Origin of the sequence: Iodobacter sp., from assembly GCF_025352645.1 — a bacterium.
GTDB lineage: Bacteria > Pseudomonadota > Gammaproteobacteria > Burkholderiales > Chitinibacteraceae > Iodobacter.
In genome coordinates, this window is sequence record NZ_JANXSO010000150.1 from 1 (window position 1) to 57,671 (window position 57,671).

Annotated in this window: 44 protein-coding genes and 1 pseudogene (1 of these 45 running past the window's edge); 11 read left to right on the plus strand and 34 right to left on the minus strand. The window is 48.8% G+C overall.

What is annotated here, in order from left to right:
* Nucleotides 1–9,760 (minus strand): filamentous hemagglutinin N-terminal domain-containing protein (locus tag Q0R17_RS16755; RefSeq protein WP_293936984.1); only part of this gene is annotated, 9,760 nt, incomplete at its 3' end.
* A gap of 98 nt (nucleotides 9,761–9,858) precedes the next feature.
* Nucleotides 9,859–11,610: a ShlB/FhaC/HecB family hemolysin secretion/activation protein gene (locus Q0R17_RS16760; RefSeq protein ID WP_293936987.1), complete on the minus strand. Its 1,752-nt coding sequence runs from the start codon at nucleotides 11,608–11,610 to the stop codon at nucleotides 9,859–9,861.
* 358 nt (nucleotides 11,611–11,968) lie between these two features.
* Between Q0R17_RS16760 and Q0R17_RS16765 the strand changes: the two genes are divergently transcribed.
* The 9 genes from Q0R17_RS16765 (at nucleotide 11,969) to Q0R17_RS16805 (ending at nucleotide 24,017) form a co-directional block, all read left to right on the plus strand.
* Complete coding sequence (locus Q0R17_RS16765) at nucleotides 11,969–13,609, plus strand: DUF2138 domain-containing protein (protein WP_293936990.1); 1,641 nt, start codon at nucleotides 11,969–11,971, stop codon at nucleotides 13,607–13,609.
* A 100-nt stretch (nucleotides 13,610–13,709) separates the two neighbouring features.
* A complete protein-coding gene (locus Q0R17_RS16770) occupies nucleotides 13,710–14,342 on the plus strand; it encodes a DUF1175 domain-containing protein (protein WP_293936992.1) in 633 nt (210 codons plus the stop codon).
* Complete coding sequence (locus Q0R17_RS16775; protein WP_293936994.1) at nucleotides 14,270–18,778, plus strand: alpha-2-macroglobulin; 4,509 nt, start codon at nucleotides 14,270–14,272, stop codon at nucleotides 18,776–18,778. The genes Q0R17_RS16770 and Q0R17_RS16775 overlap by 73 nt, the downstream gene beginning before the upstream one ends.
* 109 nt (nucleotides 18,779–18,887) lie before the next feature.
* Nucleotides 18,888–19,295: a DUF2300 domain-containing protein gene (locus Q0R17_RS16780; protein WP_293936997.1), complete on the plus strand. Its 408-nt coding sequence runs from the start codon at nucleotides 18,888–18,890 to the stop codon at nucleotides 19,293–19,295.
* Nucleotides 19,292–20,062 carry a YfaP family protein gene (locus tag Q0R17_RS16785; protein WP_293936999.1) on the plus strand — a complete coding sequence of 257 codons (771 nt, stop codon included), beginning with the start codon at nucleotides 19,292–19,294 and terminating at the stop codon, nucleotides 20,060–20,062. The genes Q0R17_RS16780 and Q0R17_RS16785 overlap by 4 nt, the downstream gene beginning before the upstream one ends.
* Before the next feature lie 128 nt (nucleotides 20,063–20,190).
* On the plus strand, nucleotides 20,191–20,934 hold the full coding sequence (locus Q0R17_RS16790; protein ID WP_293937001.1) for a hypothetical protein: 744 nt from the start codon (nucleotides 20,191–20,193) through the stop codon (nucleotides 20,932–20,934).
* Complete coding sequence (locus tag Q0R17_RS16795; protein WP_293937003.1) at nucleotides 20,921–22,480, plus strand: YiiX/YebB-like N1pC/P60 family cysteine hydrolase; 1,560 nt, start codon at nucleotides 20,921–20,923, stop codon at nucleotides 22,478–22,480. Before Q0R17_RS16790 ends, Q0R17_RS16795 begins: the two co-directional genes overlap by 14 nt.
* 17 nt (nucleotides 22,481–22,497) lie before the next feature.
* Complete coding sequence (locus tag Q0R17_RS16800) at nucleotides 22,498–23,304, plus strand: SGNH/GDSL hydrolase family protein (protein WP_293937006.1); 807 nt, start codon at nucleotides 22,498–22,500, stop codon at nucleotides 23,302–23,304.
* A gap of 176 nt (nucleotides 23,305–23,480) precedes the next feature.
* Complete coding sequence (locus Q0R17_RS16805; protein ID WP_293937009.1) at nucleotides 23,481–24,017, plus strand: flavodoxin family protein; 537 nt, start codon at nucleotides 23,481–23,483, stop codon at nucleotides 24,015–24,017.
* A 21-nt stretch (nucleotides 24,018–24,038) separates the two neighbouring features.
* Here the strand turns inward: Q0R17_RS16805 and gspK are convergent, their stop codons facing one another.
* From gspK to Q0R17_RS16845, 8 genes are all read right to left on the minus strand, one after another.
* Nucleotides 24,039–24,959, minus strand: coding sequence for a type II secretion system minor pseudopilin GspK (gene gspK, locus Q0R17_RS16810; RefSeq protein ID WP_293937011.1), 921 nt, complete (start codon nucleotides 24,957–24,959; stop codon nucleotides 24,039–24,041).
* Nucleotides 24,956–25,540, minus strand: coding sequence for a type II secretion system minor pseudopilin GspJ (gene gspJ, locus Q0R17_RS16815; RefSeq protein ID WP_293937014.1), 585 nt, complete (start codon nucleotides 25,538–25,540; stop codon nucleotides 24,956–24,958). Before gspJ ends, gspK begins: the two co-directional genes overlap by 4 nt.
* Before the next feature lie 179 nt (nucleotides 25,541–25,719).
* Nucleotides 25,720–26,091 (minus strand): type II secretion system minor pseudopilin GspI, encoded by a 372-nt coding sequence (gene gspI / locus Q0R17_RS16820; RefSeq protein ID WP_293937017.1) that lies wholly within the window; start codon nucleotides 26,089–26,091, stop codon nucleotides 25,720–25,722.
* Nucleotides 26,084–26,584, minus strand: a complete 501-nt coding sequence (gene gspH, locus Q0R17_RS16825) for a type II secretion system minor pseudopilin GspH (protein WP_293937019.1) — start codon at nucleotides 26,582–26,584, stop codon at nucleotides 26,084–26,086. Before gspH ends, gspI begins: the two co-directional genes overlap by 8 nt.
* Nucleotides 26,584–27,009: a type II secretion system major pseudopilin GspG gene (gene gspG / locus Q0R17_RS16830; protein ID WP_293937022.1), complete on the minus strand. Its 426-nt coding sequence runs from the start codon at nucleotides 27,007–27,009 to the stop codon at nucleotides 26,584–26,586. Before gspG ends, gspH begins: the two co-directional genes overlap by 1 nt.
* Nucleotides 27,010–27,121: 112 nt before the next feature.
* On the minus strand, nucleotides 27,122–28,318 hold the full coding sequence (gene gspF / locus Q0R17_RS16835; RefSeq protein WP_293937024.1) for a type II secretion system inner membrane protein GspF: 1,197 nt from the start codon (nucleotides 28,316–28,318) through the stop codon (nucleotides 27,122–27,124).
* A gap of 173 nt (nucleotides 28,319–28,491) precedes the next feature.
* Entirely contained in the window at nucleotides 28,492–29,343 is an 852-nt protein-coding gene (gene purU, locus Q0R17_RS16840; RefSeq protein WP_293937026.1) for a formyltetrahydrofolate deformylase, read from the minus strand.
* 91 nt (nucleotides 29,344–29,434) lie between these two features.
* Nucleotides 29,435–29,788, minus strand: coding sequence for a hypothetical protein (locus Q0R17_RS16845; RefSeq protein ID WP_293937029.1), 354 nt, complete (start codon nucleotides 29,786–29,788; stop codon nucleotides 29,435–29,437).
* Between the two features lie 90 nt (nucleotides 29,789–29,878).
* Here Q0R17_RS16845 and trmL point away from each other — a divergent pair, with 90 nt between their 5' ends.
* The gene (gene trmL / locus Q0R17_RS16850; RefSeq protein ID WP_293937032.1) at nucleotides 29,879–30,343 is read left to right on the plus strand and encodes a tRNA (uridine(34)/cytosine(34)/5-carboxymethylaminomethyluridine(34)-2'-O)-methyltransferase TrmL; all 465 of its coding nucleotides are present in this window, start codon (nucleotides 29,879–29,881) and stop codon (nucleotides 30,341–30,343) included.
* Nucleotides 30,344–30,396: 53 nt separating this feature from the next.
* On the opposite strand, the gene oppF is transcribed toward trmL, so the two are convergent.
* The 22 genes from oppF to ndk all read right to left on the minus strand — a co-directional run bounded on the left by oppF (nucleotide 30,397) and on the right by ndk (nucleotide 54,215).
* Entirely contained in the window at nucleotides 30,397–31,386 is a 990-nt protein-coding gene (oppF, locus tag Q0R17_RS16855) for a murein tripeptide/oligopeptide ABC transporter ATP binding protein OppF (protein ID WP_293937035.1), read from the minus strand.
* Complete coding sequence (locus tag Q0R17_RS16860; RefSeq protein ID WP_293937038.1) at nucleotides 31,379–32,371, minus strand: oligopeptide/dipeptide ABC transporter ATP-binding protein; 993 nt, start codon at nucleotides 32,369–32,371, stop codon at nucleotides 31,379–31,381. The genes oppF and Q0R17_RS16860 overlap by 8 nt, the downstream gene beginning before the upstream one ends.
* A gap of 53 nt (nucleotides 32,372–32,424) precedes the next feature.
* A complete protein-coding gene (locus Q0R17_RS16865; protein ID WP_293937041.1) occupies nucleotides 32,425–33,324 on the minus strand; it encodes an ABC transporter permease subunit in 900 nt (299 codons plus the stop codon).
* Between the two features lie 14 nt (nucleotides 33,325–33,338).
* Nucleotides 33,339–34,259, minus strand: a complete 921-nt coding sequence (oppB, locus tag Q0R17_RS16870; RefSeq protein WP_293937043.1) for an oligopeptide ABC transporter permease OppB — start codon at nucleotides 34,257–34,259, stop codon at nucleotides 33,339–33,341.
* A 140-nt stretch (nucleotides 34,260–34,399) separates the two neighbouring features.
* A complete protein-coding gene (locus Q0R17_RS16875) occupies nucleotides 34,400–36,007 on the minus strand; it encodes a peptide ABC transporter substrate-binding protein (protein ID WP_293937046.1) in 1,608 nt (535 codons plus the stop codon).
* Nucleotides 36,008–36,131: 124 nt separating this feature from the next.
* Nucleotides 36,132–37,160 carry a porin gene (locus Q0R17_RS16880; RefSeq protein ID WP_293937048.1) on the minus strand — a complete coding sequence of 343 codons (1,029 nt, stop codon included), beginning with the start codon at nucleotides 37,158–37,160 and terminating at the stop codon, nucleotides 36,132–36,134.
* 165 nt (nucleotides 37,161–37,325) lie between these two features.
* A complete protein-coding gene (locus Q0R17_RS16885) occupies nucleotides 37,326–37,589 on the minus strand; it encodes a hypothetical protein (protein WP_293937049.1) in 264 nt (87 codons plus the stop codon).
* A gap of 608 nt (nucleotides 37,590–38,197) precedes the next feature.
* Nucleotides 38,198–39,493 carry an adenylosuccinate synthase gene (locus tag Q0R17_RS16890; RefSeq protein WP_293937050.1) on the minus strand — a complete coding sequence of 432 codons (1,296 nt, stop codon included), beginning with the start codon at nucleotides 39,491–39,493 and terminating at the stop codon, nucleotides 38,198–38,200.
* A gap of 117 nt (nucleotides 39,494–39,610) precedes the next feature.
* Entirely contained in the window at nucleotides 39,611–40,762 is a 1,152-nt protein-coding gene (locus tag Q0R17_RS16895) for an ATP phosphoribosyltransferase regulatory subunit (RefSeq protein ID WP_293937051.1), read from the minus strand.
* Between the two features lie 267 nt (nucleotides 40,763–41,029).
* The gene (gene hflC, locus Q0R17_RS16900) at nucleotides 41,030–41,899 is read right to left on the minus strand and encodes a protease modulator HflC (RefSeq protein WP_293937052.1); all 870 of its coding nucleotides are present in this window, start codon (nucleotides 41,897–41,899) and stop codon (nucleotides 41,030–41,032) included.
* Nucleotides 41,900–41,911: 12 nt separating this feature from the next.
* Nucleotides 41,912–43,081: an FtsH protease activity modulator HflK gene (gene hflK, locus Q0R17_RS16905; RefSeq protein WP_293937054.1), complete on the minus strand. Its 1,170-nt coding sequence runs from the start codon at nucleotides 43,079–43,081 to the stop codon at nucleotides 41,912–41,914.
* Nucleotides 43,068–44,192 carry a GTPase HflX gene (gene hflX / locus Q0R17_RS16910; protein WP_293937057.1) on the minus strand — a complete coding sequence of 375 codons (1,125 nt, stop codon included), beginning with the start codon at nucleotides 44,190–44,192 and terminating at the stop codon, nucleotides 43,068–43,070. Before hflX ends, hflK begins: the two co-directional genes overlap by 14 nt.
* A gap of 127 nt (nucleotides 44,193–44,319) precedes the next feature.
* On the minus strand, nucleotides 44,320–44,586 hold the full coding sequence (hfq, locus tag Q0R17_RS16915; RefSeq protein WP_293937062.1) for an RNA chaperone Hfq: 267 nt from the start codon (nucleotides 44,584–44,586) through the stop codon (nucleotides 44,320–44,322).
* Between the two features lie 257 nt (nucleotides 44,587–44,843).
* The gene (gene der, locus Q0R17_RS16920) at nucleotides 44,844–46,235 is read right to left on the minus strand and encodes a ribosome biogenesis GTPase Der (protein ID WP_293937064.1); all 1,392 of its coding nucleotides are present in this window, start codon (nucleotides 46,233–46,235) and stop codon (nucleotides 44,844–44,846) included.
* Nucleotides 46,236–47,375 carry an outer membrane protein assembly factor BamB gene (bamB, locus tag Q0R17_RS16925; RefSeq protein ID WP_293937066.1) on the minus strand — a complete coding sequence of 380 codons (1,140 nt, stop codon included), beginning with the start codon at nucleotides 47,373–47,375 and terminating at the stop codon, nucleotides 46,236–46,238. It lies immediately after the preceding gene.
* Nucleotides 47,375–48,007: a tetratricopeptide repeat protein gene (locus Q0R17_RS16930; RefSeq protein ID WP_293937069.1), complete on the minus strand. Its 633-nt coding sequence runs from the start codon at nucleotides 48,005–48,007 to the stop codon at nucleotides 47,375–47,377. Before Q0R17_RS16930 ends, bamB begins: the two co-directional genes overlap by 1 nt.
* A gap of 3 nt (nucleotides 48,008–48,010) precedes the next feature.
* Nucleotides 48,011–49,285, minus strand: coding sequence for a histidine--tRNA ligase (gene hisS / locus Q0R17_RS16935; protein ID WP_293937072.1), 1,275 nt, complete (start codon nucleotides 49,283–49,285; stop codon nucleotides 48,011–48,013).
* Nucleotides 49,286–49,428: 143 nt separating this feature from the next.
* On the minus strand, nucleotides 49,429–50,706 hold the full coding sequence (gene ispG / locus Q0R17_RS16940) for a flavodoxin-dependent (E)-4-hydroxy-3-methylbut-2-enyl-diphosphate synthase (RefSeq protein WP_293937075.1): 1,278 nt from the start codon (nucleotides 50,704–50,706) through the stop codon (nucleotides 49,429–49,431).
* A 4-nt stretch (nucleotides 50,707–50,710) separates the two neighbouring features.
* Complete coding sequence (locus Q0R17_RS16945; protein ID WP_293937078.1) at nucleotides 50,711–51,598, minus strand: RodZ domain-containing protein; 888 nt, start codon at nucleotides 51,596–51,598, stop codon at nucleotides 50,711–50,713.
* A 13-nt stretch (nucleotides 51,599–51,611) separates the two neighbouring features.
* The gene (gene pilW, locus Q0R17_RS16950; RefSeq protein WP_293937080.1) at nucleotides 51,612–52,349 is read right to left on the minus strand and encodes a type IV pilus biogenesis/stability protein PilW; all 738 of its coding nucleotides are present in this window, start codon (nucleotides 52,347–52,349) and stop codon (nucleotides 51,612–51,614) included.
* On the minus strand, nucleotides 52,346–53,506 hold the full coding sequence (rlmN, locus tag Q0R17_RS16955; RefSeq protein WP_293937083.1) for a 23S rRNA (adenine(2503)-C(2))-methyltransferase RlmN: 1,161 nt from the start codon (nucleotides 53,504–53,506) through the stop codon (nucleotides 52,346–52,348). The genes pilW and rlmN overlap by 4 nt, the downstream gene beginning before the upstream one ends.
* 283 nt (nucleotides 53,507–53,789) lie before the next feature.
* A complete protein-coding gene (gene ndk, locus Q0R17_RS16960) occupies nucleotides 53,790–54,215 on the minus strand; it encodes a nucleoside-diphosphate kinase (protein WP_046349887.1) in 426 nt (141 codons plus the stop codon).
* 556 nt (nucleotides 54,216–54,771) lie between these two features.
* Here ndk and Q0R17_RS16965 point away from each other — a divergent pair.
* A complete protein-coding gene (locus Q0R17_RS16965) occupies nucleotides 54,772–55,521 on the plus strand; it encodes an SPOR domain-containing protein (RefSeq protein ID WP_293937087.1) in 750 nt (249 codons plus the stop codon).
* Nucleotides 55,522–55,598: 77 nt separating this feature from the next.
* Here the strand turns inward: Q0R17_RS16965 and Q0R17_RS16970 are convergent.
* Both Q0R17_RS16970 and alaC read right to left on the minus strand, forming a co-directional pair.
* Nucleotides 55,599–56,627, minus strand: a pseudogene (locus Q0R17_RS16970) (D-alanine--D-alanine ligase).
* A gap of 186 nt (nucleotides 56,628–56,813) precedes the next feature.
* Nucleotides 56,814–57,671, minus strand: partial view of an alanine transaminase gene (gene alaC / locus Q0R17_RS16975; protein WP_293937090.1) — the 3' portion only. 345 nt of this gene lie beyond the right edge of the window; only the last 858 of its 1,203 coding nucleotides appear in the window; its start codon lies off the right edge, out of view — the gene reads right to left on this strand; it ends in the stop codon at nucleotides 56,814–56,816.

Below are 57,671 nucleotides of genomic sequence, written 5' to 3' on the forward strand. Positions count from 1 at the left end.
CCAAATTAGGCAGCATGGTTAATACCCGCCCCTGCAGGCCCAATTGCATACTTTGCACTTTAGGCCCGGCCTGCTGGCTGGTTTGCGCCATTTTGGCGGCCTGCGCGTCTTTAAGCTGCACTTTGGCAGTGTCGCTCATTTGTGCCTGATCGACCGTGGCCTGTGCTTGCTGCTGATTGGCAAGCAGTGCCGTGCTTTGCACTGAAACAGGGCCCATCGCAGCCAGTTGCTCGGCAGTTGGTGCGTTGTTTTCTGCAGCAAACCTAGCACGCTTTGCATCCGACATCTGCGCCTGCTCGGCTGCAGTTTGGGCCATCCCTTTAGCGCCACTCAGTGTGGCCTGCTCAGCCTGCTGCATTTGTGCCGATGACTGCTGCACCAGCGAAGCCACATTCGCCCCGTTTAATTGCGCGTGGCTAATATCGGCCATCTGCGCCTGATTTGCCTGCTGGCGGGCAGCGTCTACCACTTGGCCGCTCTGCTGCTGGCTAGCAGCAGAGCTTGCCGATTTATCAGCCGCATGCTTGCCTGCATCAACTAGGCCCAGCTTGTCTTTTACAATACCCGCGCCTGAAAGCCCTTCATAAGTGACGGTCATTAAGGGGATAGATACGGTTTGGGGCGGCAGGGTCAGTGCTTGCCAGTTACCGCCATTTACCCCCACCGAGCCGGTCAGCTCTTCGGTGCGAGTGCCCTGCTGTTTGCTGACATTATTGATATTTTTTACATCGCCCAGCAGCAGGCCACCTGCCACCAAAGCACTATCTTGGTTATTAATGGCCGAACCAAGCAAAGTCATATTGCCACCGGCAATAATTTTGCCGGGCGCAGATTTTTCTACCGTGCTTTGGGTGACTGTTTTGGAGTCGAAGCGGTAGGTATTCCAATTGCCATAGGTACGGGAATCGAGGTCGGCGTTGAATGCTTGTAGCTTAGCCGTAAGGGCAGACTCATCTTGAGGGTTAACACCAAACTTAGCCCATACTGGATCTGAAGCCTCGTAGCTAAAGCTACTACCCGGTTCACAATTTGAATTGGCCGAGCAATGTCTTGGGATAAAGTAAGGTACGCTATATGCCTGAAATCCAAAAATATCTTCTGGATAAACAGCACTAGGTTTTACCAAACCACCCTTTCCAAAATAAACACTAGAAGCACTTTCACGAAAGAAAATTTCCCCTCTGTACTTTAATACACCTTCATCATACCTTTTCCCAGACCCATCAATAATTTCAACCTGATTAAATGCTACTTTTTCACTCGTCGTTTTTTGCTTTATATCCAAATAAATATTTTTATTCTCAACCGTATTAGCTGAAATCAAAAGATTATTAGCAATATCAATTCGGCTGGATTCATTATTCAGCACGCCCATCTGGCCTTGGGCGTTGCCTGCGGCATCTAAGCCACCACCAATCGATGCATTCCCTAGGCTAAAGATCAGCGCGCCATCCTGATTGCCCGTGGCATTAATATTATTTAATGTTGCAGCGCCCAGCTGTAGATCTGCACGCGCAGCAATCACGCCTGTATCACGGTTATTAATTGTGTTTGCGCCAATAGATAGCTTATCGCCGTAAATGCGGCTGGTGTTATTAATTGTGCCCGCATCAATACGCACTGCCGAGCCATCAATTAAGCCATCCCCGCTATTATCCAGCTGGCCACTTGCATTGATGCGGGTAGTTTCTAAGCTGCTGATTTCACCACGATTATCCAGATTACCCGTGGCAATCGTGGTTTGGTGATTACTAATTAATTTGCCCTGATTCACTAAATGAGTGCTGCTTAAGGATAAATCACCTTTGGCTTGTAATACGCCCTGATGCGTGTAATCACCATTAATTGTCAGTGATAAATCAGCGCCCACTGCAATACTGCCGTCCAGATTATCGAGGCTATTGCTATTGATATTTGCGCCTGCACTGGTTTCAACAATACCTTTGCCATTATTAAACTGCGTAACAGCCAATGCCAGATTACCAGCGTCAATCCGGCCATTTTTATTATCTAATGCGGAGGCCTTAATTGTTGCTGTACCGCCAATATTTAACCTTCCTTGGTTTGCAAACGCCCCAGATAGATTAATATCCGCGTTACCCAAAGCCGTTAAAGCGCCTTGAGTGTTATTCAGGCTTTGTGCCTTAATATTCAGTGCCGATTTACTTTCCAGCAAACCTAATAAATTATTAAAATCTCCGCTCAGATTGATATTCTGGCTTTGGCCGCTAAATATATAACCTGCGGTATTCACTAAGCTGGCGGCATCCAATTGCAGATTACCCCCAGCAATCAGCCCTTGCTTTCCACGCAAATCGGCTTGATCGAAATGACTTTGAGTGTTGATAAAGTCATGACCCTGAGTATTGATTGTGATGTTCGATCCAGCCTGAATCAGCCCACTTTGGTTTAATACGCGACCAGTGTTTGCGCTGATACTCTCCACCGCAATGATCTGGCCTTGGCTATTATCCAAGTCTGCCGTATTGAGCTGGATATTTTTTGCTGCTAATAGGCCGGTCTGGCTATTATTCAACGTGCCGGTCTGTATTTTTAGCAAGCCCGTATCTGCTTGAATCTTGCCATTCTGATTGTTTAAATTATGGCTGCTTAAATCAATATCACCCGTGGTAGAGGCAATCACACCGCCACTGTTTAATAATCCATGCGCAATAAGCGCCAGCTGATCTTTAGCGAGGATACGGCCATTGCTATTATCCAGCGCGGCGCTGCTTAAATTGAGCGCGCCATTTTTAGCTAATAGCGATCCGCCTGTATTACTCAGCGCATAGCCTTGGGTATTGATCGCTAATGATGTTTCACTACTGATCTCCCCCCCATCATTTTTAATGACTTGAGACAGGAGCGTAGTGCCTGCTGCACTGCTAATTAACCCGCCTTGATTATTTAAATCTGCACTTGTAATCGCGGCGCGGCCTGCTGTACTGGCGATTTTTCCTTGCTTGTTATCAAGTGCACCAGTTTGCAGGTTTACATTTTGCCCAGCCAATAAGTTGCCGCCTTGATTGCTCAGGCTTTGGCTGCTGATATCGAGTTGCTGCTGGCTTTGAATACTGCCCTTATTGTTATCAAGGCTATTTTTTGCTTTTAATTCCAGAGCTGCGGCTTGAATCTGGCCGGATTGATTTTGCACATTATCGGCATTAATTGTCAGTGCACTTTGGCTTTGCAACTGGCCAGACTGGTTATTCAGCAGGCCGGTATTCAGCGTTTGCGCTGCTTTGCTGTAAATTTGCCCGCTGCTATTGTCCAGCTCGCCGGTGTTTACCGTGAGCGTGCCGCCAGAGATTAAGCCGCCATCGGCTGCGCTATGGGTGTTTTGGAGTTTTGCAACATCCAGCTGGGCGGTTTTGCCCGCTTGAATTAAGCCTGCATCGCTGATGAGATTGCCCGCGTTAATCTTTAGCGCGTCTTGCGCAATCAACTGGCCACGGCTGTTGTCGACATTGGCCGCGTTTAAGCCAATATTTTGCCCGGCAAGTAGGCCGTGATTATCCAGTTGCCCGCTCTGAATATCCAGCGCCAGCTTGGCTTGCAGCTTGCCTGTGTTATTTAAAACCTGGCCGTGGGTATCCACGCTGGCATTGCCTTCTACCGAGGCAATCGTGCCGCTGCTGCGAACCGCCTGGCTGCTGATGTGTAAATCTTGCTGCGCCAGAATGCGGCCATCGGCATTGGCTAGTTCACCTGTTGCCAGCTGCATTTTGCCGTTGGAGAGCACCGCCCCGCCGTTGCTAAATACTTGGCCGTGCGTGTCGATAGCCAAATCCGCTGCGCTGTTGATTTCACCCGCTTTATTGCTCAGCGCTTGGCTGCTGATTTGTGTGCCGGTGTCGCCGCTGATTAAACCTGCATCGTTGTTTAATGCGGCGCTTCTGAGCGTAGTTTGGCCTGCAGTGCTGGCGATTTTTCCTTGGCTGTTATCTAGCGCACCGGTTTGCAGATTAAGGTTTTGCCCTGCCAATAAGTTGCCGCCCTGATTACTCAGGCTTTGGCTGCTGATATCCAGCTGCTGCTGGCTTTGAATACTGCCCTTGGTGTTATCAAGACCATGTTTTGCTTTTAATTCCAGCGCTGCGGCTTGAATCTGGCCGGATTGATTGCGCACATCATCAGCGTTAATCGTCAGTGCGCCCTGGCTTTGCAGCTGGCCAGCCTGGTTATTCAGCAGCGTGGTATTCAGCGTTTGCGCTGCTTTGCTGTAAATTTGCCCGCTGCTATTGTCCAGCTCGCCCGTGTTTACCGTGAGCGTGCCGCCAGAGATTAAGCCGCCATCGGCTGCGCTATGGGTGTTCTGGAGTTTTGCTACATCTAGCTGGGCGGTTTTGCCCGCTTGAATTAAGCCTGCATCGCTGATCAGCAAACCGGCTTTAATGGCAAGTACGTCTTGCGCAATCAGCTGGCCGCGGCTGTTATCAATATTGGCCGTATTCAAGCCAATATTTTGCCCAGCGAGTAAACCGTGGTTATCTAGTGCCCCGCTCTGAATATCCAGCGCCAGCTTGGCTTGCAGTTTGCCTGTGTTACTTAAAGCTTGACCATGCGTATCCACGCTGGCACTGCCTTCTACCGAGGCAATCGTGCCGCTGCTGCTGATCGCCTGGCTGCTGATGTGTAAATCTTGCTGCGCCAGAATGCGGCCATCGGCGTTGGCTAGTTCACCTGTTGCCAGCTGCATTTTGCCGTTGGAGAGCACAGCACCGCCGTTGCTAAATACTTGGCCGTGCGTGTCGATATTCAAATCGGCCGCGCTATTGATTTCACCCGCTTTATTGCTCAGTGCTTGGCTGCTGATTTGAGTGCCGGTGGCGCCGCTAATTAAACCTGCATCGTTGTTTAATGCGGCACTGGTCAACTTAGTTTGGCCTGCGGTGCTGGCGATTTTGCCTTGGCTGTTATCCAGTGCACCTGTTTGCAGGCTTACATTTTTCCCAGCCAATAAGCTGCCGCCTTGATTACTCAAGCTTTGGCTACTGATATCAAGCTGCTGCTGGCTCTGGATACTGCCCTTGTTGTTATCAACCGTATTTTTTGCAGCCAGTACCAGCGTTGCAGCTTGAATCTGGCCAGATTGATTAAGCACATTATCGGCATTGATCGTTAGTAGCCCTTGGCTTTGCAACTGACCGGACTGGTTATTCAGCAAGCTAGCATTCAGCGTTTGCGCCGCTTTGCTGTAAATCTGCCCGCTGCTATTGTCCAGCTCGCTAGCGTTTACCGTGAGCGTGCCGCCGACGATCACGCCGCCTTCTTTGCTGCTATGGGTGTTTTGTAACTTGCCGACATCCAGCTGAGCATTAGCCCCCGCTTGAATCAAGCCTGCATCGCTCAGTAATTCACCAGCGTTGATTTTGAGTGCATCAAGCGCAATCAGTTGGCCCTGGCTGTTGTCGATGTTTTGGCTATTGATGGTCAATATTTGGCCTGCCAGCAGGCCGTGGTTATCCAGCTTGCCACTTTCTAAATCTAAAACTTGCCTAGCTTGCAACTTGCCATCTTGATTACTTAAAGCATTGCCGTGCGTATCAATGCGCATTGCGCCTTCTACCGACGCAATCGTGCCTTGGGTATTGCTGATCTCTTGGCTATTAAGCTGCAAGTTTTGCTGCGCCTGAATGCGGCCCTGTGCATTATCCAGAGCGGCGATATCGAGCTGCATTTTCCCTTGCGCCAAAATACTGCCAGCCATATTGCTCAGCGCCTGCCCGTGAGTATTTAGGCTAACGTCGGCGGCGCTGCTGATTTCCCCGCCCTTATTGCTCACAGCCTGGCTGCTAATGACTGTACCGGTGGCGCTACTAATCAGCCCCTTATCATTACTTAGCGCATCAGCATTCAGCGTGACTTTGCCTGCGGTACTGGCGATTTTCCCTTGGCTGTTATCAAACGCGGCGGTGTTTAAAAGCAGATTCTGCCCAGATAAAACGCTGCCTCCCTGATTGAGCAGCTGCTGGCTTTCAATTTGCAGCTTTTGCACGCCTTGCAAAGTGCCAAGGCGATTGTCCAACTGGTTGGGTGTTTTAATCGTCAGATCATCCGCCTGAATACGGCCAGACTGGTTATCTATTTTTTGCGCATTTAATGTAAGGGCAGATTGGCTTTGTAGCTGGCCATCCTGATTATTCAGCTGCTGCACATTTAAGACTTGCGCCAGATTGCTATGAATAAGGCCGCTGCGATTATCCAGATCGTCCGCATTCAGCGTCAGCTGGCCACCCACCAACACGCCGCCTTCTTTACCGCTGTGGGTATTGGTGAAGTTTTGCATATCAAGCTGCGCATTGCCGCCCGCTTGAATCAGGCCAGCATCACTGAGCACATCACCCGCTTTAATTTTCAAAGCATCTTGGGCGATTAACTGGCCATGGCTGTTATCCACGGCAAGGCTATCTATGGCGATGCTAGAGCCTGCCAGCAGGCCCTGATTCAGTAGCTTAGCGACGCGCACATCCAGTAATTGCTTGGCTTGCAGCTTGCCAGTGTTGCTTAAAACTTGTCCATGCGTATCAAGGCTTAATACCCCTTCTACCGATGCAATCGTGCCCTGTGCATTGCTTAGTGCGGCGCTATCAATCTGCATATTTTGCTGAGCAAGCACGCGGCCCTGTGCGTTATCCAGTGTGCCCGTTGCCAGCTGCATCTTGCCTTGCGCCAGCATACTGCCGCCCATATTGCTTAACTTTTGGCCGTGCGTATCGATATTTAGATCGGCCGTGCTGCTGATTTCCCCGCCCTGATTGCTCAGCGCTTGGCTGCTTACTACCGTGCCTGTGGCGCTAGTGATTAAGCCTTGCTCATTATTAATTGCGGCGGTATTAAGCGTTGTTTTAGCGCCAGCACTGGCGATTTTTCCTTGGCTGTTATCCAAAGCAGCCGTTTTTATTTGCAGCGCTTGCCCAGCCAGCAGGCTGCCTTTTTGATTGTTTAAATCGCTACTGGCAATGTCTAATCGCTGCTGACTTTGAATCAAGCCGCTGCTGTTATCAATGGCGTTTTTGGCGTGCAGGGTAAGCGCTGCAGCTTGAATTCGCCCGCCTTGATTGGCAACTGCATCGGCAGCAATCGTCAAATCTGTCTGGCTTTGCAGCTGCCCATCCTGATTATTCAACTGCTGTACATTCAAGCTTTGTGCTTGATTGCTATGGATAAAGCCGCTGTTATTGTTCAGCTCGCTGGCATTAATGGCCAAGCTAGCACCCACAATCAAGCCACCGTCTTTTTTACTATGGGTATTTTGAAGTTTGTCCAGATCAAGCAGTGCATTGCCACCGGCTTGAATCAAGCCTGCATCGCTAACTAAATCTTTTGCTTTAATCTGCAAGCCATCTTGTGCGATCAGCCTGCCTTGGCTGTTATCGATATTGGCCGCACTAATATCCAACGTTTGCCCAGCCAACAGGCCGTGATTATCCAGCTTGCCGCTACTTAAAGTGAGCGCTTGTTTGGCTTGCAATAGGCCGGTATTACTTAAGGTTTGGCCGTGGGTATCAACCGCAAGCGCGCCCTCTACTGTGGCCAGCGTACCCTGGGTATTGCTCAGTCCTTGTGTATTTAATTGCAGATCATGCTGCGCAATAATACGGCCCTGTGCATTATCCAAGGCCGCCGTTTTAAGCTGCATTGTGTCTTGGGCAAGGATGGCACCGCCCAGATTGCTAAGATCCTTAGCATCAATATTTAAATTGGCAGCGCTGCTGATTTCGCCAGCCTGATTACTTAAGGCAAGGCTTTGAACTTGCAAGCCTGTTGCGGCACTAATCAGGCCGGATGTATTGCTTAAAACACCCGTATCTATCGTTGTTTTCGCCGCAATACTGGCGATTTTGCCCTGCTCATTATTTAGGGATGAGCTGTGCAAAATCAGGGCTTTACCGGCAAGCAAATTCCCCTGCTTATTTACTAAGGCCTGGCTATTTATTTGCAATTGCTGCTGGCTTTGCACCGAGCCGCCGCTATTATCCAGCAGCCCTTTAGATTGCAAACTGACATCCAGCGACTGCATATTGCCACTATTAATAATACGGCCCGCACTAAGCTGCAGCTTTTGCTCGCTCAGCCAATCCCCGCCTGTACTGCTGATTAAATCACCGACTTCTGCGCTTAATAGATCTTTGCTGGCTATTTTGCTTTGGCTCGTCGTCAAGTTATTAGCCTGAATACTTAAACTGCCTTGGCTAATCAGCTGACTATGATCGAGGGAGATGTTGCTAGCGCTTATTTTGCTGGACTGCTGGCTTTGCCATTGGCTGTTCGCCACAGTTAATGGCCCAGTGATCTTGGCCTCCAGCTTGCCCATACTAGCAAATACGCTGCGATCTGCATTCAAATTAGCGATATTCAATACCGTATCTGCACCGCTACTTAAATGCGTATCTGCAAGATTAACTTTGCCCGCTTTTAAATCCAGCTTGCCCTGCGCTTGCCATACGCCGCCCTGATCCTGCCATTGCCCTGCCGTAAAGCCCACATTAGCGGCGCTATATACAGAGCCACTATTTGAAGCCTCACCAGCAATACTCAGGGTCAGCGGCCCTTGGCCCTGCTGAATAATCGAGCCGGTGTTATTTAAGCTGGCAGCATTAAGCAGCAAAGCGCCCGCGCCTATCGTACTCACCGTGCCAGACTGATCGAGCTTGCCAGCGGCCTGCACAGTAAGTACTGCTTCAGATTGCGTTTGCCCTGTTAATGAAACCTGTTTGCTGCCTGTAATGGATAAATCTTGCTTGGCATAGCTGTCTTTCAGGGTGATATCGCCATTGCTGCTGAGCTGTAAAGTGCCTGTCAGTGCCGCTATCCGCCCTGTGCTGTTTACCCCTAGGCCCTGCTCGGTGGCGACCAAATACACTTGATTGGCATACATGCCCCCTAGGCTTTTGATATCCACCGCAAAACGCGGGGCTTCGCCTGATCCACCCAAGGAAGTGCTTTGCAAAGTGCCATATAAAACCTGATTGGCACCGGTAATACTATTTAAGCTTTGCGCCCAAACTTCACCCTCCAAGACCAAGCCGCGCGCCAATAAATCCAGTTGGCTTAATTGGCTGCCATTTAGGCCAGACTGGCCAATAGTGATAACGCCTTGGCTTACGTTCAGAGAGTGCAATCGCCCTTGCTCAAACTGCGGTGCACCGGTTGTGAGTGTTACGCGATTGGTATTGATAAATCCGCAAGCATCACAAAGCAAGCCATTTGGGTTAGCAATCACAATATCTGCACGCCGCCCGGCGACTTCCATTGTGCCGCGCAGTTGCGAGGCATTTGTTCCCACCACCTCATTTAAAATAATTCGGGCAGGGGTAATACCCAGCTGTGGATTCGCCGTAATCCAGCCGCCTAATTGCGTTTGAACATTGCTATTGCTGTTATTTAAAATCAGGCCATTTTTATTAACATTAAAATCTTTAAATTGATTATGCGAAACACCGCCCACCGATGGCGGCGCTATATGCACAATCGGCACGCCATTGGCTGCTGCATCTAGAATCGGCCTAACACCGGCTGGGCCTGCAGGTGTGATGGGTAAATCTTGAGCCTGCACCCCGCCCATCAGCGCCAAAGCAAGCGCCAAACTCGTACGCCAGCCTTTAAGCAATCCTCCACCTTGCGTAAGCGGTACCGAAGCATTGCCCGCCCCACCTTCACCACTAGCGCACTTTCCCTGACGGTGCGAGGTTTCAGCAACGGCCATTAATAAGCCACGGTGAGCATTAAAAACAAGGCGGTAACGATTCTGGTTCATGGTGTAGGGCTCAAAATTAAAATGCTTTAGACGCCACAGGCAACAGGCGTGGCACTGACACGCCCGCTATTCACAGGCTTGTATTCAAACAGAGGAAATTAAAACGATAAGGTGACGGAGCCGTACCAAATATAGGGGTCGGCATTCATCCCTTCGGGCTGATGCAAGGGCGAGGCCGCGCTTAAATCAAACTGCGCTTTTTTCCATTGCCCACGTAAGCCTAAAGCAGTACCGGCCAATTTATGCCCAGTCAGCATTACATCACTGGGGCCCCATACCCGGCCAAAGTCTAGGCCCCAATAGGCTTGCAATCCCAAGCCTTCAGACATTGGAAGCGAGGTGCTGAATTCATTACGCAGGTAGTAGCCGTTTTCTGCCATCAGCACAGTATCACCATCAAAACCGCGCACACTGCTGCGCCCGCCAATGGCGATTTGCTCATTTGATAGCGTGGTGTTTGGGGTAGATTGCCCATGAAAATTAAAATTGTATTGCACGGCTTGGGCCGAAATCTGGAAAGGGACAGCCACGCCAAAATCCAGCGTGGTAATGCTTGGGCGCAGCGTTAAACCGTTAGACATTTCAGCTGGATAATCATCTTCTGCCTCATACCAGCCACGGCCACTTTTATAATTTAAGCCCAGATCAAAACTGGCAGAGCCGACTAACTGGCGATAATTCATCCCAAACTCTTGCTGGGTGGTACGGCGGCGCTGCACCAGCAGCTCCACATCATCTAAATAACTATTCGAGCGGCGCGAGCTCAGTGCCGTCGAAACAGAAAACCGCGCTGAACTGGTACGCAGCAGCTGATATTGCCAGCGCAAATCAGCGCTTTCGCTTTCGCCGCTGGATAAAAAGCGCGCCGTCGTACCCGCCACCCATTGGGCGAATTTGCTGCTGCTATATGAGCTTGAAAAAGTATGGTTGCCCCATGGAATGCTGTAATTTGCCGAAACCGACTGACTTTGATGATCGTTATCCGGGTTTTCAGCATTCGTATTAAAAGACAGATTCAAAATATCATTCAGCCCCAGCGCATTATCCAAAGCCAAATAACTGGATAGCTGTGTGCGGCCTAATGATGGCGAGCCACTATTATCCAGCGTGATGCCCCCGCGCAAGCGCTGCAATAAATCGCCACTTTGGCGGTCAATAAAAACCACGCTGGTATCTGGCTCTGTACCTGGCTCTAGGCGAGTGACAACATGCTGGCTGGGCAAGCGGTTCATTTGCTCTACGCCTTGCTCCAAATTATGCACATTCAATACATCACCCGCACTCATTAGCGGCCAGCTTGGAAACGCATTCACCCAAGTGCCCCAGCGCGTATCGTCTTTTCCTTCATCCTGCATCCGCACTCCGGCAATTCGCCCTAAGTGCAATTGCAAATTCAGCTCCCCACTCCCCATGTTTTGCGGCGGAACCACCACGCGTGAAGTTGCCAAACCCATGCGAAGCAGTTCAGCATCTGCCGCAGCAGCAATCTGACTTAAACCATTAACACCCGCGCACTGCCCCGTAAAAACACTGAAGACCTGCTGATGAAGAGACTGTAATAACCAATCAGGCAAAGGCAGCCGTGAGGCAGGTGCGAAAACATTAATCCTCTTAAGTACAAAACAAGGCTGCTCTATTGGTAAAACAGAAGGCAAGGTAGGCAGAACTGTTGCTTTTAATTCATCTGCACTGGGTTTAAGTGTTTGATTTAGATCGCGGATTCTGTCTTCTTGGCGACGCAGAGTATCCTGAACGCTCTGACCAGCAGGCTGCTGCGAGAAGTTATCAGCAAGAATAAAGGGGGAAACTAAACTAGTAGACAGGCATAAAACACGGGTAAAGGGGAGCATAAGAGACACTAGTAAGTTATTTTAAACACATGCTCAGCAATTTAGTACGTAAGCATAATTACTTAATAATATTCCAACCTTGCTAATGCAGTAAACGAACACACAGAAAAAACAACAAAAAGACAGGAAAAAATATTCACACAGTAAATAAGTTGCAAATTTAATAAACATTAAAAACAAGTCGGCACAAGCAAAACAATGTAAGCAACTGACTTTAAAAGAAACTCATCCTTTAAACTTGAATAACACATAGCGCTTTGTAAATAAAAATACTGACGCACATATTTCACCCTATAATATTCAACCTGAAAATAGCTTACAATAAATCCAGCCCACCATCTTATCCAGCGACTCTTCTATGAAAAAAATCCAGACAAAATGGCTCCTTGCGGGGGCTTTAGGGGGGCTGACGGTGGCGGGCGCTTTTTGGGCTTTGAAGCCGACTGTAGAAATCCCACCCAAACTGGATACACCGATTATTGCCCTGCCCGCAGGATTGGCTGCGCCGGATCTGGTGGTGGCGACGCCGAATCTAGCTTCTTTACCTGCCGCGCTGCTTAAAGTGCCGTTTTTTAAGCAGGTATTCACCGAAGATGCGGTGGATTATTACGAGCACCATCCTGACAAACTGGGACTAGAAGGCGCTTTGCGGCGAATTGCTTTTGAGCATGAGCTTAATCTACAAGATCACTTTATCCATGCGCTCTTATCCGAGCCTGCCGAAATGGCGATGTGGAAAAGCGATGATGGCCGCCCAGGGCACTGGGTGCTGCGCATTAAAAAAAACAATTTTGCCAGCCTACTGAGCTGGGTTGCCAAAGCTGCACTGAGCGACACGCAGCTGAGTGTGGATGGCAGCATCAATAAAACACCGCTGTATAAGCTGCAATTTGGTGGCGACGATGCGCTGTGGTTTTTTAGCCAGAATAATAAGCTGGTGGTGCTTTCAGATAAAAGCTGGCTTGAAGGCAAACAAGCTGCGGCATGGACTAAGTTACTGACTAAACTAACAACCGACACGCCCAACCCTTTACTGCAACATTACGGCGTACAGGCTGCCAGCAGCGGCCATACTGTGGTGGCGAATATGCGCTACCTGTCTTTTGGCTATCAAAGCCTCTTTGCCAATGTGAAAGCATTGCGTATGGATGTAGCGGCCGTCGATGAGAAAAACGGCTGGTTCAGCCATGTTCTGCTGAATAAGCAAACCCACTGGGATGGGATGCCCTTGTGGCAATCAGCCCCCGATGGCGCGGCGCTTTGCCTTTCTGCCCCTGTAGACTGGAAAACGCTCGCTCCTGTCAGCAAAAAAGCCAATATCCCCGCCGATTGGCTGGCGCAGCTAGAGCCTGCAGCAGGTGTGTGCTGGTATCCAGATTCATCGCTATACAGCCCCTTACTGCTGGCGCAAACCAAAAAACCAGAGCAATTTGCCAAGCATGCACCACAGCTATTCGATTGGCTGATTGGGGCCAGCGAAGCAAGCTTACGTGATGAGGAACACGCTCGCCTGCCGGTCAGAAAAAGCAAGAAGGATAGTGGCTTGCTGCTGCAACGCGCCGTTAGCGCCAATGATGGCAACCTAAGCAAAGATGCCAAGGATGCCGCGCCTAGCGCAGATAAAATCACGTCTGGCCGCTACTTTGATGTCAGCATGGCGCAATCTGGCGCATCAATTGTGTTCTCTCCCGATCGCAAGCTCGTCACCACCGCGATGGATGTACAAAAGAAACGCTATGCAGCGCTGGCAGACCGAATGGAAGGCCCAAAGCAAGGCTATATCGCCCCCGAAGCGCTTTCGCAGCTATTACAAAAAGCCACGATGGCCACCTTACCCGGCGAATCTCAGCCACTGATGCAAAGCGCGGCGGTGACTTATCTATTACCGCATCTCAAAGCCATCGGCGAGTTCCCTGCCACTGGCCTGCAGCTGAGCCCGAGTGCAGATCAGCGTAAAGACCAGCACTGGGAAAGGCTGGAATGGCGCAAGCCCCAGTAATTGATCTACAACGTTAAACCCATAGCGGCGCTGCTTGCCGCGCCCCTATGACCTTAAATATTAATAAACAGCGCTACACACTTACAGCACAGGCCCAATATTGAGCAAGTATTTCCTCATCGTCACGCTGCTTTTCCTTACCGCAACCAGCCACGCCACCGAGCTAAATCCCGCGCAAACACAGGCGTTCAGGGGCTGGTTTGTGCGGATTGTGAATGAGCAGCTGCGTCAGGGGCCTAATCCGCGTTGGCAGCACCGAGATTGCGCGGGGCTGGTGCGCTTTGCTGTGGCAGAAGCTTTGCAAAAGCACGATGCAGCATGGCTGCAGCGCAATGGCATCAGCCGAGCAGGCCTGCCGCCGGAGGTGGATTTAGCACCAGAGCGCCGTGAAGCGATACGGCATAACTGGAAGCTGGCCAATGGCAAGCAAGCGGCCTATGTACCCGCGTTTGGGCTGGTGCAGAACAATGCACGCCTGATCAGCAAGGATATTAATCATGCTGAGCCTGGTGATTTACTGTTTTTTGACCAGGGGGACGATCAGCATCTGATGGTCTGGACGGGTCGTTATATTGCCTATCACACCGGTACGGTCAGCCCCAAAGATACGGGGCTAAGAGCCGTAAGAATCGATCAATTAATGCAATGGAAAGACACGCGATGGCAGCCACGCAAAGACAATCCCAATTTTATCGGCATCTATCGCTTGGCTTTCTTGCCCTCTGGCTATTAATTAGCCCAAGCTTTGCCGCCGATTACGCCATTAAGGGCAGCACCTTTTATCTACTTTCTGATAGCGGCTTTGCCAGCACAGAAACCGCTACCGTGCGCCTAGAGGCCAGCACTTACGACGCCCAAACTTACGGCGGCGTGGATATTCTGGTTTATCGCGTACCCAAGCCGCTAGATTTTTTAAAGCAGCAGAAAGACCCGCATAAGCTGAACTTAAAAGGCAACTATCAGGGCGAAGGCGCGGTCAATGCGCTGCGCTATCTGTGGGATCAGTGGTATGCCCGCTCGCGCTTGGCTTGGCAGCGAGTTTTTTCTGCGCCCGCCCGTGGCGTAGTCACCCATATTGCACCGGTATTAAAAACCCCGCCGCCCACCACCACCCGCTATACCGCAGCCCGCCAGTACCAGCCCTTAAAAGGCTTTGAGCTGGTGGATGAGTTTCGCTACCCGCTACAAAGCGCCAAGCCCGAAGCCCCCAATGCAAGACTAGAAGGCAGCAGCAGCGAGCGCGGTGTGACACCTGGCAATGTACGCGTGCCACTGGGTAAACTCAAACCTGGCCTTTATATTGTGGAAGGCTATATGGGCAGCTACCGCGCTGCCACCTTACTGTTCGTGGCCGATACCGCGCTTTTTACCAAGGTTTCTGCCGAACAAATGCTGGCATGGACGGCACACAAACAAACGGGGGCCGCCGTCGCAGATAGCGAGCTAGTCTGGAGCGACGGCAACGGCAGCTTAAAATCGGGTGATAGCGATAAAGAAGGCATCGCCATTTTCAAGAAAACCTCGCCCGAGCAAAGCTACGTTTACGGCATCGACCCACAGGGTGGCGCCATGATCTCGGAAAGCTTTTATTACCCTGCCGAGGTCAACAACAGCAAGCTGTATATCTCCACCGACCACCCCCTCTACCGCCCTGGCGACACGGTGAATATTGCGTTAGTTGGCAGGGAATTCACCAGCGCCCGCGAGCATAGCCGCCTTAAAAGCGAAACCGTGCAACTGATGCTGCGCGATCCGGCGGGCACCGAGCTATCCCGTCAAGAGATCAAGATCAGCGCCGACGGGGCCACCACCCACTTTACCCTGCCCGATAATGCCGTGGCAGGCGGCTATGATTTGCGGCTGGTTTATCAAAACACGCCTTATGCCGCGCCGTTTCGCGTGGCCGAATATACCAAGCCGCATTACGACATCAGCATTGATTTAGACAAAGCGGCACTCAAAACTGGCGAAGAAGTCAGCGGTAAAGTCAGCATGCGCTACCCCGACGGCCGCCCCGTGGCCGGTGCATCGGTGGAGCTGGTGCTGCGCAGCCAGCGCGTTTCCATGGTGAATGACGAAGTGCAATACCAAGGCTTGTTTCCACTTAAGCTTAGGCAAGACACGCTTAAGCTAGATGCCAGCGGCAATGCGCGTTTTAGCCTACCCGCCGCCACCGATCCTAGCCGCTATGTATTACGAGTAATCGGCAGCCAATCCGGCGCTTACCCCGTCACCGCCAGCCGCGAAGTACTGATCGACAGCGCCGCCAGCCGCTACCGTCTAAACCCCGACACACAATTTGCCTCAGTAGGCGAAACGGCGCGCTTTAAAATCATCAGCGATTGGCCAGGCAGCAACAAACCCGCCAGCTGGAGCGCCCAGCGCTTGGAAGACCGCAGCATTCAAAAAGGCAATGTAGCGGGCGCAGAGCTGGCGATTCAGTTTAAGCAGGCAGGTAATTATCAGATTCGCCTGCTCGACGCTGCTGGCAAGGAACTAGGGCAAACGCCTTTTATTGTCAGTGGCAAGGGCTTAAATGTCGCGCCTGGCTCGATCTCTCTATTGTTTGATAAAGAAAACTATCAGCTTGGCGAAACCGCATCAGGCATGCTGACTTTTCCTGAAGACGTCAGCGATGCGCTACTCACCCTTGAGCTAGAAAACGTGCAGGAGCAAGCTACGCTGGCCAAGGGCGCTAGCTGGCTTAAGCTGGCTAAAATCAGCGCCCGCCAGTGGCAAATCAGCTTGCCAATAGAAAAAGATTACCGCCCAAATATGACTTTCTCGGTGCTGTACGTAAAGCACGGCAGTCATAGCTTTCAGAACCGTGGCTTAGCGGTGATTCAGCCCAAGATTGATGTCAGCATCAAGGCGGATAAAAAAGAATACCAACCTGGCGATCTGGTGACCTTGGAGCTAAGCAGCAGTGTGGCGGGCAAAGGCGCGAGCGCGCAGCTTAGCCTTGGTGTGGTTGATGAAATGGTTTATCTCTTACAGCCCGAAATCACCCCAGATATCTACGACTTTTTCTACCACGCCCGCCGCAATGCGGTGCGCACCAGTGCCAGCTTAAATTTCTATGGCTACGATATGGCTTGGTCGCCACGCGCAGCTGGCAGCGACGAAATGCGCTACAGCTCCCGCTCGCAAAAAATGCTGGTGCGCCCACGCCGCGACAATATGGATACCGCCTACTGGAATGGCGCGCTTAAAACCGATGCCAATGGCAAACTCAAAATCCAGTTCCGCATGCCCGATGCGCTTAGCCGCTGGCGCATCACCGCCCGCGCCATCGATAACGACGGCATCGTTGGCCAAAAAACTCACTATATCAACTCGAATAAAGCCGCCTATGTGCAATGGGCAGCGACCAGAATTTTCCGCGAGGGCGATACGCCAAGCTTACAAGTAGCCATCACTCAGCAAGCAGAAAAAGCGCAGTATCAACTGGTAGTACGCGCGGGCAATGCCACGCAAAAAGAGCAGACACTCAATCTTGCCAAAGGCACAAATTATGTGGCGATTGAACCTGGCCCGCTGCAAAACGGCCAGTTGATTGTGGAGCTAAAACAAGGCGGCAAGCTGATTGATAGGTTAATTACCGATCTATCACTACGGCCCACGCAAGATTTACAAACCATAAGCCAAAGCATTAGCCTGCAAGATGGTAAGGCCGAAATCAGCCTACCTGTGGATGCACAAAATGTGCGCTTACAGCTACTGGATAGTGGCGACGCGGCTTTTCGCAGCGTGATCGATGATTTAATTGCCTACCCTTACGGCTGCGTAGAGCAAACCGCCAGCCGCTTATTGCCACTGGCAATGGCTTACCAAAAGCTGGCCGACGCACCAGCGCCCATGCGTGAAGCACTGCGCCAGCGCATCGAAACGGCCCGCTTACGCTTACTAAAAATGAGCGATGCTGGTGCAGTATTTAGCTGGTGGGGCGATAGCACAGCGGCCGACCCGCTGCTATCCGCTTACGCCCGTCTTGCCGAACAAACCGCCAGCCGCGCACTGGGCCTCAGCCCTAGACTGAGCAATTCAAAATCATTCCAAGCGCTTTACGCCAAAAGCGTGGCCACTATGCCGCCGCTGCATCAGGCGCTCACACTATGGATGGCAGCTGCCAGCGGTGAAGCCACCAAAACCCAGCTATCTGGCCTTGTGGATCAGTTAGTCCAGTTAACGAAATCGCCGAAGCAAGCGACTGGCAGCGTCAATATCATGAACGAGCCAGACTCGGCGCTGGGGCAGCAAGCCGCGCTGGTATTGCTTAGTAAGCTAGCCAGCCAGCAAAAAATTGCACTACCGGATGGCATCAAAGCCGCAGCCAAGGCCGCTACCACCACTCTGCAACAAAGGCCAGAGCCTTGGCTACAAGCCTTAGTCGCATGGAGCAGTGGCGATAAAACCAACACGCCGCGCCTGTTAGCGGCGCTCAGCCAAAACAGCCCTACGCTGGAAAGATCGCTGGCGCTACTTTGGTTACAGGACGAATGGAAAACCGCCAAAGCCAGCACACTGGCTCCAGATGGCAGCTGGCGTAAGCAAACCGGCAGCAGCGGCGGTATTGAATGGCTACTCAAGGGCAAGGCTGGTGAAAAACTGCCGCTACAAATCGCCAAAGCGCCTAAGGAGTTGGCGGCCACGCTTAAATACGAAAGCGTAGTTAAAACCGCCAGCACACTAGGTGTCAGCATTCATCGCCAGCTGTATGTTTTAGTCCCCACCGCAGATGCGGGCTTTAGCGCTAAGGCCGTGGAGTGGGGCAGCAAGCTCGCCACGGATAAATTGTATGTGGACGAAATTGTGCTGGATGCTAAAAAAACCTATCGCTATGGCTTACTAGAAGCCGCCCTGCCACCCGGCGCGGTGGTTGAAGAGCAGCACTGGGGCCTAAAAATCGACAATCTGTCGGGCCAAAATCAATACGAGGATGAAGAAGGCAAGGAGCAAAGCACGCTGCCCGTGCAGGCCATGCAGCAAAAAGCCCTCGGCTACGCCATGCCCGTGCCCAAGCTAGAAGGCAAAACAGTGATGCGGCAAATTGTGCGCTTCACCCAAGCCGGACGCTTCACCCTGCCGCCAGCCCGCTATTTCCGCATGTATCAGCCAGAAGAAACCGCGCAGGAAGAAGGCGCGACAAGGGTGGTGGAGATTCGATAATGAATGGCTATTTTTGGGGAAGGTATCTTAGGGTGGGCACGCCCTTGTGCCCACGCATCAGCAGAGTGTACCCGCGCGTTAGCCATGCGTACCCGCTTGGAGGAGTCCTATGAGTAGCTATATTTCCATGCCCTCACCGCGCATGCGCTTACACGCGTGGGCACAGGTGCCCACCCTACTCTTGTTGATCGGCAGCGTATTTGCGCGTGAGCCTGTTTGCTTACCAAAGCCAGATATTCAGCAAAAATTAGCTACGCTGGCTAAAGGCTGGCACGGCAGGCTGAGCCATGAAGAGGGCTATGCACCGCCTACCGCATTTACAGTTTGTCAGCTGCATAGCGGTTTTCCTTACGCAGACCACCAGCTGCAACGCATTTACATCCGTAATCTAGCGAGCGTGAATGATGAAATCACTCTTGCTCACGAATACCTGCATCTGGCATTTAGCCGCCATCCGCGCGGACACAATGAAACCTTTATTGAAACCATGGCGGTTAGCCTGGTGGAGTCACCATGAAATACTTACTGATATTGCTACTTATCCCCTTTGCTCAGGCTGAAGGCCTACGGCTGGACGCCCCCGCTGGCGGCTGGCGTAATACCACGGGCAAGGCCGAGCGCTACACCCAAAATGTGCAATATCCGGCCACACTGGTGAATACCCCCGAAAATCAAGGCAAGCTGGCGCTGATCCGTGGCCATATCGGCAAAACACCTAAAGCCCCAGCAAAAGGGGAAGAAAACAAACCCTATCAGCTGATCGTGAACGGTGTACCCATGCCGCTGCGTATTGACGAGGACGGCAGCTTCTCGCGCCCCTACTCCTTTGGCCGAGGCGCAAACAGCGTAGAAGTGCGCAGCCCCGATGGTAAAGAGCATGCGGCCAGCCAGTTTTACGACAGCAATAAAGACCGCGCCCAAACCAAACTGCGCGTCGTGCTTTCATGGAACACCAATAGCACTGACTTAGACCTGCACGTGATTAGCCCCGATGGCGAACACACCTACTATGGCAATCGCGTCAGCAAAAACGGCGGCGCCCTGGATGTGGATGTTACCTCTGGCTACGGCCCAGAAATCTACGCCAATCCCAGCCCGCCCAAAGGCCGCTATTTGGTGTACGTAAACTACTACGGCGGCTACAGCGAAAACCCCGCCATGACCATCGCCCAACTGAGCATCATCAATAATGAAAATACCCTGCACGAAAAACAGCAGCTATTCAACGTGCCCATGCGTAAAACAGGGGATTTAACCCTAGTGGGCAGTTTTGTTTATCCCTAGGGATTCACGCAGGCAAAAAGCGCAAGGAAACACGAGTAATAGAAGCCGTTTTTAACGCCGCACAACCCAAAAGTTAGACATCAAGCTCACTTAATCAAAGACCTAATCTAATTCACATAAGAAGCCGAATGACTCACACCTCCCACTCTGGCTGGCCCGCCCTCAAACCCGCTCTCTACCTTTTTATCTTCCTTGCCCTGCTCATGTTGTGGCACGGCCCGATTGCTCAGCAGGCGCATTATCATGATTTTGCGGATCAGCGAGCGGGCTTAGGCATCGCTAATCTGCGCGATGTGTTATCCAACATCGGTTTTGCCCTAATTGGGGCGTGGGGTTTGCAACGCAGCGGCTCACAGCAGGGCATCGCAAAAGCAGGCTGGATGTTTGGATTTTTCAGCCTACTACTCACGGCGGCAGGCTCAGCTTGGTATCATCTTGCGCCTGATGATGCGCGGCTGATTTGGGATCGGATCCCCATTGCCCTTGCTTGTGCGGGGTTTTTATCGGCGCTGGCTAGCCAACTGCATGGCAGACTCAAGAGCACGTGGTTTATTCTTCCCTTAGCCTGCTGGGCCATTTTGTCTGTGGGCTATTGGGTCGTCACGCAAGATTTGCGGCCCTATTTATTACTACAGGCTTTACCGCTGATTTTATTGCCGCTATGGCAGTGGCAGCTTTGCGGCAGGCAGCGCCCTTTTTGGCTAATGCTAGCGGCCAGCCTTTGCTATATTTTGGCCAAAACTGCCGAATTACAGGATCTAATGCTCTTTAATACCCTGCAGCAGTATTTATCCGGCCATACTTTAAAACATCTCTTAGCCAGCCTTGCCTGCCTATTTATTTTATTTGCGAGCCCTCATGAAACTGCCTGACTTGTTATTCCGCCGTTTTGCCAGCCTGCTACTATTGCTCACGCTGACTAGCCCTGCTCAGGCGGTAAGTAGCCTGCAAGAGTTTCAGGCCAATATTGCTGAACTGATCAGCATCCGCACCGAAGCTTACCGCTTTGCCGAGCTGCATCAGATCATCGGCAATAGCGACATCCCCAAGTTAAATCGCCAGCAAAGCGAGCAGTTACGCGGCATTATTCAGCAGTATTTTGCGGTGCGCGCCCGGCTACTGCCCGAAGTAGAGCATATCGCCCCCTGCTTCGCCCTCGCCTCCCCCATCCGCCTAAACATACAAAAGCCCAGCACAAATGGTTTGCCAGAGCTGTGCACCACCGCCAAAAGCCGGATGTGGGCACCCTCGCTTAATCCCTACGATGAGATAGGCAAAAAAACGCTGCTTGATATTGAACGCGGCTTAGCCGCAGCGCTGGTGCTAATGGATAGCTACGAAATTGCCATTGCCCCCTACGCGCAAAATGCAGAACTGCGCTATCTGCTTAATTACGACGTAAAAAACACCGTGCAACTGGATCAATTAATCCGCCAATATCGCTCGGGCGAGGTGCACGCTCAGCTACTACTAGCCAGCAATTTGCTCGATCAATACTTTAAAATGCAGAGTGAAAGCAGCCAAACACCTGATGCTAATGAGCAATATTTATATGCCCTGAGCCAAAGCACGGTTTGGTATGTGAATCAGCGCAAAAGCACCAGGGGCAATCCGTTAGAAGTCACACAATTCATTCTTGAAGACTTTAATCAGCAGAGAAAAGTAGCGCAAAACACCCTTAGCTTTGGTCTAAGCTTTGGCTTTGGCCAAATGGTGGGCCTAGTACAAACCCGTAATGGCAAGTTAAATCGCCCTGATCCTAGCACCCTAAGCCAGCTAGAAAGCGAAATGCGCCCACTGGATATCTTGCTGGAAAAAACACCGTTTCGCCTCACCGATAAAATGATTCCCGGCCACTACGGCCATATGGCACTGTGGCTAGGCTCTGAAGCCGAGCTAAAAGAAATGGGCGCATGGGATGACATTCCAGCTCAGTGGCAAGAGCAAGTGCGTAAAGGGAAACGCATCGTAGAAGCACTGCGCTCTGGCGTCACCCTGAGCACGCTCGATCACTTTATGAATATTGATGATCTGCTCGTGCTGCGCGATCAACGCATATTAAGCAAAGATTATCAGCGTAATGCCGCAATCACGGCGGTGCAGCAACTCGGCAAAGAATACGACTTTAATTTTGACGTCATGACGCACGAGCGCATCGTTTGCTCTGAGCTGGCCTACGTGGTTTTCCCCGATCTTGATTGGCCACTGGCCCAAACACTGGGCCGCTACACCATTAGCCCAGATAATGTGGCCCAACTGGCTATGGGCGAGATGCCCATCTTTAGCCCCGTTATCATGTACCGCGATGGCAAGCGCGAGGAAGATCACTTACAGGAAAAGTTACTTGCGCTGATCTCAAAAGTGAAACACAGCAATGAAATAATCAACGATGCTCGCCCTTCAACCCAGCACCCATAGTCAAACAAAGAGAAAAAATGCCTTTTACCAAAGACTCCCGTGAATTTGACGCGCTGGTTCAAGCAAACCCCAAGGCCATTAAAATATTAGCTGAAGGGGATTCTTGGCTCGCTTATCCACGGCAGTTTTTCTTATTTGGCAAAAATTCTAATATTGTTGATTGCCTAGGGGATAAGCCAGATATTGTTGCTTATAGCAGCTCAGAGAATGGCGACGAGGCGGTGGCCATGCTATGCGGGGAGCAAAAACTCGCCTTAATGAAAAGAATAAAACATACAGATTTTGATATTATTCTTTTCTCTGGCGGAGGAAACGATTTAGTTGGCCGCTATGATTTTGGCTTCTTCCTGCAAAAAATGACCGGCAATGATTGGCAAAGCTGTATTCACCATGAGCGACTCAATAAAAAACTCAGCCAAATCAGCTTAAGCTATGAAGAATTAATCGAGCGAGCATTAGAGTTCTCTAGCAATAAGAAAATTAAAATCATTAGCCACAGCTATGATTATGCAATTCCATCCAAAACAGGCTTTGAGCTATTTGATATCTTCCCCATGTCTGAATCATGGATGTTCCCCTACCTAAGCCAACTTGATATCAACCGGCATGAAGATCAAAAAAACATTGCTAAATATATGCTGGTTAAATTCCAAGAAATGCTCTTGGCTTTAGAGGCCAGATACCCTCATAATTTTTATGTGGTTCAAACTCAGGGAACACTCAAAGAAAACCAATGGCGCAATGAAATACACCCCACACCAGAGGGGTTTAAAGTTATTTCTGAAATGATCTATAAGAAAATAAAAACGGCGATTGCTAGCTAAAACACCTTAATTTTAACGCGCAAGTATTTATCAAAAATTAAATTTTTTTGTAACGTGGGCAAGCTTTTTTGCCCACGCCGTGCAGCCCTGCCCATGGGTAAAAATATTGCCCGCCCTGCATCACCTTGTGCCATATTTCCAATTCAAACCTAAATTTTATTCAAGCAGAATATTTCATGGCAAATATCATCGTGCTTTTTTCTAGCTCAAGACAAAACGGTAATACGCGCAATTTTATTGACCAAATAGCCATACAACTAGAAACGATCGATATTTTCGTAGAGATCATCGATTTGGAGCAATACCATTTCTCTGATTTTGATTATAAGCATAAAAATAAAAACGATGATTTTTCGCCTTTATTTGAAAAAATATTGCCCTGCCCAATTATAATTTTTGCCACACCGGTTTATTGGTACGCTGTGCCTCCTCAAATGAAACGCTTTTTAGATCGTATTTCAGACTATCTCATTTGTCCGCAATTATCAGATAAAGGCCGCCAGCTTAGAGGTAAAACTGCATATATCGTGTGTACCTCAGTAAAAGAGCACGCGTCTGAAACCTACCTTAATGCACTTAAAGAAACCTTTGCCTATCTTGGCATGCAATATGGCGGATATATTCATGCCGATTGTAGCGAGGGATATCTAGCAGAGCAGCAAGACAATGCAATCATGCTGTTTAGCCATTTATTCAAAACACAAAAGGCCTAGGCTAAGCGATGCGCCTAAACTTCACTTTCTTCTCAGCCATACAATCCGCGGAATTTGATCGGCCTTACGCTCCAGTAGCGCTTGAAAGCTCATATTGACGCGACCAAAGTGAGCATCTACTTCGCTGATAAAATAGCGGCTTTGCACCGATACTGCATCAGCGGGCATGCCGGCTTGTAAGGGCTGCGGCAGGGCAAGCTTGAATTCTTCGATGCTTTTAAAATACTTGCCCGAGCGCTGTGCCACCACGCCACCGGCAGCAGAAACACTCAGCCCCGGAATAATCGCTGAAAGCACTTCAGCACCCGCAAAGTTAACATTGATAGGCGTTGCCTGCGGTAAGACGCTAATCACGGGCTCTAGCTTGGCGATCAGCTCTGGGGTAAAGCCACGAATGCGCGATAAGCTTTGGATATCTAACAAGCTGCGATTTGCAGCCCGATACGCCTCTGGCATCGCCAGATATTCCACATCTTCGGCCCCACCAGGGTAGCGCGTTAGGCTATCCGCGTCTTGCCAATCCACCAAGGCATTAGCCACATCCAGCGGTAAACCTAGATTTTGCAAGAGGCGCTGAAACGCGGCAAAACCCACCTCGTTAATAACGCCGTTTTGCACCACATTATTGATATTAAAACGTCCTTGCTGCTCTAATAAGCGCCCACCTACCTTACCTGCCTCAACCGGAATCGCAGGAATAGGAATATTCCAAGGCTCTAGCTGATGATCAATTTGATTATTGCGTGCGTCATCTCTTAAAGTAAGCCGTGCAAGATTAATCGAGGCGCGGGCAATGCCACGTGCCTCGGCCAAATCAAATTGATTTTCTAATTGCCGAAACCAAAGCTGCTGCCTCCAAGCAATAGCAACCGCCAATGTAGTCACAAGTGCAGCGGTGAGCACCGCAGTGATAATGGCAACGCCACGTTGTTTATGCATCATGGCAGGGTATAAATCCTTTCAACGCTGCTGTTATCACTGAGGATGAGCTTGATTTTTACCCCACGTGGTGGCGTTTTATTATTACCTGCGGGGGGCCAGCTGGCTTGCCACTGGCTGGCGGTGTCTAAAAAAAACACCTCAAAGCCACGAATATTTTCCAGCAAACTATGCACCTGTGGCTCCGTCCTTGGGCCTAAATCAAGGGCATCCCACAGCAGCAGCTCTAAGCGGCTATCTTGCAAACGATAAGCCACGTGAAAAGCATCACGGTTACGATCTAAACGGATCAGCTCTAAAGGTAGATCACTCTTACGCTCCGGCTTATTGGTGCCGCGCAACGCAGGTTGCTCTACCCCGCCCTGATCTCGCCATGGTCTATCCACCGTTTGGCTGATGTCTTCTTCCATACGATCAAACACGAGGGATAAATCCCGCCAGCGTTTGGCCTCGGCGTCCAGCGCAGTACGTGTTTGCGCCACAGACTCTAGCCCTTTATAGGAAATCAACGTCACCACACTGAATACCGCCAAAGCGATCAAGATTTCCAGCAGGGTAAAGCCATGCTGCTTAGGGTTTGGCACTAACCGCTCACTTTAAATACGAGAAGAAAAAAACATTTATCCATAGGTATTACACAAGCCAAATCTTGAGCCACAGAGAACGCAGAGGGCAATTTCACGAAGGAAAATAAGTAATACCTGCTGCTTGCCGCGCCCTGTTCATCATGGGCGCAGCAAGCAGTGCCCCTACAGCTACACTATCAATGCGGCACATGGGCCAGATAGCTCACCAGCGTCGCCAGGGCATGTTGATTATCATCGCTACTAAATACTTTTATTTCGACGCGGCGAAAGCTGCGATTGGGCGAGCCGCCCGTTTCTACTCGCCAGACAAAATCCATCCCCGCTTGCGACTCTTTGCCCTCGGTAGAGCCAATATCAGGCCATGCACCCAGTGCCGCCAACTCGTTTAAGCGGTTTTGTGCCACCCAGCCCGCTGCGGTGCGGCTTTTTAACTCGATGGCGTTATTGGTGCTAGATAAAGTGACTTTCATTGCCGCGCCCATGGCAATGGCAATCACGGCCAACGCCACCAACACTTCAATTAAGGTAAAACCTAGGCGCTTACGCATGCGGCATCACGGCAGCGGGCGCAGAAGCATCGGCTTGGCGTACTTCAACCCGCCCCATCACATCGCCAATTAAATCTAAGCGGCTATTATTTAAACGCAGCTGCAAAGTAAATGGCGCATTCACACCAGAAGGCTCAAACACTAAACGCTCACCTAAGCGCCGCTCGCGCAAGTTAACAGAAAACCCATCCACCCTGACCTCTTCTAACACTCGAGGATTAAGCAAATCGTGCGCCGCAATGGATTGCCAATTGTTCTGCGCATCTTGCAGCCAAAATTGATAGCCTTGGCCATCGGATGACCAAGCAATTGCCTGCCCACTCGTAATCGCCTCATCGCGTGCCGATTCAAACAATGCAGCAAGGCGGCTGGCTTCACGCTCCACTCTTTGCCCATCGGATAAATCCAAACGCACCACGGCCAAGCCCATGATGACGCCAATAATAGCGAGCACCACGAGGATTTCAATCAAGGTAAAGCCTTGGTGGCGCATTAATTGTCCCAAGAACCAATATCCGCATCCGTACCTTCGCCGCCTTGCTGGCCATCGGCACCGTAGCTCATCACATCAATTTCGCCTTTAATACCTGGGCTTAAAAATAGATAATCCCCACCCCAAGGATCTTTAGGCAGCTTTTCTAAATAACCGCCGGTTTTCCAATTATTAGGCAAAGGCGCGGCGCTTGGTTTCTCTACCAAGGCTTTTAAACCCTGCTCGGTGCTTGGGTAACGGCCGTTATCCAGCTTATATAATTTTAAAGCCTGCACAATCGAGCGAATATCTTGCTTAGCCGCCACCACTCGTGCTTCATTGGGCCGATTCATAATCTTAGGCACCACCAAAGCCCCCAAAATAGCCAAAATGGTAATCACCACTAAGATTTCAATTAAGGTAAAACCGCTTTGTATTTTTTTCATTTTTAAATGCACCCCTTTAAAAAATAGATTGTCCACGAAAAGCACCAAGTACACGAACAAAAAAACCCATCATTTCAACCGAGTTTGTTCGTGTTTTCCGTAGATAAAGAAATTATTTAACCAATTGATTCATTTCAAATACTGGCAATAAAATCGCCAATACAATCACTAAAACCACGCCACCCATTAATAAAACCATTAAGGGGCCAAGCAAGCCGGTAAAGGTTGAAACACGGTTTTCTAATTCTTGCGTTTGCTGCGCGGCGGCTTTTTCTAGCATATGCTCTAGCCGCCCTGTAGCCTCGCCACTGCCAATCAAATGAATCAGCACGGGCGGAAACATTTTGCTGACGGCCAGTGCTCTAGATAAGGTCATCCCTTCGCGCACTTGCTTTGCCGCTTCAGCCACTGCATCCCTCAGCGGTAAGCTGCCCAACACACCGCTTACGGCCTGCATGGCGTTCAATAGGGGTACGCCGCTGCCAACCAAGATGGCTAAGGTCGACGCTAATTGTGCGGTATTGGCGGTGCGCTCAAAGCGTCCAATCAGCGGCAGCTTTAAACGCCAAGCATCAAACTGCCGACGCACTGCTGGTTTTTTTAAAGCATGCCAGCCAGCAGCACTGGCTATACCAAAGAGCGTAAAGAATATCAGCCCCCAATCCCGCACAAAGGAGCTAGCCCACAGCAGCAAGCGCGTGAGCAAGGGCAGCGTTTGCTTGGCGCTTTGAAACACCGTCACCATCTGCGGCACCACCCAAGTCAGCAGCCCCACAATAACCAGTGCCGAAACAAACATCACAACGGCGGGGTAAATAAACGCCAAGCCTACTTTAGACGCCAAAGACGCACGCGATTCCAAATAATCGGCCAAACGCTGCATCACCGCAGCCGCCTTACCGGACTCCTCCCCTGCACTGACAATGGTGCGATACAACTCTGGAAACACTCTTGGGTGGCGCGATAAAGCTTGCGATAGCGATGAGCCCGCTAAAATTTCGCTACGCAGCGCGGCGACTAGCTGCTTTTCGCGCTCAACTTCGCTTTGCTCTATCAGCACAGATAGCGCTTGCTCAATCGGCAAGCCCGCATCCAGTAAAGTAGCGAGCTGACGAGTCAGCAAAGAGAGCTTAGCTGTACCCAGCCCACGCTCGCCTTTTGCCCCATTAGAGGCAATCTCTTCTAGATCAGAAACCCACAAGCCCTGTTGGCGCAGCATACCCTTAGCCAAACGGGAGGTTTCAGCTTCAACCACACCGCGCGCAGCCTTGCCGCTCTCGTTCACTGCACGGTAGCGAAAAGCCGTCATAGCAAAAATCCTATAAACCTAATTGAGTGAACTGGAGTGAGCATTTATTGTTATTTTAAAAGGCACTAAATAGAAAATTAAACCATATAGATAAAAGCAGAATTTATGTATTGAAACAAAGCACTAAACTTATTCCCAACACATTAATTCTGCCCTTCTTTAACGCCGTCTAATCAAGAAAAAATCACTGTTTTCTTAGAATAAACCAGAATGCGATTTTCCAAATGAGCACGTACCGCGCGGGAAAGCACCATTCTTTCTAAATCACGCCCTTTGCGTATCAACATATCAACGTCATCACGATGCGAAATACGCATCACATCTTGCTCGATAATTGGCCCATCATCCAATACTTCAGTTACATAATGACTGGTTGCCCCAATTAACTTCACCCCACGAGCAAATGCACGATGATAAGGCTTTGCACCTTCAAATGCCGGCAAGAATGAATGATGAATATTAATCACTCGCTGCGGATATGCTGCAGTAAATTCATGGCTTAATACCTGCATATAGCGAGCAAGCACAATTAAATCAATTTGATTGGCTTCCAGCAAGGCACGCTGAGCTTGTTCAGATTCAACTTTATTATCTTTATTCACACTAATCACATGAAAAGGAATGCCGTAGTAATCTGCCAAACCTCGGCAATCTTCATGATTAGAAATAATCAAAGGAATATCACAGCGTAACTCACCGCCTTTATGCCTATGCAATAAATCAACCAAGCAGTGATCATATTTAGACACAAAAATGGCGACTTTGGGGCGGCAAGCCGATAGAGCCACCGACCAGGTCATTTGAAAGCGATCTGCAATAGGCTGAAATGCGGGTTCAAACGCGCTCATATCTAAAGTAAAGTCAGTAACATCCCACTCTACACGCATCAGAAACAGGCTTTCTGTTTCATCTTGATGCTGATCAGCGTGAACAATATTGGCGTTATAGGTATACAAAAAATTGGCGATTGCTGCGGATAAACCTTTTCGATCTGGACAACTAATCAGTAGTGTTGCGGTATTCATTCAGTGACTCAAGTAAAATCTATTACTAATTCTAACAGTAACCCTCGCCTTAAAACATCACCCCGTTCCATTGCGAGGCGATGTAAATCAACTAAAACATAGCTAAACGCTTTTTTTGCTCTTCTCGGCAAAGCGCAGCTCTTGATTTTCCTGCATTTAGCAGTTGCTCAAATGGGGCACTAAAGCCATGTTTAGGTATTTTTGCCCGCCAAAACAAACCATCACTCGGGGTTTCTATCAGTGAAAATGGATAGTCAAACATTGCGGCATAAATCGCCATACCCACGCCAGCAATACGAGCGGGGTTGAAAGATTGACCATCTGGCCCCATCATCTCGTGATCGATTGCCCTAAAGATAATGGCAATGGTTTCTTCTGCGGTCATTTCATCTAAAATAGCCATACGCGCCGCAGCAAGTAAAATCTCTTCGTGAATCAAGTCCATCGCTCCCCCAGAAAAAACAACATATTCTTTATTCTGGGTTTCTATTTGTTTAATACAAGGCGTTTCGCCTGCCACCGATCAGCTTACTCTATGTTCCATATCGTACTATTTCAGCCAGAAATCCCGCCTAATACCGGCAATGTAATCCGCCTTGCCGCAAATGCAGGCTGCTGCTTACATTTAGTTAAACCCCTTGGCTTTGAGCTTGAAGATAAGCGCATGCGCCGTGCAGGCTTGGATTACCACGAGTTTTCTACCATGAAGATTCATGAATCATGGGCAGAATGCAAGCAAGCCTTAGAGGGCCATCGCTTGTTTGCCATGACCACCAAAGGCTCAACACGGCACGACCGCATTGTGTATGAAAAAGATGACGTTTTTGTGTTTGGCCCAGAAACCCGCGGCCTACCAGAAGAAATCCGTGCAGAATTTGCCGCCGATCGGCGCATCCGCCTACCAATGATGCCGGACAACCGCAGCTTAAACCTATCCAATGCGGTGGCGATTACCGTGTTTGAAGCATGGCGACAAATGGATTTTGCTGGGGCTTTATAAACTTAGGGGTACAAAATAGAGGGGCACGGCATGCCGTGCCCCTGCCTAAAAAACTACGCTAATAAACATGCCGCCTGTGTGACTGGGCTTAATTCACGCAATTTTGGTACTTTATCCGCACACTGCGATTCAGCCTTGGGGCAGCGGGTTCTAAACACGCAGCCTGATGGCGGATTAATCGGGCTAGGCAAATCACCTTGCAAGATTTGAATCACCTTGGTTTTTTCGCGCTCAGGGTCAGGAATAGGGATCGCGGATAGCAGTGCTTGGGTATAAGGATGGCTTGGGTTTGCGTACAGTGCGGCTTTTTTAGCCAGCTCCATTTCGTGGCCCAAATACATCACCAAAATACGATCGCTAATATGCTTCACCACGGCTAAATCGTGAGCAATAAAGATCAGCGCCATGCCCATTTCACGCTGCAATTCTTTCAGTAAATTTACAATTTGAGCTTGAATCGATACATCAAGCGCAGAAACCGGCTCATCACACACAATCAGCTTAGGCTTCATAATTAGCGCACGGGCGATGCCGATACGCTGGCACTGCCCACCTGAAAACTCATGCGGATAGCGGTTAATTTGCTGCTCACGCAAACCCACACGCACCATAATCGCTTTTACTTGGGCCATTACTTCAGCTTCAGCGATATCTGGGTAATGCGTTTTTAGCGGCTCAGCAATAATTTGCGCTACCGTCATACGTGGGTTTAAAGATGCCAGCGGATCCTGAAAGATCATTTGGATATCTTTACGCGCATCTAACCACTCGCTACTACTGGCACCACTCATTTCCTTACCCATCCAAACGATGCTACCGCTGGTGGCAGGGATTAAGTTAAGCACTGCGCGGGCCAAGGTTGACTTACCACAGCCTGACTCGCCCACCACACCAAGGGTTTCACCTGCGTATAAATCCAGCGATACACCATCCACAGCCTTGAGCTGCTTGCTGGCTTGCCAAGGCCATTTCACGCCCTGACGCACCGAGAAATGTACTTTCAAATCACGAATAGATAGGATAGGTTGACGTGTTTCAGACATGAGCCGCCTCCAACGTTGTTTCAGCCACCGGCTTATGGCAAGCACGCAATACACCCCCCGCAGTAACGGGCAGCAGCAAAGGCAATTCTGTATGGCAACGAGCAAATGCATGCACGCAGCGCTCGCTAAACGGACAGCCCGGCGGCATGTGTGCCATATTCGGTGGATTACCCGGAATGGAGATCAAGCTTTCATTATCGTCATGATCTAGGCGCGGCAATGCCCCCAGCAAACCAATCGTGTACGGGTGCGTAGCATGGTAGAAAATATCGCTAGCATTGCCCTGCTCCATCACTCGGCCACCGTACATCACCAGCACTTTTTCGCAAAGGCCAGCAACCACGCCTAGATCATGGGTAATCATCACGATACCGGTGCCAAAATCACGCTGCAGGTCTTTTAATAGTGCAATAATTTGTGCTTGCACGGTTACATCTAAGGCTGTCGTTGGCTCGTCCGCAATCAATAGCTCTGGCTCGCACAATAGTGCCATTGCAATCATCACCCGCTGGCGCATCCCCCCCGAAAACTCGTGCGGATACATCATCACGCGCCGAGCCGCTTCAGGGATTTTTACTGCATCAAGCAACTCAATCGAGCGTTTTTTAGCATCACGGCGGCTCATGCCCTTGTGCAATTCCAGCACTTCGGTCATTTGACGCTCAACGGTAAGGTAAGGGTTCAAAGACGTCATTGGGTCTTGAAAAATCATCGCTACCCGATTACCACGAATTTTATTAAGCTGCTGCGCTGGCAACTTAAGCAAATCTTGCCCATCAAACACCGCGCTGCCTTGGGTTTTACCATTTTTGGCTAATAAACCCATTAAGGCCAAAACGGTCTGGCTTTTACCCGAGCCAGATTCGCCCACAATACCTAGCGTTTCACCACGATTTAACTCAAACGACACGCCATTCACTGCGCTTACCGAACCATCATTGGTAGCAAACTGCACACCTAAATCTTTTACGGATAACAAACTCATGACTCGCCCCTCGCCACAACTAATACTGATAACAAACTCATGATGAGGCTTCCTTAGCGGTCTTTCGGGTCAAGCGCATCACGCATGCCATCACCGATATAATTGGCACAATACAAAGTGGTAGATAACAAAGCCGCAGGGAACAGCAGCAACCACGAGGTGGTTTCCATCACACTTGCACCATCATGAATCAATACGCCCCAGCTGGTCATAGGCTCTTGAATACCTAAACCCAGAAATGACAATACAGACTCAGTAAGAATAACGCCAGGCACCGTTACCGTAGTGTAAATCACCACAATACCCAGCAAATTTGGCACCACATGACGAAAAATAATTTTCCATGTTGGTACGCCAATTGCATGCGCAGCTTCAATATATTCTTTGGACTTAATCGCCAATGTTTGTCCACGCACCACCCGTGCCATATCCATCCAGCCAAATACGGTAATGGTTAACACGACCAAATAGAATTCACGCCCTAATAATGTCACCATTAAAATAGCGATCAATAAATAAGGAATGGCGTACATCATATCGACAATACGCATCATCACCGAATCAACCTTACCCCCCAAAAAACCAGCCGTAGCACCCCATATTACGCCAATAGCTACGGAGGTTAATGTGGCCAGCACGCCAATCATCAGCGAAATACGCCCGCCAATTAAACTGCGCACCAATAAATCACGCCCTAATTCATCGGTGCCGAATAAATGCCAATTTTGAAGTGTTGGGGCCAAACCCATGGCACCAAAATCCGTATCTTCATAAGAGTTAGGCAATACAAATGGCCCCAAAATACAGGCTGCCGTGATAATCAGTAAGATAATCGCGCTGATTACTGCGGCTTTATTCTTAAAGAAGCGACGACGCGCATCCGCCCACGGGCTACGCCCTTCCACCGGCAGACTTTCTAAAGCTGCGGCGAGTTTTTTATTTCGAAACAACATGACAACCTCGCCTATTAATAACGAATTTTTGGATCAAGTAGCGCGTAGGCTAAATCAACCAATAAGTTAAGCAATACCGCAACCACGGTAACCAAAACAACCAAACCCAACACCAAGGTGTAATCTCGATTACTTGCGCCATTCACAATCAATTTACCAATCCCAGGCAAAGAGAATACCGATTCAGTCACAACCGCAGCGGTAATCGATGAAATAGCCAAAGGGCCTAAAACAGAAACCACAGGCAGTAACGCAGGTTTTAAAGCATGACGAAATACGATGGTTTTTAAAGGCAAACCTTTAGCACGGGCGGTACGAATAAAATTGCTACTCATTACTTCAATCAAGCTACCCCGCATCACACGCGCAATGGTCGATACATTAATAAAAGTCAGCAAGGAAAGCGGCAAAATAATAAAGCGTAAATTAAATTCATTCCAGCCACCAGCTGGCAGAATGGGAATCCAAATAGCAAACACCAGAATCAATACCGGCCCTAAAACAAAAGATGGAATAGTGCTACCAATATTGCCAATTAACATCACAAAATAATCAACAAAACTATTTTGCTTTAGTGCCGCAGTAATACCTAAACCGACACCAATAATAATGGAGAGCAAGATAGCTCCACCACCAATAGTCAATGAAACAGGCAGCGCAGCAGCAACAAGGTCATTGACACTCCAATCGGCATAGCGAAAAGAAGCACCTAGATCACCATGCAATAAACCTTTTAAATAATAGAGATACTGCTGCCAGAGCGGTAAATCTAAGTGATATTTAGCCTGCAGATTAGCCAGCACAGCCTCTGATACTTTACGCTCTGTATCAAATGGGCCACCGGGTGTTAAATGGAGTAGTAAATAGCAAACGGTAATAACCGCCAGCATAGTAGGAATCGTCGCCAGAATCCGGCGAAATGTATAAGACCACATAATGCATCCCCTCTCGTTTGTTACGTAGGCAACAAACATCGTATAGGCGGGCCACTCTATGGCAGCCCTGCTTATACAAAACAACGCCGCTTTGGGTGAAAAACCCAAAGCGGCCACTCTTTAGTTTAATCTTTAGGAGATTAATGCTTAATAATGTAGAACTCTTTAGACAAATAGCGATCAACTGGGTTCTTAGTTGAATAACCACCTACATAAGATTTAACCAAACGCGGCAATGTATATTGCAGCAATGGAATCATTGGGTAATCATCCATAATCAATTTAGCAGCTTGGGTCAGCAGCGCTTTACGTTTAGCCACATCCTGCTGATCATTACCCTGCTTAATTAATTCTTCTGCTTTTTTATTGCAGTTTGAATTGTCATTTTGTGAAGATCCACACTGCACCAGTGTTAAGAATGTAGTGGCATCGTTGTAATCAGCCAGCCAGCCATTGCGTGCAATTTGGAAATCACCATCGTGGCGTTTTTTTAGCAGCACTTTAAATTCAAGGCTGTCTAATTCTGTGTCCAGACCTAGTTTTGTTTTCCATTCAGAAGAAGCAAACAATGCCATTTTCTTATGGTAGTCATCGGTATTGTAGGTAAATTTAATTTTTGATCCTAGCTTTACACCGGCTTCAGCAAGTAATTTTTTTGCTTCTTCCACACGCTTAGCCATAGGCCATTTAACCCAGTCATACGTCGTTACATCAGCACCTTCAAGCCCCTTGATCGTTACGCCGTAGGCTGGAATCTGGCCATCAACGGTTACTTTTTGCGCCAGAATATCGCGATCTAATACCATAGACAACGCTTTACGTACGCGGATGTCTTTCATCATTGGATCTTTGTTATTTAATGAATAATAACGCAGACCAAGAATTGGGCCATTTTGGATTTCTTTCGGGAAATCTTTTTTCAATTTTTCGTACTGACCAGCAGGCAGCTGATAAACGAAGTCATTATCGCCAGATTGATAAAGCTTCAGCTCCGCATTGCCCGCTTCAACGGGCAAGTAAGTCACGCGAGTCAGTTGTGCATTTTTTGCATCCCAATATTGGGTATTTTTTTCAACCACAATCTTGCTGTTTACTTTCCAGTCTTTTAATAAATAAGCGCCATTGCCTACCATATTGCCGGGCTTAGTCCAGTCTTTACCGAACTTATCAACCGTTGCTTTATGAATAGGGGCAAATTGCGAATTAGCCAATACGCTTGGCAAATAAGCAATGGGATTCGGGGTTTTTACTTCTAGGGTATATTTATCAATTGCTTTAATGCCGAGGGTTGAAGGTGCTTTTTTACCTTCAGCCACTTCAAGGCCATTTAAAACAAAGATGCCATATACAGTGCCATAGGTTGAGGCAATTTTTGGGTCAAGAAAACGCTGCCAGCCGTAAACAAAATCAGCTGCAGTTATAGGATCACCATTAGAGAATTTTGCGTCTTTACGCAAATTGAATACCCAAGTGGTTGGGTCAGTCTGCTTCCAACTTGTTGCCACACCAGGCTGTAAACGGCCTTCGTTGTCGCTAGTGGTTAAACCTTCAAACAAATCACGGGTAATATTATTTGCACCAACGGACTCAGCCAAATGAGGATCAAGTGTTTCCACTTCCGATCCATTATTACGAATCATTTCTTGCTTATCGCTAAGCTTAACGCCAGCAGGCACAGTAGCCGCGAATGCCGCGCCACCTAATGCGAGTGAAAGCGCGAATGTGACTGATTTCATGGTCCAGTTCATTGTGTCTCCTAAAAGGGCGATACCCGTTTGTGGCGGTTAAAATAAGCCACTTCCTCGGTTAAAAGAAGTGGCTTAGATGAAGATACACGGCTTAAACCCGTGTTACATCAGATAAAACGACTACTTAGAATAAAATAATCATACCTGCACTGATTACTTTTGGTGTTTTTGTTAGCTTACCGCTGACACTAGTTTCAAACGCATTTTGATCTTTATTCTGAATGACAGCACCTTCAACATATAACAATGAAGATTTAGTTAAGTTGTAATCAGTACCAATTTCAAAATGATTGGCCTTAGCTACAACTTTATTCCCACCTTGTTTACCTTCGCCTTGGTATACATAACCTACACGTGGAACCCATTTACCGATTTCGTACTGAGCCATTACGATAGCGCTGTCACGCTTGAACTCGCCACCAGCAAATGCAGCATCTTGCTTTGTGTTTTGGTACAGAGCACCAATTTGCAGGCCTTCAACTGGGAATACTTTAGCGCCCAATAGGTACGAAGTTATTTTAGAGTCAGATTTAACCACCGCACCACCCGTTACACCTTCACGTGCAACGTTTTTCAAACTATTAGTGCCACCGTAAATTGCAAATTTAGGATGTGTATAGCTAGCGGTTGCATCATAGCCTTTCTGGCTGCTATCTAATTTTGAAGTGCTATCAATAACTGCATTCACACTTGCTGAAAAGCCACCCCATGTTGGCGTTGTGTAGTGCACAGCGTTTTCATGGCGAGTATTGTAAGTGTTGTCGTTAAAGGTGTTTGCCAGAGTGGTATTGCTTTCAAACAAGTCAAAAGTTTCTACCAGTAAATCATAAGCACCTTTGCTTTTACCAAATCGAACAGTACCTAAGTCTTTCGTTTCGATACCGATCCAAGCTTCACGGCTACCGAAAGTGCTTAAACCAGATTCAATTTTCCACAGTAGGTTAGAGCCGTTATCCAGCTTATCAGTACCTTTAAAACCAACACGGCTACCAATATCTTGCAGGGAAAATTTATTTGCCTCACCTGTGCCACTTACAGCATTACCGTAATCAAGTGATTTTTGCGCAATACCGTAAAGTGTTACATCTGCTTGGGCATATGAAACAACGCATAAACTAGCTACGGCCATTGCCAAAATTTTCTTAACAGTCATTTTGAATTCTCCTAAAGGTCAACAAGACCTGCCTTGTGTGCTTAAGAAGATATGCTTTTTTCCCATAGGCTGCCTAGCATGGTCATGACACCCATTTCTTACACAATAGCTTTCATAAAATTTGAAATGAAAACACTTATTGCAATCAAGTATCTTTTCAGCTCATTAAAATACAACACCAAAAAACCGCCCCATTTTGGTGCAAATTAAATCTAGACTCACAAGACAGCCTCCTGCCACTGTTCTCAAACTAGCGAAAGCAGCAAGGAAATATTCACGCAGAGCTACATCCGGCAAAAAAAAGCGACGGAAATATGTACCGCCCAATAACGCACCATTTGAGTGCAAAAAAATAAAACATGCTTTAACTAGAAATATACAACGCACCAACAAACCAGTAACTTTTACCGTAAAACTTAAATCCAACACTTAAAAGCGCTATTTAGCCGCCGTCAATCAGATTTACCCAAGCATCCTGCACAAAAAAACATACAAAAAATACCAAAAAACCCCTAGCAAGTCAGTGAGTCTTTTTTACAACAAAAACAAATAACCACCAATACAAAATAAAATCAAGACACAAAATACCACAAAACAGCTAGGCAATCACCGTATAACGCCACAAATATTAATAAAAAAAGCATGAAACCGCCGCAATCTCAAGTAACAAATATTCATTCTCAACAATAAAGCCAGATATTCACTATGGATTACGACGAAAAGAGGCCATAAATTGAGCTAAATGTCTTGTACAAAGCAAGCACTCCTCCCACGATAAAAACAAAAAAGCCAAAGAGTAGACCCAAAAATCTTGGCTACACGAACTTAATCACCCCTTTTTACTCAGAGCAAGCCCCCCCCCATTCCACCAAACTAAACCCAGCGCCACTGATACAAGAATGAGTATAAATTCAGAACAAAAAAAGGGCTGATTTCTGTGCAGCACAGAAATCAGCCCTTTATAGGCAGCAATCAAGTCAAACAACCAAACTATTTAACTATCAACTCAAACCTTTATTTAAGCTAAAACATTGTATTTAGCCGTTATATGGGTGACGCAATACGATAGTTTCATCGCGATCAGGGCCAGTAGAAATGATATCCACCGGCGCTTCGCAGATTTCTTCAATACGCTTCAGATAAGCGCGCGCATTGGCGGGCAGGCCTTCTAACGTTGTTACACCAACTGTTGATTCTGACCAACCGGGCATTTGCTCATAAACTGGCTCGCAACGTGCAATTTGCTCTGCACCAATTGGCAAGATATCGATCAGCTGGCCATCCAGCATATAACCCGTACAAATACTGATGGTTTCGATGCTATCCATCACATCTAACTTTGTAACGCATAGGCCAGACACACCATTAATTTGAATGGAGCGTTTCAGCGCAGCCGCATCAAACCAACCACAACGACGAGCGCGGCCGGTTACCGAACCAAACTCATGCCCGCGCGAAGCAAGACCTGCACCTACTTCATCAAACAATTCAGTAGGGAAAGGGCCAGAACCCACGCGCGTTGTGTAAGCCTTAACAATACCCAATACATATTGCAGCATTTGTGGGGCAACACCAGCCCCTGCCGAAGCAGCGCCCGCTACGCAATTGCTTGATGTTACGTAAGGATAGGTACCGTGATCGATATCCAACAAAGTACCCTGCGCACCCTCAAACAGCAGTGGCTGGCCAGCTTTATTCATGTCGTAAAGCGTGCGTGAAACATCAGCCAACATCGGCTTGATGCGTTCTGCATAGGCCAGGGCTTCGTCATAAACCGTTTGAAAATCGATCTCTGCAGCTTTGAAATAATTTTTCAGCGCAAAGTTGTACCAGTCGAGGTTTTCTTTCAACTTGGCGGCAAAGCGCTCTGGATGATACAAATCTTGCAAACGGATAGAACGACGGGCAATTTTGTCTTCGTACGCAGGGCCAATACCACGGCCTGTTGTACCAATTTTCATCTCGCCTTTTGCTGCTTCACGCGCCTGATCAATGGCAATGTGATACGGTAAAATCAAAGGACAAGCCTCTGAAATACGCAAACGGCTAGCAACATCTACGCCAGCAGCTTCTAGCTCATCAATTTCTTTCAGTAATGCTTCTGGCGAAATAACTACGCCATTACCAATAAAACATGCTTTGCCCGCATGTAAAATACCAGACGGAATTAGACGTAAGACGGTTTTCTTGCCGCCCACCCACAGTGTATGACCGGCATTGTGACCGCCCTGAAAACGAACCACGCCTTGTGCGTGATCAGTCAACCAGTCAACGATCTTGCCTTTACCTTCGTCACCCCACTGGGTACCAATCACGACCACATTTCTGCTCATGCCAAACCTCACTATTAAAACCAAAGTAAGCAAAACACGCTTATATAATTAACGCGCAATGCACTAACTGGCGCGCCCCACTTCTGGGGCAAACACACTCAAGAAACTAAAATAGACCTAGGCCTTTGCAAGCGGAGCCAGCTGCCATTGCCCATCCAGCAATTTAAGCTCGCGATCAACACTCACTTCAGATAAAACCACACCCAAATCAACCATGACGATTTCGCCAGCGCTGCGCAATTCACGAATCGCAAGCAGCAAAGCTGCATCATCCCCGCTCGGAGCCAATATTCCTGCGCGCAAACAAGGAAACGGCAGCGCAGAAAACTCACGCAAATCCATACTAAAGCCGGTTGCGGGCCGTGAACGACCAAATTTTTCGCCCACACTATCATAACGGCCACCACGGGCAACCGCGTTGGTAAATCCTTTTGCATATGCGGCAAAAACTAAACCGGTATGGTAATAACTGCTGCGTAATTCAGACAAATCAAAGTGCGCGGCAATGCCACGCAACTGCAAGGCCGCGGTGAGTTGCTCCAAGCTATCAAGTGCAGCCAATATTTTTGGCAACTGGGGTAGCTTTGCCCGTGCAGCAGCCAGCACTTCGCTACTGCCATAAAAAGAAGGGAGCAGTAATAAGCCAGCCTGTAAATCTGCGGGGATACCTGCCGTTGTTTCACGAATAGTGGCGACATCTTTTTGCTGCAGAGCAGCAAACACTTCCGCGCGCTGGTTGCCCTGCAAACCCGCAGCATCAGCTAAAGCATCAAACAAACCAAGATGGCCAATATCCAAACGTGGTGCACTTAAGCCCGCCAAAGCCAAACTTGCAAACATCAGCTCCACCGCTTCTACATCGGCAGCCACACCCGCACAGCCATATATTTCCGCCCCGATCTGCCGAGGCTCACGAGTCGACAACACGCCATCAGGCCGAGTATTCACTACTGATCCTGCGTAGCAAAGCCGAGTGACGCCTTGGCGATTCAAAATATGTGCATCAATTCTAGCCACTTGCGGGGTGATATCCGCGCGCAAACCCATTTGCCGACCAGTTAACTCATCAACCAATTTAAATGTTTTCAAATCAAGCGCACTGTCATCTTGTGTAAACAAAGACTCCACATACTCAATCAGTGGCGGGGCAACTTGCTCGTAACCATAGCAGGCAAATAGATCAAGCACCTTGCGCCGCAACGCCTCAATCTGCCGAGCTTCTGAAGGCAAAACGTCGGAAATATACTCGGGTAGTATCCAATTACGCATTTAGTTTTCTTCAAACAAAGGCCCGCCCGTACTTGGTGTACGGTGCGGGCACAAGCATCGACCATTTGAAAGTTACTCTAAGCCATTTTAGATTAATGACTCGAGCCCCATGAAGCAATTCAAACAATCTATTAAAAGAGGTCTAGCCCAAGCAACAAGGCCAAACCTAAGAGCAATCATAAAGTTATTTTACCACCATTAAGGCCTGTGTTTTTGTACTGAGCGAGCAAACTACAAATTCAGTGCAAAAACCCAAACAGCAGCCACTTACTTCGCCTTAGGATTCTTCATATATTTAAAGAATTCTGAGCTAGGATCAACCACCATCACATCGCTCTTCTTGGCAAAGCTTTGCTTATAAGCATCCATGCTCTTATAGAAAGCATAGAATTCTGGATTACGCCCGTAAGCCTCACCATATATAGCAGCGGCTTTGGCATCGCCCTCACCCTTGATTTGCTGGGCTTTGTTATAAGCATTAGCCAGTGTGACTTCGCGCTGACGATCTGCATCCGCTTTGATTTTTTCAGCTTCAGCCGAGCCTTCGGCACGCATTTGATTTGCAACCGCTTTACGCTCAGACTGCATACGCTCATACACAGAATTGAGCGTGGCATCCTCTAGCTCAACGCGCTTGATGCGCACGTCAATCACTTGCACGCCAATACGGGCAGCATCAGAATCGGCCACTTTGCGGACTGTATCCATGACTTCATCGCGCTTACCTGAAATCACGTCTTGCACCGTGCGTTTACCAAACTCATCGCGCAGCATATTGTTTACCGTATTACGTAAACGCTCTACTGCCTTACGTTGATCAACACCGACTGCCTTGTAGTATTTCTCTACATCGACGATTTTCCACTTAATAAAGCTATCCACTTTAACGTTCATTTTTTCAATTGTCTGGATACGCGCAGGCGTTTCTTCATCAATCGTTAAAATGCGCTTATCAAAGTAGCGAACATCTTGCAATAAAGGGATTTTAAAGTTAATCCCTGGATTTTTAATAACCCGAACCGCTTCAGAAAACTGGAATACCACCGCATATTGGCGCTGATCAACAGTAAAGAATGACAATGAGAATACAAACAAAGCCAATAAAACCAAGGCTAAAGTAGAAAGAACTCGATTCATGCTGCTCTCCCCTTAGCGGCCGTCGCGCGTTGAAGCGCGAACATTACGATTAACAGCATCATTCGCTGCAGCAGGCTCAGCCACTTTAGCCGCTTCTGCCGAAGCAGGAGCCGCCGCTGGTGTGGTCATTTGCATCAATTTATCCAAGGGCAAGTAGAGCAGATTGCCATTTGATTTTTGATCAATTAGCAATTTGGTGGTGTTCTGAAACACCTGCTGCATAGTGTCAAAATACATCCGGTCTCGTGTGACTTGAGGCGCTTTTGCATATTCTGTCGCTACCTGTTTAAAGCGAGATGCATCACCTTCTGCCTGCGAAACTACGCGTGAGCGGTAACCTTCTGATTCTTCAGAAAGACGTGCGGCCATACCGCCGGCCTTAGGGATCACATCATTTGCGTAAGCCGTACCCTCATTAATCAAACGCGCCTTGTCTTGACGCGCTTTAACCGCATCAGAGAACGCAGCTTGCACTTGATCAGGCGGCTGTACATCAGAAATATTCACTCGTGAAACAGCCACACCTACACCATAACGATCCAGCAGGTTTTGGACGATTTCCTTGGTATCTTCACCTATTTTACCGCGACCTTCATTGAGCACGTAATCAACTTTATTTTTACCCACCACTTCACGGATGGCAGTTTGGGCAATTTGCTTGACCAAATCTTTAGCATCACGATCGGTAGTACGGTTAAAGAACACAAAGTCATGCGCTGATTTGAGGTTGTATTGCACTTCAAGCCGAACTTCAAGAATATTCTGGTCGCCCGTTAGCATCATCGATTCGTCTCCAGCACGGCCTTCACCACCTGGTGTGCCGACTTCAAGGCTACGAATTTCAGTCATGTTCACGATTTCACGTGATTCAATAGGCCAAGGCAGATGCCAATGCAAACCTGGCTTTTCTACCGTTTCTACATAACGGCCAAAACGCATGATCACCGCGTTTTCACGCTCATCAACCACATAAAATCCAGATGCGGCCCAAAGCACAGCTACAGCAACCGCTACGACAACGGCAGCACCTGCACCGGCGCGGCTACTACCACCGCTAGGCTGCTGGGGTGAGCCATCCCCGCCAAATAGGCGAGAGATTTTGCTGGTGATATTTCGAATAATTTCATCCAGATCAGGCGGGCCATTACGGCGACCGCCCCATTGCGGGTCATTTTGACTCATTAGTTAACTCAGCTGTTTTTAGTGGATGGCTTAAAGCCTCAAGCAGCGCGGCGCGAAGTGCATCGAGCCCTGTCCCTTGGGTAGCACTCAAACGCACGGCGCAAATTCTACCATACTCGTCATGATCAACACTCGGAGGCATGTCGCGCAGATCAATCTTATTATTGACCATCAATTGTGGAATATGTTCCGCACCAATCTCACTTAATACTTTATTCACCTCAATAATCTGCATATCACGCAATGGATGATTCACATCCACCACATGCAGCAGTAAATCGGCTTGAATCGTTTCTTCTAAAGTAGCATGAAATGCTGCGACTAAAGTATGCGGCAATTGCCGAATAAAACCCACGGTATCCGACAATACAATCGAATGCTCTGGATCAAGATAAAGCTTTCTAGATGTTGTATCTAATGTTGCAAACAATTGATCCGCAACATAAATCTTTGATTTAGTTAATGCATTAAATAGCGACGATTTACCCGCATTAGTATAGCCAACAATAGCCACACTAAACTGCCGATTACGTTCACGCGCTCGGCGCTGGGTAGCACGTTGCTTTTGCACCGTAATCAATTGATCTTTTAGGCGCTTAACCCGTGTACCAAGCAAACGGCGATCGGTTTCTAGCTGAGATTCACCTGGCCCACGCATGCCAATCCCACCTTTTTGCCTTTCAAGGTGAGTCCAACCGCGGATAAGCCGAGTAGAAATATGCGACAACTGCGCTAATTCAACTTGCAATTTCCCTTCTGCAGTACGCGCACGCTGAGCAAAAATATCTAAAATCAGCGTAGTACGATCCACAACTCGACATTGCAATACTTTTTCTAAGTTTCGTTCTTGCGAAGGGGAAAGAGCATGGTTAAAAATAACCAACTCCGCTTCGTGAGCGCGCACTACTTCAGCAATTTCTTGAACCTTACCAGTGCCTGCAAAATAAGCACGATCTGGCCTACTGCGCTTACCCTCTACGGTTGCAAGAATATTTGCACCCGCACTTTCTACCAGTTGAACGAATTCCTCAACACCATCTTGATAATCCACCTCACCAAAATCAAGGCAAACCAAGACAGCCCTGTCTCCACCCTTATGGCGCTCAAACATGCATGACCTTTTAATCAAAAACACCGTGCCAAGCTGTTTAGCTCAACACAAAAAACCCCGAAAGACCCAGTCAATCGGGGTTTTTAAACTGTACTACCGTCTCTACCTAATGGATCGACAAGATCTATCAAGCATCAACCACTACATCAACAGGAGGCAATTGCCCAGCATGTTCATGTGGAATAGAAACAGGGCGAGAAGGCACAACAGTTGAAATCGCGTGCTTGTAAACCATTTGCGTTACGTTATTACGCAACAAAACAACGTACTGGTCAAAAGACTCGATTTGCCCCTGTAATTTAATCCCATTCACCAAGTAGATGTAAACAGGCACATGCTCTTTACGCAGTACATTCAAGAATGGGTCTTGCAACATTTGCCCCTTAGCGCTCATTATTTTTTTCTCCAAATTCTTGTTATATCTTGATAGAGACAGTTGGGTCTTACGCTTGTCAGTCCGATGAAAACTTAGCAAAAAACACACAAGATCAATCAATAAAGGAGAAAACCATTATTTATTAGCGATAAATAGCGGCATTACCCCCCTCCTCCTTGCTTATTTGCTTTTACGCTTCGTTTTGCAACGGACTGTTATAGTACAAAATGCATTCTATGCCAAGTGCAAAAATTCCGAAATACTTTCAGACTTTATCAGCGTTTACCGTATTTTTTAGGTTTACTACCCTTCAAATGCAGCATTGGCATTGCTTTAGCACCGGTCGGTTTTTTGTGCTCGTAAGGATTAACGTTCTTTTTAAACTGCACACGCAACGGTGTACCTTGCAAATTGAACATCTTCATAAAATGATGCTCAAGATAGCGCCAATAAGAGTCTGGCACTTTTTCCAAAGCATTACCGTGCACAATCACCACAGGCGGATTAGTACCACCTTGATGGCAATAACGCATTTTAGGGCGAATTTTGCCAGCAAGCGGTGGTTGTTGACGCTCAAGAGCGATTTCCAAACCACGCGTGAGCTTAGGTGTAGGAATTTTAATCATTGCAGCGGCATAAGCTTGGTCAATTGAGGCAAATAAATCGCCCACGCCTTGGCCTTTTAACGCTGAAATGTAATGGAATTTGGCGAATTCCAGAAAGCCCAATTTACGATCAATTTCGCGCTTGATCATGTCTTTTTGGAACTGATCTGTGGATTCCCACTTATTGATCGCCACCACCAAGGCACGACCTGTTTCCAGCACAAAGCTAGCAATACGTGCGTCTTGATCCGAGACTTCTTGAGTTGCGTCTAACACCAAAACCGCCACGTTAGCGTCTTCAATCGCTTGCATTGTTTTGATAACCGAGAATTTCTCGATTACATCGGTGACTTTGCCGCGCTTACGCACACCGGCAGTATCAATAATGGTGTAGTTGCGATCATTGCGATCAAATTCAATGTAAATCGAATCCCGCGTTGTGCCCGGCTGATCGAAGGCAATCACACGCTCTTCACCCAAAATAGCATTCACTAAGGTGGATTTGCCCACATTAGGACGACCAATAACGGCAAATTTGGGGTGATCAATATCTTCTTCTGGCTCAGGCTCAGGGAAGGCTTCCAGAATTTCATTGAATAGCAGACGTACGCCTTCACCGTGTGATGCGGAGATCGCGACGGGATGGCCTAAGCCCAATTCAAAGAAATCGGCACAGACCACGGAGGCATTCATCCCCTCCACCTTGTTCACCGCAACCCAAACTGGGCAGGTGGACTGGCGTAAGCGATTAGCAATAATTTTATCTTGCGGGGTAATGCCGTTACGACCATCCACAATAAAGACAATGCAATCGGCTTCGTCGACGGCTTGCAGCGTTTGCCGCGCCATTTCGAACATGATGCCTTCATCAACCACGGGTTCAAAACCACCCGTATCAACAACAAGGTAAGGCTTTTCGCCAACCAGACCGTGCCCGTAGTGACGGTCACGCGTCAGGCCTGGAATATCGTGAACAAGTGCGTCGCGCGATTTGGTCAGTCGGTTAAATAGCGTGGACTTTCCGACGTTGGGACGACCAACCAGCGCAATTGTAGGTTTCATTTATTTAGCGCCCTGCTTTAGGCCTATTGAAAAAACATTACCAGCGAGCGTTTGCATAATGAAATGCTCGCCAGCGACAAGCGGAGAAACAGCGATACGTGCGCCATCTGTAGCCAGTTGAGCGACAAAACTACCGTCTTCCGTATTTAAATAATGGGTATAGCCTTCAAAATCAGCCACAACCAAATATTTACCCAGCAAGGCCGGAGCCGAGACTGAGCGAGCGGCCAATTTATCTTGACGCCAAACACTACGGCCACTGTCACGCTCAAAGGCATTGACATTACCCGCAGCATCTACCGCATAGACATAGCGATAATCCATCGCTAAACCAGACCAGCTCGATAATTCACGTGTCCAAGCGGCACTGCCACTTGCTGCATCAAAGCAGGCAACACGCCCCTGATAGGCAACGGCGCAAACCATACGGCCATCTACTACAGGAGGTGCCACCACATCGGTGACACGTTCAAGCTCAGTCGCGCCACGCGGAACTGCCACAGGGCTATCCCACTTTACACGACCGTCTTGCAATGAGAGGGCAACTAAACGCCCACCCGACATACCAGCATAAACCACATCACCAGAAATAGTGACGGCGGCATAGTTTCGTAAAATTAATGAAGGCAATTGCTTTTGGTATTGCCACAACTGTTTGCCATCTGCACCCGCATAGGCACTGATTCGACCATCACCGGTTTTAACCACCACAATGCCATTACTTACAGCAGGAGGTGCCATAATTTCGCTAGAAGCTTGCGTTTTCCAGAGGAATTTTCCAGTACGATCATAAGCAAGCACTACGCCCTTAATAGAGCCTACCGCCACGACATCTGCACCTAGACCAACACCACCGGCAATGGCTTGCTCAGTTTTGATCTGCCAGCGGCTTTGCCCAGTCACAACATCCAAAGCTTGCAGCTTATCAGGAGCGCCAGCAACCACTAGTAGCTCAACATCGACAGCCGGTACAAAGCGGAACAACGTTTTTTCACCAACCGATGCACGCCATTGGGTCGTCACAGGCAATGTTTGCGCCACAACGGGCAAAGGCGATGGCTCTGGTGCATTGCTAACCGTGCCGCAAGCAGATAAAGCCAGTACAGAAGACGCTACAACAATGCGATAAAGAGCTTGCATTAAGAATTCCCCAGAGCTTCCAGTTTCACTTCCACGAATTTCACGTTTGGCGCATCTTTTGGCAATTTAGCTACGGCTTGCTTGTAAGACTCACGCGCAGCGACTTTATCACCCTTCAATAGCAATACATCGCCTTTAGCCTCAAAGAACAAACCTGCAAAACCATTTTCTTCATTGGATTTCAATGTGAGCAAAGCATCGTCAAACTTTTTTTGATCTAATTGCACAGCGGCTAAACGTAGGCGTGCGGCATCGCGTAAGCCCGCTTCTTTAGCACTGGCAATCACCCACTGCAATTGAGTGATTGCTGTGGCTGCATCGCCAGCGCTGAGGCTGGTTTTTGCCAACAACAGCGCAGCACGTGGTGTATACGCTGAACTGGCATACTCTTTTTTCAATGACTCAACCGCAGTTTTAAGCTTAGCGACGTCTTTTGCCTCGGCCAGTTTATCAAGCTCTGCATATAACACCCCCGCTTTAGCGGATTGTGATTCTACATAAGCGTTCCAGCCCTTCCAAGCCGAATATCCCACCAAAACAATCAGCAAACCCACTGCAATAGACTTACCCCAACCATCCCAGAAGGCTTTGATTTCGGCAATTTGTTCTTGTTCTTGTAGATCGAAAGCCATTTTTTACTTCCCTTCACTTGAGATAATCAATGCAAGTTCAGCCAAAGCCACCGTGCGTTGTTCGCCCGCGCCTTCGCCATTGAGTGTTTTTATATTGGCGGTGTTTGCCTCGGCCTCGGCCTCACCAATCACCACCGCAAACCGTGCTTGGCTGGCATCCGCTTTTTTAAACTGAGATTTAAAACTACCACCACCACAGTGTAAAAGCACATTAAGCCCACTAGCACGTAGCTGCTGAGCCGTTACAAAGGCCAAACGCCCAGCGGCATCACCCAAGTGCACGATATAAGCATCTGGAGCAACGACAGAAACCGGCACGGCTTGTTCTTCAAGCAGCAGTAAGATGCGCTCGACCCCCATCCCAAAACCCACCGCAGGGCAAGGTTTGCCACCCAGCATTTCAACCAAGGTGTCGTAGCGGCCACCGGCAGCAATGGTACCTTGCGAGCCTAAATCTGTAGTCACCCACTCAAACACGGTGCGATTGTAGTAATCAAGGCCACGCACCAGCCGCGCATTCACCTTATAAGCAATCCCTGCAGCATCCAGCAAGGCTTTTACACCTTCGAAGTGCTGACGTGAATCGTCCCCCAGAAAATCGATTAGCTTAGGAGCGTTTTCTGCCATTTCTTGTAAGGCTGGGTTTTTAGTATCAAGAACCCTTAGCGGGTTGGTGTACAGACGGCGCTTACCGTCTTCATCCAAGATATCTGTGAATTCTTCTAGGTAGGCAATCAACGCTTCGCGATGCGCGGCGCGCTCTTCCTTATCACCCAAGGAATTGATTTCTAGACTGACGTTTTTTAAGCCAAAGCGCGCCCAAAGATCCGCCAACATCAAAATCACCTCGGCATCAACATCAGGTGTCGCCATGCCAAAGGCCTCAACACCAATTTGATGAAACTGACGATAGCGGCCCTTTTGTGGGCGCTCATGGCGATACATCGGGCCCATATACCAAAGGCGTTGCGTTTGGTTGTAAAGCAGACCGTGCTCTACACAGGCACGCACACAACCCGCAGTACCTTCTGGACGCAGCGTTAGTTTTTCACCATTGAGCTTGTCTTCAAAGGAATACATTTCCTTTTCAACGATATCGGTATGCTCCCCAACACCACGCACAAAGAGATGCGTCGATTCAACAATCGGCATCCGAATATTTTTGTAACCATACGCAGCCAGCCAATCACGCGTTACCTGTTCAAAATAAAGCCACGCAGGTGACGCATCCGGCAGAACATCGTTCATGCCGCGAATACCTTGAATCTGATTTGACATTGAATTTACTATGTAGGGTGGACATGTTTACATGCCCACGCAGTTTCGGATGATGGGCAGCTTACTCATACCCACACGGCAAATTATATACATCTAATAGCAGTGGGCAAAAACACCTTGCCCACTCTACATATCACCTTTGCTTAAACCACCTTCAGCGCAATCACCTTAGGCTTGACTTCCTGACGCTTAGCGCCGCCCTCAGCATAACGGGTCTGCACATAATCAAGCACAATGGCTTGAAACTCGGTACTGATTTGATCGCCCTTTAAGGTCACGGTTTTTTCACCATCTACGTAGACAGGGCATACAGGGATTTCACCTGTTCCTGGCAAGGAAATGCCAATATCTGCCAGCTTGGATTCACCAGGACCATTCACCACACAGCCCATCACCGCCACCGTCATATCGGCGACCCCTGGGTACTGCAAGCGCCAAATGGGCATTTGCTCGCGCAAAAAGCTTTGGATACTGGATGCTAATTCTTGGAACACCGTTGAAGAGGTACGGCCACAGCCTGGGCATGCAGTCACAAGCGGCGTAAACGAGCGCAAACCCATGGTTTGTAATATTTCTTGCGCCACAATAATTTCAGTACGCCTATCCCCGCCCGGCTCTGGCGTCAGGGAAATACGAATGGTATCGCCAATGCCTTCTTGCATCAGCACGGACAAGGCCGCAGTGGATGCCACAATACCTTTTGAGCCCATGCCCGCTTCGGTCAAACCCAAATGCAGCGGATAATCACAACGTGTGGCCAAAGAGCGATAAACCGAGATCAAATCTTGCACATGCGATACTTTGCACGACAATAAAATTTGATTGGGGTCCAGCCCCCAGCCAATCGCCTGATCTGCGGATTCTAGCGCGGAAACAATCAAGGCCTCACGCATCACCGCATCCGCAGACAAAGGCTGAGCCAGCTTTGCATTGGTATCCATTAATTTAACGACAACGCTTTGATCTAAAGAACCCCAGTTCACACCAATGCGAACTGGTTTTTTATACTTAATCGCCTGCTCAATCATAAACGCGTATTTTTCATCGCGCTTACTGCCTTTGCCAACATTACCAGGGTTAATTCGATACTTAGCCAAAGCTTGCGCACAATCTGGGTAATCTCGCAGCAAGCGGTCGCCATTAAAGTGAAAATCTCCCACTAGTGGCACATCACAACCCATCGCGTCTAAATTGGCACGGATCGTGGCCACCTGAGCCGCCGCTTCTGGGCTATTTACCGTAATGCGTACCACTTCAGAGCCCGCTTTCCATAGTTCATACACCTGCTTGGTTGTAGCAGCGGCATCAGCAGTATCGGTATTGGTCATGGACTGCACCACAACCGGATGGTCTGACCCCACCCAGACATTGCCAATCTGAACTTGGCGCGTTTTGCGGCGGGGGATTGAAATCGTTGTCATTGGTTTATTTCAGCTCAAAAGTAGCGACATCGCCGCGAGTATAAGAAGTTAAATCCACGGCTTGATTACGATAAATAAGTTGGGTATGTGGTGCATTACCAATTTTCAAACGGTAAGGTGGCACACCAGAAACGCTTTTAGCCACGCCGGGTTTGAGCAGTTCACTGACCAATTTAGTCCCAGCAGCGTCTTGCACTTGTACCCAAGAATCTTTCTGCACGGTAATGTTTAGCTCGCCAGTGGTTGCTGGCGCAGGAACAATCACCGCACTTGCACCCACTTTGGCTGCTGGCTCACTTGCCAATACTGGTGTTTTTACCTCAGCGGCACTTGCCACTTGGCTAGCAACAACAGCTTGCCCAATAACGGCGCTCGCTGCAGCCACTTCGCTGGCCGTATCAACCACCACCAACTGCGGCAAAACAACAACTGGAGCAGAGGCTAAAAGCTCTGGCTGTGCGGGCTGCTGCAAATACCACATGACCCCACCCACGCCGCCCGCCAAACCAATTAGCACCACCAAGCCCAGCAACCAAGAATTCGCCTTGCCGCCGCCCATAAATGGCACAGCGGTTTCCTCGTTCACCCGAGGCAAGGCGGCCTGTTGGCGCTCTACTGGCAGACACGCTTCTAAATAAGCTTGTAAGGGAGCCCACGGCAGATCTAACAGCCTAGCGTAATTGCGCACAAAACCACGCACAAATGTATTACCTGGCAACTCATCAAAACGCTCATTTTCAATGGCATCTATCTGACGATGTGTCAGCTTTAGCTGTCCCGCCACCTTATCGAGGCTATAACCCAGCTCAATCCGGCGTGCTTTTAATGTGGCACCCGCAGAGATAGCGGCGCTTTGCGGTGCAGAAGAAGAAGAATCAATTATCTCGGTCATACACATCCGTTAATCAATCATACGAACCGCTTAAGAGGCGGGCCATTTCTTGCGAATCGGGGAATTTCTTGCGTAATTGCTCTGCTAGTTTATTTTCAGCGTCTTTATTAGCAAATTGATGTTCTAGCTGCACCCCTAACCAAAGCAATTCAGGAGTGGCTGGCGTTAATCTTTGTAATTCTAAATAGTAGCGCCTAGCCAGTACAGCATCTTTATTACGCATGCCAAATTCAACCAACTTAGCTCTGGCCGCTAAGCTATCTGGGCGAATCCGCAAAGCGCGCTCAAAATAGGTACGCGCGCCCTCTTCATCCCCACTTTTTAATGCGCATTGTCCTGCGGCTAGCAATGATTTATCTGGCGTACTATATAACGCATTTTTTTGCGTAGCCAGCAGGTATTGAATCCCTTCTTTATGCTGGCCCTTTTGGCATAAATACCAACCAAAATTATGATTAATATCTGCGTCATTTGGGGACAACTGAACTGCACGTAAAAATGATTGTACGGCAGCGTCATCTTCACCCAATTCTGCATGAATCAGCGCCATAACATTATGCGCGGGGGCATAGGATGAATTAACCGCCAAAGCCTTGTTGACTTCTTCAATAGCAACGGCATATTGTCCGCGCTTTAAATACTCTGCCCCCAACTGCGTTCGCAACGACGCTCTATTCTCTTCCCCCTCTACAGCCAAGGCCATTGATGAGCAAAATAAAGCTACTGTCATTGCTAACGCGCGTAATTTCATGGATTGTCGCCACTCTGTGGATGAAAAATAATGGCTTGAGCATCACCCGCCAAGCGTTTTTCAACGCGACGAGTTTTATCCAATACCTGCCCAGCTAATTGACCACAAGCTGCATCGATATCATCACCGCGCGTTTTACGCACTGTGGCAACGTAACCTGCGTTAATCAAAATATCACGGAAGCGTAAAATCGCTTCCCTTGTTGAGCGCTTAAAGCCCGCATTGGGGAATGGATTAAACGGAATTAAATTAAATTTACATGGCACATCACGCACCAAAGCCACTAATTCACGCGCGTTTTCTACTGAGTCATTAATACCATCGAGCATCACATATTCAAAGGTAATGAAATCGCGCGGCGCTTTTTCTAAGTAACGCGTACACGCTGCCAATAACTGATGCAGCGGGTATTTTTTATTAATAGGCACAATATCATCACGGATTCTATCATTAGGCGCGTGTAAGGACACGGCTAATGCCACTGGGCAATCTTCACGCAATCTGTCGATAGCGGGTACGATACCTGACGTAGACAGCGTAACACGGCGACGGGACAAGCCGTAAGCATTGTCATCTAGCATCAGTTTCATCGCCGCCACCACGTTATCGTAGTTAGCTAGCGGCTCGCCCATACCCATCATCACCACATTAGACACGATGCGGGTATCGCCATTTCGATTATCCACCAAGCCTGCATCACCCAGCCGCGAAGCATCCAGTGACATCCGGCGATTGGCCCACCATAGCTGGCCAATAATCTCTGCCGTGCTTAAATTACGGTTAAACCCTTGGCGCGCCGTAGAGCAAAAGCCACAATCCAGCGCACAGCCTACTTGGCTAGATACGCATAAGGTGCCGCGATCATCCTCAGGGATAAACACCGCCTCAACACCATTGCCTGTACCCACATCCAGCAGCCACTTGCGCGTGCCATCTTTGGCAATTTGCTCTGCCATCAAGGCAGGCGGGGTTACCGCCGCATCTAAGGCCAGCTTTTGCCGAAAAGATTTGGCGATATCGGTCATCGCATCAAAGTCCGGCTCGCCGCGCTGATGAATCCACTTCATCAGCTGCTTAGCGCGAAACGGCTTTTCGCCATATTGCGCCATCAACTCAGCCAAACCCGCCGCATCATAATCTAACAAATTAACTGACATTACTTTACTCACTTAAAAAACCCACCCACTCAACCACTACAGGGAAACTCGAAAAAGCTATTTTTTGCTATAAGCTCGTACTTAAAAAAACGCCACCCTTGCTAAACCATAGGCAACCGTATTTTTTAAAGCTCGCCTTGCCTCATCAACTAAACAGGCTTTTCGAGGCCCCCTAAGCTGTGGAACTGTGCCAAGCAAACACTATGCAAATGGCACAGTACTCACAACAAACAACTAAAACAGCCCCTCGGTGGCAAAACGTTCCACCAAGGGGCTACTTACATTAGCGGCTGTAAACTTCGCTAGATGCGAAGAAGTAAGCGATTTCGATAGCTGCATTTTCAGCAGAATCAGAACCGTGTACTGCATTTGCATCGATAGAATCAGCGAAATCAGCACGGATAGTGCCCGCAGCCGCTTCTTTAGGGTTAGTTGCGCCCATCAAATCACGATTCTTCAAGATAGCGCCTTCGCCTTCTAGCGCTTGAATCATGACTGGACCTGAGATCATAAAGTTCACAAGGTCGTTAAAGAAAGGACGTGCTGCGTGTACAGCGTAGAAGCCTTCGGCTTCAGCGCGTGATAATTGTTTCATCTTAGCGGCTACAACCTTTAAGCCAGCTGATTCGAAACGATCGTAGATCTTACCGATAACATTTTTAGCAACTGCATCAGGCTTAACAATAGAAAGTGTACGTTCGATAGTCATGTAATTCTCCAGAAAAGTAGTTTTATAGGTAAAACATTTGCAGCGCACAAAAAACTCGGCTAGCCTCCTTGTCAGCCACGCAAGCTGCGTAAGCCCAAAGCGGCATCGATTCATTTTTCATACGTAAATACAATCGGCGGCGAGCCTAAAACAGCGGCATTTAACCGCGCTTTAGCCAGCAAAAATTGAATTAGCCGAACATTATAACAAATTCAAGCGAAATCGGCTGAGGAACTGTCTACCGCTGTGAAAGACTGCAAAAATTGAATATTCAGCAAACACTGATCACAAATTAAAGAGAAACCAGCGGAGGAACTGTCTACCGCCGAGAAAGACTGCAAAAATTGAATATTCAGCAAGCACTGATCACAAATTAAAGAGAAACCAGCTAAGGAACTGTCTACCTCTGTGGAAGCACTGCAAAAATTGAATACCCAGCAAGCACTGATCACAAATTAAAGAGAAATCAACTGATGATCCGCCTACCGCTGTGAAAACACTGCAAAAACTAAAAGCTCAGCACTCCTCATATCGTCAAACCAAGTGAAACCAGCAGATGAACGATCCACTCGACCCTATCTTGCAACAAGAATCACAGCGCCGCCTAAAAGTGCAACTAGCATGGCGGCTGGGTATTGCCGCCACATTAATTGTGATCGCTCTATTTGGGATTAGCTGGTTAGATCGCCAACAAAGCGAAAAACCAGCAACAACTACGCCCACCCCTATCATTGCCCCACCGACCATAGAGCCTCTTGCGCCACCGACGGCGGCAGAACAAGCCACGGCAAGCCAAGCCAGTGAGGCCAGCAAAGCAGAAATCCCCAGCACTCCCGCACTCAGCTCTGCATCCGGCGTGATCGAAGGAGCAAGTCATCGCCCAAGCAACACACCTTCGCCCACCCCTAGCTCAAAACCAAGCCTAAAGCTAGAAGGCATCAGCCCCACTAGCAAACCACTGGCAACGCTAGCGCCTAGCCCTGCCCCCGTCGCTCAACGCACACCCACGCCAGTCGCTACAACACCCGCCCCCAATATCAGCACAGCCAGCCCTAGCAATATTGCCGCCACCGCAGTGCCATACCCTAGCAGCCAACACACACCAAATGGCTATACCGTGCAGGCAGGTGTCTTTTTACATGCAGAAAACGCAGGCAAATTACTGGCACAGCTTAAAACCGCTGGTGTACCCGCTTTTATAGAAACACGCGTACAAATCGGCCCATTTAAAGACAAAGCCTCCGCCGATGCGGCCGCAGATAAATTAAAACGCCTCGGTATTACACCCGCTGTGCGGGGCAACTAAGCGGCCTTGTAGCTCGGCCACCTTGGCCGTGCGGAGGATCTCGGTTTTACGCGCGGGCAAGAGTGCCACCTAAACCTTCATTTAGCTGGCTGCAGCGCCAGTTGGCAAATTCGCTCACACAGCGCCGAAAAGGGAATCCCTGCTGCTGCGGCGGCCTGTGGAAACAAGCTAGTTTCGGTCATTCCTGGCAGGGTATTCACCTCTAAGCACCATAGCTGGCCCTGATCGTCCAGCCTGAAATCGCTACGGCTGTAAGCCGACAATTTCAGCGCCTTATGCACAGTCAGCGCCAGTTGCTGGGCGGATTGGGCGATGTTGGTGGGCACATCGGCGGGGAATACTTCATGCGCCGCGCCGCGCTGGTATTTACTGTGGTAATCAAAGGTATCTTGTGCGCCAAGCATAATCTCCCCTACCGGCAGCGCGACTTCATCCAGCACGCCAACGGTTATTTCCCGACCGGCAATAAAGCGCTCCAACATCACCTCCGCACCAAAAGCGCGGGCATGCTCAATGGCAGTGGCCAAATGGTCTAGCTGATGCACCACAGTTAAACCTACCGTAGAACCTTGAGCATTGGGTTTCACCACCAGTGGCAAGCCCAATTGGGCTTCAACTTCAGCAAAAAAGGTGGGGCTAAGCGCTTTAGGAGCCATTAACCACGGCGCGGTGGGCACGCCCGCCGCCACAAATAAACGCTTGGATAAATTCTTATCCATCGCCACCGCACTGGCTAGATGATGACTACCGGTGTACGCCAAGCCAGCCAGCTCTAACATGGCTTGCACCGTACCATCCTCGCCAGTGCCGCCGTGCAGGGCCAGAAAATACACATCCACATCCGCCAAATAACCGCCAGTAAAAGCGCTACGCGGCTCAGTGCGAATTAAAGCCAGCGCATCGGAATCTGGCGGCAAGATGGATACTTTCTGGCTTAATCATTGTTGCTCCTCGGCGGCATTTAATAAACCGGATGCAGTATCCACTGCCAACACTTGGTGACCCGCACTGCGTAATGCGGCAACAATCTGTGCGCCACTGGCAATGGAAACATCACGCTCTTCACTGCTACCGCCCAAGAGCACGGCGATTTTCATTTTATTCATAAGGCAATCCTGAAAACGAGGGCTGTAAAGCAATCTTATCAACCTAAGAGCGCCCGATTAGTCGAGAAACCGGCTTATCGTAAGGCGAGTGTAAGCCGCATTTTTAGCATCGCTCGCGGGTTGCACCTCCCTACACTTGGCTTAGATTTATACGATTGAGCTATAAGGCAGTCACGGTTTGCGAACTTAATCCAGCAAACCATCGGCCTTAAACATGGCCTTGATCCCCCTGATGGCCTGACGGATACGCGACTCGTTTTCGATTAGAGCAAAGCGTACATAACCATCGCCGTAGTCACCAAATCCAACGCCTGGTGAGACCGATACTTTGGCTTTTTCTAACAGCAGCTTGGCAAACTCCAGCGAGCCCATCTCGCGGTAAGCTTCAGGCAGCTCGGCCCAGATATACATCGATGCTTTGGGCTTCTCTACCATCCAGCCCACTTCGTGTAAGCCTTTGACCAGCACATCACGGCGGCTTTGATATTGTGCGGCGATGTCTTTTACGCACTGTTGATCGCCCTCTAGCGCGGCAATCGCGGCAATTTGCAGCGGCGTAAAGGTGCCGTAATCGTGATAGCTTTTAATCCGCGCCAAAGCCGCTACCAGATCAGGGTTCCCCACCATAAAACCAATGCGCCAGCCCGCCATATTGTAGCTTTTGGATAAAGTGAAAAATTCGACGGCAATATCCTTCGCCCCCGGCACCTGCATAATCGACGGCGCTTTCCAACCATCAAATACAATATCGGCGTAAGCCAAATCGTGTACTACAAAAATATCGTGTTTTTTAGCCAGCGCGATCACACGTTCAAAAAAATCCAGCTCTACGCATTGCGCCGTTGGGTTGGATGGAAACCCCAAAACAATCATTTTAGGCTTAGGGTAGCTACCCTTAATGGCCCGCTCCAGCTCGGCAAAAAAATCTACGCCTGGCGTCAGCGGCACGGAGCGGATATCCGCACCGGCAATCACCGCGCCGTAAATATGAATCGGATAACTAGGATCAGGCACCAACACCGTGTCGCCCTTATCCAGCGTTGC

What these genes read in the sequence shown, in the direction of transcription:
- gspI (WP_293937017.1), bottom strand. Translation starts at nt 26,091, where the DNA reads ATGCGTAAGCGCCTAGGTTTTACCTTAATTGAAGTGTTGGTGGCGTTG.
- oppB (WP_293937043.1), bottom strand. Translation starts at nt 34,259, where the DNA reads ATGTGGTCTTATACATTTCGCCGGATTCTGGCGACGATTCCTACTATG.
- Q0R17_RS16875 (WP_293937046.1), bottom strand. Translation starts at nt 36,007, where the DNA reads ATGAACTGGACCATGAAATCAGTCACATTCGCGCTTTCACTCGCATTA.
- gspG (WP_293937022.1), bottom strand. Translation starts at nt 27,009, where the DNA reads ATGAAAAAAATACAAAGCGGTTTTACCTTAATTGAAATCTTAGTGGTG.
- Q0R17_RS16930 (WP_293937069.1), bottom strand. Translation starts at nt 48,007, where the DNA reads ATGGCTTTCGATCTACAAGAACAAGAACAAATTGCCGAAATCAAAGCC.
- Q0R17_RS16785 (WP_293936999.1), top strand. Translation starts at nt 19,292, where the DNA reads ATGAAATACTTACTGATATTGCTACTTATCCCCTTTGCTCAGGCTGAA.
- Q0R17_RS16775 (WP_293936994.1), top strand. Translation starts at nt 14,270, where the DNA reads ATGGCAGCCACGCAAAGACAATCCCAATTTTATCGGCATCTATCGCTT.
- Q0R17_RS16865 (WP_293937041.1), bottom strand. Translation starts at nt 33,324, where the DNA reads ATGTTGTTTCGAAATAAAAAACTCGCCGCAGCTTTAGAAAGTCTGCCG.
- gspK (WP_293937011.1), bottom strand. Translation starts at nt 24,959, where the DNA reads ATGATGCATAAACAACGTGGCGTTGCCATTATCACTGCGGTGCTCACC.
- bamB (WP_293937066.1), bottom strand. Translation starts at nt 47,375, where the DNA reads ATGCAAGCTCTTTATCGCATTGTTGTAGCGTCTTCTGTACTGGCTTTA.
- Q0R17_RS16845 (WP_293937029.1), bottom strand. Translation starts at nt 29,788, where the DNA reads ATGGACTTGATTCACGAAGAGATTTTACTTGCTGCGGCGCGTATGGCT.
- Q0R17_RS16965 (WP_293937087.1), top strand. Translation starts at nt 54,772, where the DNA reads ATGAACGATCCACTCGACCCTATCTTGCAACAAGAATCACAGCGCCGC.
- Q0R17_RS16765 (WP_293936990.1), top strand. Translation starts at nt 11,969, where the DNA reads ATGAAAAAAATCCAGACAAAATGGCTCCTTGCGGGGGCTTTAGGGGGG.
- hflC (WP_293937052.1), bottom strand. Translation starts at nt 41,899, where the DNA reads ATGAATCGAGTTCTTTCTACTTTAGCCTTGGTTTTATTGGCTTTGTTT.
- Q0R17_RS16800 (WP_293937006.1), top strand. Translation starts at nt 22,498, where the DNA reads ATGCCTTTTACCAAAGACTCCCGTGAATTTGACGCGCTGGTTCAAGCA.
- rlmN (WP_293937083.1), bottom strand. Translation starts at nt 53,506, where the DNA reads ATGTCAGTTAATTTGTTAGATTATGATGCGGCGGGTTTGGCTGAGTTG.
- Q0R17_RS16760 (WP_293936987.1), bottom strand. Translation starts at nt 11,610, where the DNA reads ATGCTCCCCTTTACCCGTGTTTTATGCCTGTCTACTAGTTTAGTTTCC.
- Q0R17_RS16805 (WP_293937009.1), top strand. Translation starts at nt 23,481, where the DNA reads ATGGCAAATATCATCGTGCTTTTTTCTAGCTCAAGACAAAACGGTAAT.
- Q0R17_RS16860 (WP_293937038.1), bottom strand. Translation starts at nt 32,371, where the DNA reads ATGAGTTTGTTATCCGTAAAAGATTTAGGTGTGCAGTTTGCTACCAAT.
- Q0R17_RS16890 (WP_293937050.1), bottom strand. Translation starts at nt 39,493, where the DNA reads ATGAGCAGAAATGTGGTCGTGATTGGTACCCAGTGGGGTGACGAAGGT.
- trmL (WP_293937032.1), top strand. Translation starts at nt 29,879, where the DNA reads ATGTTCCATATCGTACTATTTCAGCCAGAAATCCCGCCTAATACCGGC.
- hflK (WP_293937054.1), bottom strand. Translation starts at nt 43,081, where the DNA reads ATGAGTCAAAATGACCCGCAATGGGGCGGTCGCCGTAATGGCCCGCCT.
- Q0R17_RS16780 (WP_293936997.1), top strand. Translation starts at nt 18,888, where the DNA reads ATGAGTAGCTATATTTCCATGCCCTCACCGCGCATGCGCTTACACGCG.
- pilW (WP_293937080.1), bottom strand. Translation starts at nt 52,349, where the DNA reads ATGAAATTACGCGCGTTAGCAATGACAGTAGCTTTATTTTGCTCATCA.
- der (WP_293937064.1), bottom strand. Translation starts at nt 46,235, where the DNA reads ATGAAACCTACAATTGCGCTGGTTGGTCGTCCCAACGTCGGAAAGTCC.
- gspF (WP_293937024.1), bottom strand. Translation starts at nt 28,318, where the DNA reads ATGACGGCTTTTCGCTACCGTGCAGTGAACGAGAGCGGCAAGGCTGCG.
- hisS (WP_293937072.1), bottom strand. Translation starts at nt 49,285, where the DNA reads ATGTCAAATCAGATTCAAGGTATTCGCGGCATGAACGATGTTCTGCCG.
- Q0R17_RS16795 (WP_293937003.1), top strand. Translation starts at nt 20,921, where the DNA reads ATGAAACTGCCTGACTTGTTATTCCGCCGTTTTGCCAGCCTGCTACTA.
- hflX (WP_293937057.1), bottom strand. Translation starts at nt 44,192, where the DNA reads ATGTTTGAGCGCCATAAGGGTGGAGACAGGGCTGTCTTGGTTTGCCTT.
- oppF (WP_293937035.1), bottom strand. Translation starts at nt 31,386, where the DNA reads ATGTCTGAAACACGTCAACCTATCCTATCTATTCGTGATTTGAAAGTA.
- purU (WP_293937026.1), bottom strand. Translation starts at nt 29,343, where the DNA reads ATGAATACCGCAACACTACTGATTAGTTGTCCAGATCGAAAAGGTTTA.
- hfq (WP_293937062.1), bottom strand. Translation starts at nt 44,586, where the DNA reads ATGAGCGCTAAGGGGCAAATGTTGCAAGACCCATTCTTGAATGTACTG.
- gspH (WP_293937019.1), bottom strand. Translation starts at nt 26,584, where the DNA reads ATGCGCCACCAAGGCTTTACCTTGATTGAAATCCTCGTGGTGCTCGCT.
- ispG (WP_293937075.1), bottom strand. Translation starts at nt 50,706, where the DNA reads ATGACAACGATTTCAATCCCCCGCCGCAAAACGCGCCAAGTTCAGATT.
- Q0R17_RS16880 (WP_293937048.1), bottom strand. Translation starts at nt 37,160, where the DNA reads ATGACTGTTAAGAAAATTTTGGCAATGGCCGTAGCTAGTTTATGCGTT.
- ndk (WP_046349887.1), bottom strand. Translation starts at nt 54,215, where the DNA reads ATGACTATCGAACGTACACTTTCTATTGTTAAGCCTGATGCAGTTGCT.
- Q0R17_RS16945 (WP_293937078.1), bottom strand. Translation starts at nt 51,598, where the DNA reads ATGACCGAGATAATTGATTCTTCTTCTTCTGCACCGCAAAGCGCCGCT.
- Q0R17_RS16790 (WP_293937001.1), top strand. Translation starts at nt 20,191, where the DNA reads ATGACTCACACCTCCCACTCTGGCTGGCCCGCCCTCAAACCCGCTCTC.
- Q0R17_RS16895 (WP_293937051.1), bottom strand. Translation starts at nt 40,762, where the DNA reads ATGCGTAATTGGATACTACCCGAGTATATTTCCGACGTTTTGCCTTCA.